Raw genomic sequence first — 56,807 nt, 5'->3', positions numbered from 1 at the left:
TGTTCAGTCTTTAGATCGCTTTCGCGGGCAAGTCGGATCGCCGCACCGCTCGCTCCTATGGGTAATGCGCCATCCCTGTGTAGGAGCGAGGCTTGCCCGCGAAGCTTTTAAAGGCTGATCGCCATCGCCTCGAACCGCACCCGCGGATGGGCGATCCGGTCCTGCGCTCGCACCAGTTCCAGCTCATAGCTGGCGCAAGCCTGGGTTTCCAGCAACACTTCATGCACCGCCGCCGCGGTGAACTCAAAGGCGCTCAGCAGACTGTCACCCAGCAGCACGCGCGCCAGGAACAGCCCGGAAGTCAGATCGCCAACGCCCACCGGCTGACGCGGAAACGCCAGCAGCGGCCGACGCAAGTGCCAGCTGCCTTCAGCGGTCACCAGCAACATCTCGAAGCCATCCGCCAGTTTGCCGGGATAGTCCAGATGCTTGACCAACACCGCCTTCGGGCCGCGCGCCAGCAGCGCCCGCGCCATGGCCAGGCAATCGAACAGTGACTGCGCCTTGCGCCCCGAGAAGCTGTTCAGCTCCAACTGATTCGGGCACATGAAGTCGGCTATTGCCGCTGCCTCTTCCAGCAGGAAATCGCTGACTTCGGCTGGAACGCTGCAGCCTTTCTCCGGATGGCCCATCACCGGGTCGCAAAGGTATAAGGCTTTGGGATTAATCGATTTGATTCGCTCCACCCCCGCCAGAATCGCCCGGCCCTGGGCAGCGCTGCCGAGGTAGCCGGACAACACGGCATCGCAGTTGCCCAGTTCGCCAATCGCCGCGATCCCCTCCACCAATTCCGGAATCTGATGCGGGGCCAGCACTTCCCCGGCCCACTGGCCATATTGCGTGTGGTTGGAGAACTGCACGGTATTGAGTGGCCAGACGTTCACCCCGACCCGCTGCATCGGGAAAACCGCGGCGCTGTTGCCAGCGTGGCCGAACACCACATGGGACTGGATGGCGAGCAGATGGGGCGTACGTTTCATGCGGTGAGTTTTCCATAAACCGATTGAAATTCGAGCCGCGCAGTATGCGACTAAACGCAGCCTGTACGACAGACCAGAGACGCAGTTAAGCTGGCACTATCTTGTTGGAGCACCCTGTTGATGCTGACCCTCGGAAATATCTTCGTGTTCATGCTGCTCGCCACCGGTGGCGCATGGCTGTGGCACAACCACGGATTGCGTGAACGCGCTCTGGAGCGGGTTCAGCAGCATTGCGCCAAGTTGCGGATCGAGTTGCTGGACGGCAACGTAGCTTTGAAAAAGATCGCTTTCATTAAAGACGCCAACGGCCGTCGGCGCCTGGCCCGTGTGTATAACTTCGAATTCACCGTGACCGGTGAAACCCGCCACAACGGCACCATCACTCAGTTCGGCGCCCATAGCGCACAGATCGAGCTCGCGCCCTACCCAATGCCATTCGACGACACACCACCGGTGGTCGAAGTCGCAAAACCCAGCGCCGAGGTGATTGAATTGAGCCAGTGGCGGCAAGAACACACCAAGTGGCGTCCCTGAAGATTAAAAGATCGCACCATAGGAGCTGCGGTCTTTTGATCTTCACCCCGACCGGCAATCGGCCAGATCTCTTTGCAGTGACTCAACATCCTGCACTTCACTGAAAATCAACTCGATGCGCGAATCCCGTTGCCATTCGCTGGGCTGCCAATCCAGTAGCGAGTTATCCAGTGCGTTGGCCGACACCCAGCCCTCGACACTGTGGATAACCAGCTTCGCCCGCAGCCATTCAAGGCTCTCAAGCCACTTTCCAACAAGCACTGCATCGAACGTCTGACTCGGATGCCAGCGCCAGCCGACGCTCCAGCCACCCTCTTGCGCCTGACTCAAGCAAATCGGCTGGGCGGGGTCAGTCCAGATGGCCGGCATCTGCGCCAGCCCCTTGGGCACGATGAAGTTATCCACACCCGCGACAGCCTGAGCCTTGAGGCCCGGTAACTCGCTCAGCGGCAAGACAGCTTGCTGCGTCCAGTACAAAGGACGCGACGGCAACTGTGCGACAACTCGCTGGCGATCACTGTCGTCGAGGCTTTCCGCCTTGTTCAGCAACAGCAACCCGGCACTGTCCAAGGCTTGCTGTTGCGCCGCTGGCAGCGGTTTTCCGGCCGCGAGTGCCCGGGCGTCCAGTACCAGCACGCAAGGCTGCACCGCCAGGACGCCTTGCCACGGCGCCTCACTCAATTGCCTGAGCAACTGAGCCGGATGCCCCAGTCCGGAGGGTTCGATAAACAGTCGATCCGGTCGTGCCTTGCGCAGCAACCGTCCGAGGCCGATCTGAAATGGCGCACCATTGACGCAACACAAACACCCCCCGGCCACTTCCCCCAGTGCGATACCATCGGCGTCCTGGGTCAGCAGCGCAGCATCCAGGCCGATCTGGCCGAATTCGTTGATCAGCACCGCCCAGCGCTCACCGGCCGGCCGCTGCGCCAGCAGGTGCTTGATCAGGCTGGTCTTGCCGGCACCCAGCGGGCCGGCAATGACGTGGGTGGGAATGTTCTGCAACATGGTCGAAGTTTTCTGAGGAGGTAAAGGATGCGGTTGATGGGATGGTCGTTGCTTCTGGCACTCACGTCGGGTGAAGCGCTGGCCCAGGCCTGCGTGGTACATAGTACGGCAGCGCGGCTGGACGTGAAGGTCTGCCAGCAGAACCGCAACATCCCGGAAAAACTGTTCGCCGACGGCTTCTGCCAGCCGAATCTGGCCGGGCAGAAAGTCGAGGTGCAGTACGTCGACCAATGCCCCGCCGGCGCGTTCGGGGTATGCAGCAACGCTCAAGTCGCCAATATGCCTTACCGGCAGGATATTCACTATTACGGCGTGGCCACCGATGCGGCGTATCTGAAGCCGTTTTGCGAAGCCCAGAGCCAGGGAACCTGGCTCAAACCTTGAGCCGTCAGCCCAGCCAGTCGAGGGTCAGGATCAAACGACGCTCGCCCGGTGCCGGCTGCGGCGAACGGTGAACCAGACCGAAACCTTCGTTGCCGTGCCACTTCTCTCCTTTAAGCAGCGCCACTTCGCCGCTGGCGATACGCTGGATCAGCGAATCATCCTGGGGTTCGGCGTCAGGCTCGCCTAATCGGCGGCGATCCATCGCCCCTTCTTTCAGCCATTGGCTGCCGGTCCCTGCGTAGGTAGTGATCAACCGCACCGGCACATGATCGACGTGGAAACGCGGGCACATGGCTTTGTCCAGAACCCGCAGGCGCAGGCCGACGCGTTGGGCGCCCAACAGGCAGGCGAACGCGCTGACCAGCCAGGAAACGTCGGCGATAAAGCCTTCGTAGCCTTCAAGATCGCTGAAGCCTGTGGCTAAACCGTGGAGATTGGGTTCGGCGTCATCACTGGCCATTTCAAGGGAAAGCGACTCGGCCAGCGGCTGGTTCAGGGACAACAGCAAGCGACCGAAATCGGCAATGTGCGCCGGCAGTTGGCGCTGCCAAAGGGCGAGGTTCACACCGTCGTCCAGAATCCCGGTCAGCACCTTTGGCGTTTCACCTTGAACCTGAGCAATGACCGGTCGCAGCTTCAGACTGGGCGCCAGCATCAGGCAGCCGCCTCTTCGTGCCAGGGACCGAACGGATCGGGCAACAACCGCCAACCCTCGACGCCCAGGGCCATTTCATCATCAGTCAGCAGGCAGTTATCAAGTTCGGTGGTGAGTTGTGCAAAGTCGATGTTCTGGCCGATAAACACCAGTTCCTGCCGGCAATCGCCGGTGGCGGCCGTCCAGTTCTCCATGATCCCGGCGGTGCTTTCTTCGTCTTGCGGCCACTGGTTTTTCGGCACGAAACGCCACCAGCGCCCGGCAAACCCGTGACGCATCAAGCCGCCGGCCTGGGACCAGCTGCCGGCATCCATGTGTTTGCTGGCCAGCCAGAAAAAACCCTTGGAACGCAGCAGTTTGCCGTTCACCCACGGGCGATCGATGAAGCTGAAAAAGCGCTGCGGATGAAACGGTCGCCGCGCCCGATAAGCCGTGGAGGCAATGCCGTACTCCTCGGTTTCCGGCACGTGTTCACCGCGCAATTCCTGTAACCATCCTGGTGCCTGAGCGGCCTTCTCGAAGTCGAAACGCCCAGTGTTGAGGATCTTCTTGAGTGGCACCTCGCCCATGACCATCGGAATGATTTCGGCCTCGGCATTGAGCCGTTCGAGGATCGCGATCAGCTCCTGGCGTTCGCGGCTGCTGATCAAATCGATCTTGCTGATCAGGATCACGTCGGCGAATTCGATCTGCTCGATCAACAGGTCAGTGATCGAGCGCTCGTCCTCCTCGCCCAGGGTTTCACCACGGGAAGCGAGGCTTTCGGCGGCTTGGTAGTCGAGCAAGAAGTTCATGCCGTCGACCACGGTGACCATGGTGTCGAGCCGCGCAATGTCGGCCAGGCTCTGCCCTTCTTCATCGCGAAAGGTGAAGGTTTCCGCCACGGGCAGCGGCTCGGAAATGCCGGTGGACTCGATCAGCAGATAATCGAAACGACCGTCCCTGGCGAGTTTGCTGACTTCTTCGAGCAGGTCTTCGCGCAAGGTGCAGCAAATGCAGCCGTTGCTCATTTCCACGAGTTTTTCTTCGGCACGGTTCAGGCTGACATCGCGTTGAACTTCGCTGCCATCGATATTGATCTCGCTCATGTCGTTGACGATCACCGCGACCCGCAAATTATCGCGATTACGTAGTACGTAATTAAGCAGTGTACTTTTTCCGGCGCCGAGAAAGCCCGACAGGACAGTCACGGGAAGACGATTGGGCATCAGGTATTCCTCACAGGGATGCCCGGTCGCAATGTCGGGCTTAATTTATGTTATAGTATAACAACACAAACAAACCACTCCCCCTCTTGCCCACAACGACAAAGGGCACGATGCTTTAGCCCGTCCGCCCCTTGAGAAATGCCATGGGAAACGCCCTGAGATTCTCGTTACTGAGCCTTTCGTTGCTGATCGCGGTCAATGCCTGGGGACAAGTCCCCAGCCTGGCCAAATGCACCCGTAGCGCCAACCTGCTGGCTTGCGTGGATGCCGACGGCAATGCCTACAGCGTTAATACCGTGGGTAGCACGATCTACTTGCGCGGCTTCGAAGTGGCCGGCAAACGCCATTGGGCGCAAACCAACAGCCGCTACGGGCAACTGACGTTCTTTACCGGCCTCGCATCCGATGGCGAAGCCTGGGTCGGCTACAACCGTCGGGTTGGCTGGACAACCATCAATCGGTTCTCCAGTTCCGGAGGCAGCAGCGCGAAGTTCACCTGTAGCCGGATGACAGGTTGCTAGGCCTGTGCCTTTTTCTGCTCCTGCTGCCAGGCAATATAGCTGTTCATTGGGGGATTCTTCTGGAAGTAACGCTGCAAGCCTTCGAATAAACCATCCGCCACGGCCTGCTGATGCCGCGCCGTCACCAGTCGCTGGCTGTCGCGGGCGTTCGAGATGAAGCCGGTTTCCACCAGAATCGATGGCACATCCGGCGACTTCAACACGGCGAAACCCGCCTGTTCCACACGCTTCTGATGCAGCGTGGTAATGCCCGCCAGACTGCCGAGCACCGTGTTGCCCAACTGCAAACTGGCGGCGATGGTGGCGTTCATCGACATGTCGAGAATCACCCCGGCGAGCATCGGATCCTTGTCCTTGAGATTGAGCAAGCTGGTGGCGCCCAACAGGTCCGCGCCGTTCTCCCGTTGCGCCATGAAACGTGCGGTGGCCGAGGTCGCACCACCTTCGGACAGGCAGTACACCGACGCACCTGAAGCCGTGAGACGCGGTGCTGCGTCCGCATGGACCGAAATGAACATGTCGGCCTTGTGCTTGCGGGCGATCTCCACGCGCTTGCGCAGCGGGACGAAGAAGTCGTCGTTACGCACCAGTTTCACGTCGAAGCCCTTTTCACGCTTCAGCCTCTTGGCCAACAGCTGGGCGATCGATAGCACCACGTCTTTCTCCCGCTCACCTTTGGCGCCGACCGCGCCCGGGTCTTTGCCGCCGTGACCAGGGTCGACCACCACAATGATGTCGCGCTTGGGATGAGCCTTGTCGATGATGGGCTCACGTTTGTCCGACGGCGCCGCCGCGATCTGTAGCGGAGCAATGGCCTTCATATCGAGCACCAATCGGTGCCCCTGCCCATCCTGTGGCGGCAACAGGAAGCTGTTGAGCTGCACCGGACCGCTGAGGTCGAGGACGATCCGCGTGTCGCCCTGACCGAAATGCCCGGAACGGATCGCGCGAATCACCGAGTTGTCGAGCGCCAGCTGACTGAAGTCGCCACTGAAGTTGGCGCCACTCAGATCGATGATCAGCCGCTCCGGAGCACTCAGGGAAAAGGTTTTGTACTGCACCGGCCCGCTCAGATCGAACACCAGTCGCAGCTCGTCGTCCGAACGCCACAGTCGTGCATTGCGAATTTGCGTGGCCGACACACCAAAAGGTAACGCAAAGGCTGCGCTGGCCAGAATCAGGTTGAGCAAGTGACGTCTGTGCATGATGAAAACTCGTTCACGAAAAAGGCATCGTCGATTTGATTGTTATAATATAACATACCAAATCAACTCCCACGATGGACCTGCTCATGAATGCGCTGACTCTGCCGGATATCGCCGCGCAGGCCTCACGCCAAGCCCTGCCACTCGATTGGGTGGGCATGTGCGGCATTGCTCTTCCTGTTTTATTCGATGGCCAGCGACTGAGTGCAAAAGCCGACGCTGGCGTTAGCCTCGACGATGGAGAGGCGCGTGGCATCCATATGTCGCGGCTGTACCTGGCGCTGGAAATGCTTGAGCAGGAAAACCTTTCACCCGCGTTGTTGCGGCGAGTCTTGCTGAGTTTTCTCGAGACTCATGAAGGACTTTCCCACAACGCTTACCTAAAAATTCACACCGAACTTCTGCTCAAAAGACCCGCGCTCGTCAGTCCGTTGGCCGGCTGGAAAACCTATCCGGTGAGCATCGAAGCGAGTCTGAAAAACGCGATGTTCCACGTGGAACTAAAAATCGACGTTCCATATTCCTCAACCTGTCCATGCTCAGCAGCCCTCTCGAGGCAGTTGATTCAGCAGCAATTCGTTGATGACTTCGCCAATCAACCATTGCAACACGCAGACGTTCTGGCTTGGCTCGGTTCCACGAAAGGCATCGTCGCGACGCCGCATAGCCAACGCAGTAATGCGCAATTGCAGCTGCGTCTGGATGACTATCTGGATGACCTGCCACTGATCGCCGCGATCAACGACGCGGAAGCCGCTCTCGGCACCGCTGTGCAAACCGCCGTGAAACGCGCCGACGAACAAGCTTTCGCCCTCGCCAACGGTCAGAACCTGATGTTCTGCGAAGACGCCGCGCGACGCCTGAACCTGGCATTGAGACGCTCCCCGGGCATCAACGCCTTCAAAGTGCGAGTCGTCCACGCCGAAAGTCTTCATGCCCACGATGCCGTCGCCGAAAGCCGCTGGAACTGGGAGGCCGCATGATCCGATGCCAAGCCTTGCGCTGGGGCGCACCCGGTCAGCCGCTCACTCCAGCAGTTGATTTCGAACTGCCCAAGGGGAGTCTGACCGCCGTCATCGGCGCCAACGGGTCGGGCAAAAGCAGCCTGCTGAAAGTCATCGCCGGCCTGCAAAAGCCACTGGCCGGCAACGTCGTCATTGATGTTCCACGCAAGGGTGGCCTTTCGTTCCTGCCTCAGCAACAACACCTGGACCGACAATTCCCCATCAGCCTGCAAGAGTTGGTGGCCGCCGGTTTTTGGGGCAACAAGCAAACTCCGGAAATTCGCAGCCAGCGACTCAAGGCTGCATTGGAAGACTGGTGCCTGACCAGTCTGAAGCATCGCCCGTTGATGGCCCTCTCCGGAGGCGAATTGCAGCGTGCCCTACTCGCCCGATTGAGCCTCGCCGAAGCGCCCTTACTGCTGCTCGACGAACCCCACGCCGCACTCGACGAACTCGGCCAGGCGCTGCTCTGGAAACACCTCCACGCCTGGCATGCAGACGGCCGAACCCTGGTCGTGGTGTGTCATGACTTGGCCGCCGTGCGCCAACAGATTCCACAAGCGCTACTGATCAAAAGCAGCGGCTGCGTCCTCGGTCCCAGTACCGAGCTGATTCGCCAACAACCTCAGACGCAGGTGGCTTGATGATCGCTGCTGCTCACCTTTGGCAACCGTTTCACGAATTCGTATTCATGCGTCGAGCACTGCTGGGTGGCCTTGTTCTGGCCTGTAGTACGGCGCCGCTTGGGGTGTTTCTGATTCTGCGGCGCATGAGTCTGATCGGCGATGCAGTGGCTCACGGCATCTTGCCCGGCGCTGCACTGGGTTTCTGGTTCGCCGGGTTGAGCCTGCCCGCACTGACCCTCGGCGGTCTCGGTGCCGGCCTGAGCATGGCCGGACTGGCCGCCTGGATCACCCGTCGCACCGGCTTGCGGGAGGACGCGAGCCTGGCCGCGATTTACCCGATATCGCTGGCCAGCGGCGTGCTGATCCTCGGTATCGCCGGCAAGCGGCTGGACCTGTTGCACCTGTTATTCGGTTCGGCGCTGGCGGTCGATGGCCCGACCTTGACCGGCATGCTCTGGGTCTCGGGCTTCAGCCTGATCGCCATGGCCCTGATCTACAAACCACTGTTGCTGGACACCCTCGACCCGCTCTTTCTGCAAACCGTCAGCCGCCTCGGGCCGCTGGCTCACGGGGTATTTCTGACGTTGGTGGTGCTGAACCTGGTGATCGGTTTCCAGGCTATCGGCGCGCTGATGGTGGTCGGTTTGATGATGCTGCCGGCCGCCGCTTCTCGCTTCTGGAGTCGTCGTTTGCCGGTGCTGATCATCATCGCCGCGTTGCTCGGCAGCCTCTCGGTCTGGCTCGGATTGTTGCTGTCGTTCTACTACTCGCTGCCCAGCGGCCCGGCAATCGTGCTGGTGGCTGGCGGTTGGTATCTGCTGTCCGTGGTGTTCGGTCCGGTACACGGTTTGCTGCGCCGCCCGCCTTTGCTCACATCCCCATGAGGTGTAACCCGATGCGCGCTTTACTCGTGCTATTCAGTCTGATGCTGTCGATGTCGCTGTCTGCCGCGGAAAAACTCCAGGTGATCACCAGCTTCAGCATCCTCGCCGACATGACCCATCAGGTCGGCGGCGACCATATTCAGATCACCAACATGGTCGGTCCGGACGCCGATGCCCACACCTACGAACCGACGCCGGACGATGCAAAGGCATTGCTCAACACCAGACTGATCATCAAGAACGGGCTGGGTTTCGAGCCATGGCTGGACCGCCTGGTGACCAGCACCGAAACCAAAGCCCCGGTCATCAACGCCAGCCACGGCGTCATTCCGCGCTCGCTGGATGAAGACGGCGAAATCATTCCCGACCCGCACGCCTGGCACAACCTGGCGAACACCGAGTTGTACATCAGCAACATCACCAAAGCGCTGATCGCCGCCGACCCTGCAAACAAAGCCGACTACGAACACAACAGCCAGGCCTATCTGAAAAAGATCTACGCCTTGCTCGCCGAGGCTAAAACCAAGCTCGGTTCGCTGCCGCCGGGTAATCGCAAAATCGTCACCTCCCATGATGCCTTCGGCTATCTCGGTCAGGCTTACGGCATCAACTTCATGGCGCCGCAAGGTCTGTCCACCGAACGCGAACCTTCGGCCGCCGAAGTCGCTGCGCTGATCACACAGATCCGTCAGGCCAAGGTCAAAGCGGTGTTCATGGAAAACATCAAGGACACGCGCCTGCTCAAGCAAATCGCTGATGAAAGCGGCGCGCATATCGGTGGCACGTTGTACTCCGATGCCCTCGCTGCAACTGGCCCGGCCAACACCTTCACCGGGCTGTTCGAATACAACCTCAACACTTTGTACGAGGCATTGAGCAAGCCATGATCCGCAAGAATCCTTCAGGTGATCTGCCATTGATTGCGGAGTCGGCGTACGTGGATAAAACCGCAATCATCTGCGGCAAAGTGGTGATCGGCGAGAACGTCTTCGTCGGCCCCTACGCAGTGATTCGCGCCGATGAAGTGGACGACTCGGGCGAGATGGAAGCAATCACCATCGGCGCCAATTCGAACATCCAGGACGGCGTGGTGATCCACTCCAAGTCCGGCGCGGCGGTGACCATCGGCGAGTTCAGCTCCATCGCCCACCGCTCCATCGTCCATGGCCCCTGCAGTGTCGGCAATCGCGTGTTCATCGGTTTCAACAGCGTGCTGTTCAACTGCGCGGTGGGCGACGGTTGCGTGGTGCGGCACAACTCGGTAGTTGATGGTCGTGACTTGCCTGACGCCTTCTACGTGCCCTCCACCACACGCATCGGCCCCAACACCGACCTGTCGCAGTTCCCACCCGTCAGCGTCAGCGCCTCGGAGTTTTCCGAAGACGTAGCGCGCACCAACGTCGATTTGGTGCGCGGCTACAAAGCCCTGCAGAACGAGTTCTGACCATGAGCAGCGTGCTGATCCGCAACGCCCGGCTGGTGAACGAAGGCCGGGAATTCGACGGTGATCTGCTGGTAAGCCACGGTCGCATCGTCAAGATCGCCAGCAGCATCGAAGGCGAAAAAGCCGCCGTGGAAATCGACGCAAACGGCCAATGGCTGCTGCCAGGCATGATCGATGACCAGGTGCATTTCCGTGATCCAGGAGCACCGGACAAGGGCAGCTTCCATACTGAATCTCGAGCTGCGGTGGCCGGCGGCATCACCAGCTTCATGGACATGCCCAACACCTCGCCGGCCACCCTGACCCTCGCCGCGCTGGCAGACAAGAAACGTCGAGCGGCAACTCACTCAGTGGCCAATTACGGTTTTCATTTCGGCGTGAGCAACGACAATCTCGATACCGTCGCCGCACTCAATCCTTGCGAAGTGGCCGGGGTCAAAGTGTTCATGGGCGCCTCCACGGGCAATATGCTGGTGGACGATCCGAGAATTCTTGAGCGGTTATTCGCCGAGGTGCCGACCCTTTTATTGGCCCACTGCGAACACACGCCCAGCATTGAAGCCAACGCGGCGAACCTGCGAGAGCTGTTCGGCGAGCACCTTCCGCCCGCCGCTCACCCGCTTATCCGCAATGCCGAAGCGTGCTTTCGATCTTCCTCAATGGCCGTCGATCTAGCCAGACGTCACGGCACCCGTCTGCACGTTTTGCACCTGACCACCGCCCGTGAGCTGGCACTGTTCGAAGACAAGCCGCTGGCACAGAAACGCATCACTGCCGAGGTTTGCCTGCATCACTTGCTATTCGACGACCGCGACTACCCGAGCCTCGGCAACCTGATCAAGTGCAACCCGGCGATCAAGACCCAGGCCGACCGCGATGCCTTGCGCAAAGCGCTGTTGAGTAATCGGCTGGACGTGATCGGCAGCGATCACGCGCCTCACACCTGGGCCGAAAAACAGCGCCCCTACAGCCAGGCGCCGTCCGGTTTGCCGTTGGTGCAACACGCCCTGCCCGCACTGTTGGAACTGGTGGCTGATGAGATCCTGCCGATCACCACCCTTGTGGCCAAAACCAGTCACCGGGTCGCCGATCTGTTTGCCATCCCCGACCGCGGCTATCTGCGCGAAGGGTATTGGGCTGACCTGGTGTTGATCAAACACGAGCCCGATGGCGTGGCCGTTTCCCGGCAACCGATCCTTTCGCAATGTGGCTGGACGCCATTCGCCCGGCATCGCTTTCACCACAGCGTCAGCACCACGATCGTGTCGGGACAAATTGCGTGGCACGACAAACGTCTTAATGACAACTGTCAGGGCTTACCGCTACGGTTTATGCGCTGACGCACGTTATCGAAAACATTCGAGAACACCGATCATGATCCACATCACCCTGCCTGATGGTTCATTGCGTGAGTATGACCAACCGCTGTCCGTGTTTGAGGTTGCCGCGAGTATCAGCCTCGGCCTGGCTAATGCAGCGCTCGCGGGTCGGGTGGACGGCGTGCTGGTGGACTGCGGATTTCTGATCGAGTGCGATGCGCGGGTCAGCATCGTCACGTCCCAGGAGCCCGACGGTCTGGAGATCCTTCGGCGTTCCTGTGCGCTGATGCTGGCCATGGCCGTAAAACAGCTGCATCCGAATACGCAGTTGCGGGCCGGATCGGCGTTGGGTGACGGCTTCTTTTATGAGTTTGCTTTCCAGCGATCGTTAACCCTGGCCGCTCTGCCAGTGATCGAAGCGCGTATGCGCGAATTGGCGGCGACCAACCATTCGATCCGCCGGCAGGAGCAAACGCCAACCGAAAGGCTATCGCTGTATCGTCTGGGGGACTTCGAGGGTTTCGCGGCAGGCCCGCATGTTCCCACCACCAAGGTGTTGCAGGCCTTTGCACTGGACCACATCAGCGGCACGTTGCAGCAACGAATCTATGGCACCTGTTGGCCCAGCCAACAGGAACTGGACACCTGGCGAGCGCCACCCCAGGTCGTGGTTGTGAATATCGATGAGCGTCAGAGCGATTATGCGCACTCGGTGACCGAAGCGCTGCGCCGGCACGGGCTGCGCGCCAACTCGGATCTGCGTCACGAGAAAATCAGCCGCAAGATTCGCCAGCACAGCCAGAAAGTGCCATACCTGTTGGTAGTCGGAGAGAAGGAAAAGGACGGTGGGTTTGTCAGCATGCGCAGTGGCAGCGGGGAGGATTTCGGGGAGAAAGGGATTGAGGCGGTGTGTGATTTGTTGAACCCGCCCAAGACTGGTGGTGCCTGAGCGGACGCCTTCGCGGGCAAGCCCGCTCCCACAGGGATCACAAATGACCTGGTGGGAACGAGCCTACCCGCAAAGCTTTTAGGCCCTTGGCTTCACTGTGCCGCAATCCTGACCCAACCACACAGCGCGGGTATCGAGGCTACCCTTCTGCTGAATGCCGGTGGCGTTGAAGGTGCCGTTGACCTTGGTGGTGAACTCACGATCACTCATAAAAGTGGCCACTCCGCTGCCCTGGGCTTTCGGACAGCTGAAACGAAATTTCCACTGGTTACCGCTACGCTCGGTAATTTCCTGCTTGCAGCCCGATTGCGGGTCCGTCAGCGGAATGTTGTCGCTCTTCACCTGCTCAGGTGTCAGGCACGCCCGAATCCCTTTACCGCCCATGGTGATGCCTTGTTTCTCCAGCATCGCCCGCTGTTGGGGGGTCATCTGGTTTTGTAGCTGGCCGAGGATCAATTGCAGATCGGGCATGTTCTGGTCATCGACCTTCATGTTGCTTGAGGTCAATTCCCACAAGCCCGGTTGCAGCATCTGTGCCTGAGCGGCCACAGGAAGTGCCAAACCAAATGCCATGGCCAAACCCAGCAGACGAACGTTCATCGAGTAACTCCTGATCATTAGTGGCCGTTAGACGTCGGCCACGGGCTTCGGTTCATGGGCCAATTAAATAGCGACATTCTGCCCGGAACATGGTCTGTTAAGCATTGAATCTTCAAGGAGCAAGACTGCCCCATGGATTATTTCGGACCGCATGTATTCGGTTATCTGATCGCACTGTTGCACACACTGGGCTCGATCGCCGCCATCCATGCCGTGTTGACCGTTCGGACCGCTCAGGGCTCGATCGCCTGGGCCCTGTCACTGCTGTTCATTCCCTACCTCACGCTGATCCCGTATCTGGTCTTCGGCCGCAGCACCTTCGATGGTTACATCAAGGCCCGACGGCAAGCCAACGAGGAAATGCGCAAGGCCATCTCCGAACTGAACTGGCGCCCCTGGGTAGAAGAGGCACTGGCTGCGCGTGCCTCCAGCGCTTACGCGTCTTTGCGGGCCATGCCGAAGCTGGGGCGCATGCCATGCCTGGCAAACAACGATGTGCGCTTGTTGATCGACGGCCAAGCCACGTTCGATGCAATTTTCGACGCCATCAGCAACGCCCGTAAAGCGGTGCTTATCCAGTTTTTCATTATCCACGATGACCGCCTCGGCCAACGCCTGCACACCCTGCTGACGAAGAAAGCCGCCGAGGGCGTGGCGATTTACTTGCTCTACGACCGCATCGGCAGCCACTCCCTGCCCCACGAGTATGTGCAACCGTTGCGAGATGCCGGTATCGAGGTCAAAGCCTTCGCCACCCGCAGCGGCTGGCTCAACCGCTTTCAGGTGAATTTCCGCAACCACCGCAAGATCGTAGTCGTCGACGGGCTTGTCGGCTTTGTCGGCGGGCTCAATGTCGGCGACGAGTACATGGGCGAAAAACCACCCCTGGCGCCCTGGCGCGATACCCACGTGCAAGTTCGCGGGCCGGTGGTGGCCTGCATGCAGGAGTCCTTCGCCGAAGACTGGTTCTGGGCAGCCCGCTCGCTGCCCCCGCTGATCCTGCCAGACGTTTATCCAGGTGACGGCGTGCTCTGCCAATTACTGGCCAGCGGCCCGGCGGATTCCTACGAAACCTGTTCGCTATTCTTCGTCGAAGCCATCCATGCGGCGACGGAACGCGTGTGGATCACCAGCCCTTACTTCATCCCCGACGAAGCAGTGTTCGCCGCGTTGCGACTGGCGGTGCTGCGCGGTGTGGATGTACGGATCCTGTTGCCGTCGCGGCCGGATCACCGGATCGTCTACGCCGCTTCCAGCCTTTATGCCTTCGAAGCCGTACGCGCCGGGGTGCGCGTGTTCCGTTATCAGCCCGGCTTCCTGCATCAGAAAGTGGTGCTGATCGACGACGAGATCAGCGCCATCGGCAGTGCCAACATGGACAACCGTTCGTTCCGGCTGAATTTCGAAGTGATGCTGCTGACGGTCGACAGCGGGTTTGCCGCCGAAGTGGAGCAGATGCTCAACAACGACTTCGCCCAGGCTCACGAAATCGCCAAAGAAGAAAGCCGGGAGACCCACCGCCTGCAACAGGTCGGCATGCGGATCGCCCGGCTGATTTCACCGATTCTCTAGCTGTAGATGTCGTCGCGGGTCCATGGCAGTTCATGGCTGCCATCGGGATGGGTTTTCACCGCGAGGATTTGATGCAGGTTGATCCAGCCTCTGGCGAAGGCATAGGCGCACCCCGCCAGGTACAACCGCCAGATGCGTAGCGCCTGCTCCGGCACCAGTTTGGCGGCGGCTTCCAGATTGTCTTCCAGGCGTTCGCTCCAGTGGTCCAGGGTCCGCGCGTAATGCAGGCGCAGGCTCTCGACGTCGACAATCTCCAGCCCCGCTTCGCTGATCTCGGCGGAGATCATCGACAGGTGCGGCAGCTCGCCGTTGGGAAACACATACTTCTCGATGAACTCACCAGCGCCGCGCCCGACCGGACGACCGTCGGTGTGTTTGGCGGTAATCCCGTGGTTCATCACCAGACCGCCCTCTTTCACCGCGCCGAACAAGGTTTTGCAGTATTCGGCCAAATTGGCGTGGCCGACGTGTTCGAACATGCCGACGCTGACCACCTTGTCGAAACGCCCGTCCTGAGGCAGATCGCGGTAGTCGAGCAGCTGCAGTTCGATCTGGTCTTCCAGGCCTTCGGCTTTCACCCGCTCACGAGCCAAATCCAATTGCGCTTGACTGAGCGTGATCCCGAACACCTTCGCGCCGAACTCCCGCGCGGCATACCGCGCCAACCCGCCCCAGCCGCAACCGACATCCAGCAGATACTCCCCTGGCTGCAAGCGCAACTTGCGGCACAGGTGGCGAAACTTGGCTTGTTGAGCCTGCTCAAGGGTTTCACTGCCGGTCTCGAAGTAGGCGCAGGAATACGCCATGTCGCTGTCGAGCCACAGCTGATAGAACTCGTTGGAAAGGTCGTAGTGGTAGGAGATGGCTTTGGCGTCGGTTTCCTTGTCGTGAACCAGGCGCACCGGTTGCGCATCGTCGTCTTCGTTGATCAGCGCCTGACTCCATTCATCGCAGACACGAATCACGTCGCTGATGGAGCCTTCCAGCTCCAGTTTGCCTTCGACGAACGCCGCCCCCAGCGCGTCGAGGCTCGGATGGGTGAACTGGGTAACCATGTGCGGGTCCTTGACCACAATGGTGACGCTGGGCGTCGGCCCCAGGTTGAACTCATGGCCGTCCCAGAGTCGCAAGCGAAGCGGTAACTGCAGATTCTGTAAGGCCGGTGGAAGTTGCGCGAGCATGAAAAGTCCCCCTTGTTTCAGACGTCAAATCTGAGGGTAGACCATCCTTGAAAAATAGCAGGCTATCGAATTAATAGCCTTTTTCTATTCCCGGTGTTGCCACCAACGGTAAAGCCCAGCCAACCGGCGAACCTTGTAATGACCCGCCTCTAACCTAAAAGACTACAAACCCGGCACACAGTTCTGAAAAGTTGAGTAGTCGCTCACACCTCATCCTTAAGCTTGAGTAGGGGTTCCTGAAAGCGTAGCAAACGCCCGGCATTACCGAGCACCAATAACGTGCTCAAGTTGTGCAACAGCGCGGCAATCATCGCCCCGGCCGCGCCCAGCCAGCCGAATGCGGCGAAGGCGACAATCGCCAGGGTCCAGCCCAGACCGATGACTACGTTCACCTGTAAAGTCTGCCGGCATTGGCGACTCAGGCGCACACAGGTTCCGAGCCGGCGCAGGTCGCTGCCGATCAGTACGATATCGGCCGAGGCCAGCGCGATGTCCGCGCCGCCCGCGCCCATGGCCACGCCGACCACACCGGCCTTCAGCGCCAGGGAATCGTTGATGCCGTCTCCCACCACCATCGGCCGGAAACCGCTGTCGATTTCTTTCAACACGCGATTGAGTTTGTCCTCGGGCAAGGCCTGGGCTTCGACATCGCTGATGCCCACATCCCGGGCCAGCGTATGAGCCACGCTTTGTCGATCCCCGGTCAGCAACAACTGACGACCCAGGCCCAGTTCACGCAACTCGCTCAGGGCAAACCGCGCCTCAGGTTTGACGCTGTCGGCGAGCAACAGCCAGGCGAGAAATTCACCGTCGAGGGCCAGCCCGGCAATCGGACCATCGTGGCCGGGAACAGCTGAGGTGACGATGCCCAATTGCGCGAACAGCTCCGGACGACCGAGGGCCGCTTCGCCCTGCTCCGTCATCGCCACGACACCCAACCCCTGACGCTCGCGAATGTCAGAGAGCAGCAGAAAATGTTCCTGAGTGACCAACCCGGCCAACGCGCGGCTGACCGGGTGGCTGCTGGCAGAGCCAAGGCTGGCGGCGAGTTTCAGTACGTGACTGCGATCTTTCAGCGGACTGTCGATCGATTGCAGGCGCAAGGTGCCGAACGTCAGGGTTCCGGTCTTGTCGACCACCAACGACGTCAGGTCAGCCAATTCTTCGAGGAACGCCGAGCTGCGAATCAGAATCCCGTGCCGAGCAGCGACCGCCACCCCGGCAATCGCCGTGGCCGGTGCCGACAACACCAGCGCGCAAGGACAGGCCGCCACCAACACCGCAAGCATCGCCTGGGCATCGTTGGTGACGAACCAGGTCACGGCGGCCAGCAGCAACACCAGCACCATGTAGCTGCCGGCGTAGCGTTCGAGCAAACGGGTGATCGGCGGCTTGGAGCGTTCGGCGTTTTGCATCAGCGCGATGACTTTACCCAGTGTGGACTCGTGACCGGTGCGGGTCACTTCAATGCGCAACAAGCCATCAAGGTTGATCGCTCCGCCGAACACCGGCATGCCCACAACGGCCTCTATGGGCACCGACTCACCGGTGATCGATGCAGTGTCGAGGCTCGCCTGACCGGACAACACCCGACCATCGGCCGGCACGCGATCACCCGCACGCACCTCCACCAGGTCGCCGGCCTTGAGTGTGCCGTTATCGACTTCGACGATAGAGCCGTCAGCCTGAATCTTGCGCGCATGGCTGCGCGTCAGTTTGCCGAGAGCATGAATCGCTTCCTGGGAGCCAATCACGCTGCGCTCTTCCAGCACATGGCCGAAGATCATGATGATCGGCAGCAGTGCCGCAGTAAGCAGATCGCCAGTGGCCCAAGCGCCGAGCATGGCCAGGGCAATCAACTGATCGGTGATCCCGTGCAGGCTCGGATAACGCAGGCTGTACCACGCCGAACGCATGACCGGCACGGCCACCAGCAACGAAGCAAAACCCAGCAGCAATTGGCTGACCCCGGTCTGCTCCGGCAACGACCAGCGCCAGATCAGGCCGAGCGCAAGCAAGCCCAGCGCAAGCATGGCCAGGGTCAACTGGCGCGCGGCGCTACGTTGTTCAGCCGAGGACAACATGCTCGGCGCGGCGGCGGTTTGGGCAGTCATTGTGCAGCTCCCTGAATGATCAGGCGGGAATCGTCTTTCGGATTGACCGTCGTCACCGAACCAGCCTGACCGAGAATCTTCGGCATCCGCTCACGGTAAATACGCAGCAGCATTTGCGGGTCGGTGCCCTGCTGTTGCGCCTTGGCCAGGCTTAATACTGTGGCGGTGTCGGTGGAGGCTTTGGCCAGGCGTTCACTGGCTTGGGCGTGAGCCACTTGCAGCGTGCGGTCGGCTTGTTCGTTGGCGGACTGAGTCAGCTTCTCGGCTTCCGTGCGCGCATTGGCCACGGCCTTGTCAGCTTGCTGACTGGCAGTTAACACGGCGTTGAACGCGCTCACCGCCGGGCCGGGCAGACTCGATTGCACATCGACCCGCGCCACTTCAATACCCAAGCCCTGCCCGGTCGCCGTCAATTCGGCCAAGCGTTGATTGATGCCCCGCACCAGATCTCCGCGTAGACGTTCGCGACGTTCGGCAGCCTGATTGTCGGCACCGATCAGTTCCGGTCGAGCCACCAGAATGGTGTCCAGGTCTCGCGCCGCGGTGAGTGCCACGGCACTGCGCGTCACCAGTCGATCCAGGGCCGGCAACACATGCTCACCCTGAAGAACGAAGGCATAGGGCTCAGTGACTTTGTAGAACACCCGCACATCCAGCTGCACCACGCCCGCGTCACCGGTCAGCAGATAACCGGAGCCGGCGAGCGCATCGCTGATGGGTGTGGCGAAGCTCGCCACCCGGTCGGCCTGCAACGCAGCATCGGTGCGCAGCAGATTTTCCACCCGTCGCTCGATCACCCGGTCCGCTGCCGGCAACAAAACCACCTGCTCAAACGGTCGCGGCCACGCCAACAGCAAACCGGAATTTTGAATGCGATCCAGTGCACCGAAATGCAGCACCACGGCACGATTCTGCGGGTCGATCTGCCGCACATTGGAAAATGCCCACGCCAAAGCAGCCAGCACGGTCACGGCGTAAAGCGCGAGAAAAGCCAAGCGCCCGGCCTGAATCCAGGGGCTGCTCAATTCATTTGTTCCACGTGGAACCAAACTCATGGCTGCGACCCGGACTTGTTATCGAGCGTCGGTGGGCCGTCAACCAACACCCGGAACGGCGCCGCATCAGTGCGCAAAATCAGTTTGGTGCCCGGTGCGACGATGGTGCCCAAGGTGTCGAGCGAACGCAGCAAATTGTAGAGCTGCGGTGAGCCTGCGTAGGCCCGGCCGTAAATCTGCGCGGCTTCGACGCGGGATTGGGCTTCGATGTCTGCGGCCTTTACCGTCGCATCGGCTTGTACGATTCGCGCATCACGCTCGGCTGCGGAGCGGATTTGTGCGGCTTCGCGTTTACCAATGGCTGTGCGTTCAGTGGCGATTGTTTCACGCTCGGCGCGCATACGATCGACCGTCGCGGTGAGCGTCACCGATGGCAGAGTCAAGCGCTCGATACCGACTTGCAGCACTCGCACGCCATAGGTGGTGAGCAACTGCTGATCGATCTGCTGGCGCAGCTGCGCTTCGAAGTCGGCGATGTGCACCTGGTTGGCGTCGGTGTTCACCAGGTTGGCCAGGTCGAAACTGCTGGCCGTGGTTTCCAGCGCCGAGCCGACAAAGGTACGAATCTGCCGCGCGGCTTCATCGGGTTGATTCTGTACAGCGCGCATAAAACGTTGCACGTTGTCAGGGTCGCCCTGTACCTGCCAGGCCACGTAGGCTTGCACGATGATGCGCAGACCGTCGCGCGTGCCCACATCCTGCAAACCGCTGGAGGTGGTGCGCAGCCGCAGATCCACCGGGATCGCCGCCTCAAACGGCGCCGGCCAACGCCAGCCAAGACCCGGCTCCAGCAACACCCGCGATGGATTGCCAAAGCGCGTAATCACCGTGGCCTCCCCCGAGCGCACTTGCACCAGGCTCGCCGCCGCAATGGCAAAGGCCACCAGCAGCGCCGCCCAGCCCATTCGCCGCCACGGAAAAGGGCCAGCTTCGTGCGGATCACCATGGTGGTGATGGTGATGATGACCGTGGTGATGCCCGCCATGGCCGTGATCGTGGCCGGCGTGGTCATCGTGGTCGTGATGATCGTGAGTAGGCGTCGACTGGCTCAATGGGCGGCTCCTGGCTGAGCGGTATTACGCGACGGCGCAGGGTCAGCCGGCAGCGTGAATGTACGTAGGTCGATGGTCGGCGCATTGCTGCTGCCACCCAGACGGTGATCGAGAACCAGCAGCTTGGCGTTAGCCAAACCCTGGGTCAGTTGGCTGAGGTATTGCTCCAGCACGAAGGCTTGGCCGGCACTGGAATATGCCTTTCGCTCAGCGGCAAATTTCAGGTCGGCGGCCTGAGCGCTTGAGTTGATTTCATGGGCACTGGCCGTGGCTTGATCGCGAGCGATGCTGGCCTGCAATTGCGCCTGGTTGGTCGCCTCCGCTGCGGCACCGCGCTCGCGGGAGATCAATGCCTGGGCGCCAATCTGCGCTGCTTGAACGCCGTGATAAGCATTGGCAGCCCCCGCTGGCGGATGAATGGCCTCGACCACCGTGGCGAGAATTTCCACGCCGCTGTCGAGTTTTCGCAGATCCGCTTGCACGGCGCGGCCGATTTCTTCAGAGAGCCCTACCCTGTCTTCGCCGAGCAAACCGTCGAGGGTTCTTGAGGCGAAGTCATGAACCAGAATCCGGCTGGCGGTGCTGCGAATCAGCGTCGGCACGTCGGCGCTGTTGTACGTCGCGGCCAGAGCCGCTTGATCGCTCAGACCGATGCGATAGACGAAGCGCACGTCCATATTGACGATCTGAAAGCTCTGCTTGTCGGCACGGCTGCTGGCAATCACCTGGGATTTGTCATTCACATGGCTGGCGTCCCACAAGCGATTGGCAATGGCCGGTGCCGGGCCTTCGGCAGGTTCGGCCGCGACCGGGGCCGATGCTTCGCCCACGCTGGTGGCCAATTCATGGACTACGCCGTTCTCGACGCTCAGCACGCGACCCAGCGGCCACGGCAAACCGGCGTGCAAACCGGGCCCAAACACTTCCACCGGTTTGCCGAAACGTTCGTAGATGCCCCGCCCCTGTAGCGGTATTTCATGAATGCCGGTGAGTGACCAACCGACGATTGCCACCACCGCCAGCACCGGCAAAAACGCCCGGCGCATGTAGGTGAAGGCCCAGATTTGTCGCAGGTCGATACCGAAGCGATTGTGCAACTCGTGCTGCAATGCGAGCAGGGGCTGTGGCGGCCAGCGCAACATATCGGCGACGAAGCTTCGCGCCAGCAAGGTCGGTTCAAGCTGTTCACGACGGGGGCTGAACAGTGACAACACAGCGCGCAGCAACAACTCGATGGCGACCAGCCCCGGCAACAAGCCGATCAGCACCGCCAGACGCACCGGCCAGACGGCTGTTTCGCTGCCGAACAACAGACACAAGGCGCTGAGCACCAGGCCAATAATCGCGACCCGCGCCAGCTGCGCCAACGACCCGGCCTCAGGCCATTGGGCGACATTTTCCTGCGCCAGTTGCCGCTCCAGTACCAGCAAACCGAACGCCAGCAGCAACGACAACGCCGCGCCAACACTGGCCGATAATCCCAACGCAGCGGGTGGCAAAGCGAGGTTCCAGACCTGCTCGATGCTGTACAAACTCAACAACGCCCAGCCACCAAGCCAGAGCGTCGGTGCACCGATCTGCCCCAGCAAGCGCAGCCAACGCTGACTGATGCCGTCCAGCAACCGCTCGTACCAACCTTCGGCGACAACGACTTCTTCAGTGATAGCCACCGGCACCAACGCGGCCGGATTCATCGCGCGTGCACGCCACTGCGTTACCCACCAGGCCGACTGCAGACCGGCGACCAACACCAGCAAACCGGCGCTCTGATTGACCAGCAACGCGGGCCAGAGCGATTGCGGTGCAAACAGCCCGACAAAAAACGCCAGCACCAGCCCTGCGGCCGCCAAGGCACCCAAACCGATTGCCCATTGGCGCAATCGACGTCCTTGAACGACCGCCTGCTGAAAGCGCGGCAGCCCTGCTATCTGTGCTCCATCGCCATCGAGATCGACTTGCATACCACCCCAGCCATTGCTCACATCACAATTCGTTACGATATAACGAAAATGGTGAAATTTTCGTCCTGAATCGTTCTATCTAAAAGCGCTGAACCTGTCGCCAAGCTGAAGCCTTGACCGAAATGGAGAGAAACGCACATATTACGTTCGTAATTTTTTATTGAAGACTACTTTTTATCGATCCCGTCCCTCTCAATCCAGGAGTTGCACCATGAGCACCTATGACGTCGTGATTCTGGGCGCCGGCCCCGGCGGTTACAACGCAGCGATCCGCGCCGGGCAGTTGGGCTTGAAAGCGGCATGCGTGGAAGGCCGCGCCACCCTCGGCGGGACCTGCCTGAACGTCGGTTGCATGCCGTCCAAGGCATTGCTGCATGCCTCCGAGCTCTACGACGCGGCCATGGGGGCGGAATTCGCCAACCTCGGGATCGAGGTTAAACCTGTGCTCAACCTGGCTCAGATGATGAAACAGAAGGATGAAAGCGTCACAGGGTTGACCAAGGGTATCGAGTTTCTGTTTCGCAAAAACAAGGTCGACTGGATCAAGGGGTGGGGCCACATCGACGGGCCGGGCAGCGTCACAGTGACCGACAACCAGGGTGGCAAGATCCAGCTGAGCGCCAAGGACATCATCATCGCCACCGGTTCCGAACCCACTCCCCTGCCGGGCGTGGACATCGACAACCAACGCATCCTCGACTCCACGGGCGCACTGTCGCTGGCTGAAGTACCGAAGCACCTGGTGGTGATCGGCGCTGGAGTGATCGGCCTGGAACTGGGTTCGGTATGGCGGCGCCTGGGTGCTCAGGTGACGGTCGTCGAATTTCTCGACCGAATCTGCCCGGGAGTGGATGCTGAAGCCGGTAAAACACTTCAGCGCTCATTGAGCAAGCAAGGCATCCGCTTCAAATTGAACTCGAAAGTCACCAGCGCCACCTCCTCGGCGAGCGGTGTTCAACTCAGTGTCGAACCGGCCGCAGGTGGCACCGCCGAACTGCTGGAAGCCGACTACGTGCTGGTGGCTATCGGTCGTCGTCCTTACACCCAGGGCCTGGGGCTGGAGAACGTCGGCCTCGCCACCGACAAACGCGGCATGCTCGCCAACAAGGGCCACCGCACTGAAGCCGCGGGGGTCTGGGTGATCGGTGACGTCACCTCAGGGCCGATGCTCGCCCACAAGGCCGAAGACGAAGCCATGGCCTGCATCGAGCAAATCGTCGGCAAGGCTGGCGAGGTCAATTACGACCTGATCCCCAGCGTGATCTACACCAAACCGGAGCTGGCCAGCGTCGGCAAGACCGAAGAACAGCTGAAGGCCGAAGGTCGCGCCTACAAGGTCGGCAAATTCCCCTTCACCGCCAACAGCCGGGCGAAGATCAACCACGAAACCGAAGGCTTCGCCAAGGTACTGGCCGATGAGCGCACCGACGAAGTTCTCGGTGTACACCTTGTGGGCCCAAGCGTCAGCGAAATGATTGGCGAATATTGCGTGGCCATGGAGTTCAGCGCCTCGGCCGAAGACATCGCCCTGACCTGCCATCCGCACCCGACCCGCTCCGAGGCCTTGCGCCAGGCGGCGATGAATGTGGAAGGGATGGCGACGCAGATTTAGAACGATCAAAAGATCGCGGCCAAAGACTGCGATCTTTCGCTTTTTCAGTCAGGCAAATGCCCCAACGGCAACGCTCCCGGCGTCTTCACCGTGTGAATTGCAAAATTGCTGCGGATATCGCTCACGCCAGGCAATTTCAGCAATCGCCCGGTGAGGAAACGGTCATAGGCGCGCAAGTCCGGTACCACCACTTGCAGCAGAAAATCCGATTCCCCGGACACCAGAAACGCCGAAATCACCTCAGGCAATGCCGTCACGGCCAGGCGAAACGCTTCGGCTTGTTCATCGTTATGCCGTTCGACCTTGACCCCGACAAACACCGTCAGCCCAAGGCCCACTTCATCTCGATCGAGGTTGGCCTGATAGCCACGAATCACACCGGCCTCTTCCAGCATCCGGACCCGGCGCAAACAGGGCGAGGCCGACAAGCCGATCTCATCGGCCAGTTGTACGTTACTCAGGCGTCCGTCCCGTTGCAGCGCCGTGAGAATTTTGCGGTCGTAGGCGTCCAGTTTCATGTTTTGGCAGATCCTGATGGTTTGATCGTCACAAACTGGCAGGTTATGCCAAATATCGAAGCTTTAGAAGCTGACTACGCAACCACCTGCCCTGCCCCTCGGCCGTAGACTGAACCCACCAAATCGACAACGAATGGGGGCAACATGACAGAACTCTGGCTGTTTTTCATGGCATTGACAGTGGTCTACCTGTTGCCGGGCCCGGACATGATTCTGCTGTTGCAGACCGGCGCTCGTCAGGGCAAAGGCGCGGCGCTGGCCACGGCATTGGGGCTGGGCGTGGCGCGCGGTTGTCATGTGGCATTGGCGGCATTGGGTTTGGCGACGCTGTTCAGGACTGCGCCCTGGACCTTCGACGTGGTGCGCCTGGCCGGCGCCGCGTACCTGCTCTGGATCGGCATTCAGTGCCTGCGCACCACGATGCTGCCGAGCTTGAACGGTGCAGACGCAACGACCGATAAACCACGGTGGCCGGAGGCGATCCAGCGCGGTTTACTGACTAACCTGCTCAACCCCAAGGCGCTGCTGTTTTGCTCGGTGCTGCTGCCGCAGTTCATCAACCCTCAAGCCGGACCGGTGCTCGCACAATTTGCGACGCTCGGCATGATGCTGGTCGGCGTCGGCTTGCTGTTCGACAGCGCCTACGCGCTGGTCGGCGCCGCGTTGGGCCGTTGGCTGCAACGCAGTCCATCGGCCCAGCGGGTACAGCAGTGGTTGTTTGGCAGCCTGTTGATTGGTTTTGCGGTGCGGCTGACCTTTGTTCAACAAGCTTGAGCGTTATCGCGCTTTCCGACGGCGGCGACTGATCAACAACAGCGCCGCTGCCGTAACGGCCAACACGGCGCCGATCTGCAATGTTTTTTTGTAGGGTCGCAGCGTGGACCGCATAGCGTCGGTGACCTGGGTCACATAGCGCTTGTCGGCATTCCGGAAGTCCGGCTCCTGGCATTGATGACCGAAATCACCGGCCCAGACCACAAAGGGCCCCTCCTCGACATACCGACGATAGAACGCGCTTTGCTCTTGCAGGTTGGTGCCCCACCCTGAGGCCTTGCATAGCACCGAAGCAAACGCCTGACTGCTGTGGGGCAGATGATCGGCGGCCTTACTCGCCAGAGCCGTGGCGACATAACGGTAATGGAAACGCTCATCAGGTTGCGCCACCGTAGCTTGCTGACGCTGCACTTCGCCCTCGGTCATCAGCGGTCCGACCTTGAGCTCCGGAGCTTCCAGGCTGTAATTGCCACCGAAGGTCACGTAATCCGGGGACATCTCGTAGCCCAACAGTTCCATCCCATCGTAGCGAGCCAGCGTCGCGGCGTAGTAATAAGCGGATGCCTTGGAGGTCGGCCACCATTTGGATTCGGCCTCCTTGCGCAATTGCCCATACCATTTGGCCTTGGCCTGCAAATCCGGGTTGTCGAAGTAAGCCGGAGCCTCATCGTATCGCTCTTCACGCAATAAACGCCGCCCGAGCAGATTGCGCAGGCTCGCGGCCACCGGCAACGGCACATAATTGTCGCGATCCTGCTGGCTGAGCGGTGGCGGTGCCGGCACCTGGGTGTCGACGTACTGCTTGAGTTCATCGAGGGTCAGCACCCGCTCGGCCACGGTGGCCGCGTCGAACCAGTAGATGCCCTGGCTGCGATAGAGCTGATCGAAGGCCTGCAGGTAATCCCCGCGTTGCAGGGCCAGAATCGCGCTTTCACCCTCGACCCGGCACTTGGGCTGGAGTGTTTCGTAATCCCAGTCGGGCGTGCGCCGCTCGCCCCAGGATTCGTTCTGCGGGAAGGCCTGGGCGGCTTTGGCATAGGCCGCTGCGGCGGCGTTTTTGTCGCCATCACGCACCGCCAGCTTCGCCCGCAACCACCACGCAAGGCCACCGTCACCAGCCTGTTCGAGGAAGGCTTTGGCGCTGGCGTAATCGCCCTGTTGATAATTCATCGCCGCCAGGCGATCGGCATTATCCAGACTGCCACGGGTGCTGCTTTGCAGCAGTTTGATCAGTTTCTGTTCGTTCGGCGGTTGATCACCGAATGACCAGCCCAGCCGACTGATCAACGACGCCGTCACCAGTTGCTGCACTGCTTTGCCCTTGAGCAACCCGGCCAGTTGCTCGTCAGGCATAGCGGCCAGATCGGCCATCAACAGCTTCAGCGAGGTGTAGCCCACCGCCGAACCGTGAAGATTCTGCGTGGCGTAGAGTTGGATGGCGTTGTCCCAGTCACCCGCGGTGCGGGCCACTCGCGCTTCTTCGCCAAGGCTGGCGACACCCAGTTCCAACGGGTCGCTGAAGCCGTCGATGCTTAGTTGACGGGTCTGCTCGAAGGCCTTGCGGGACTGAGCCAACAGGTCAGGGGTCGCGCCTGCTTCTGAATTCATGGCAAACAGCGCCCGGCCCAACGAGTACGCCGCCCAGGTGCTGCGCAACGGGCGTTGATCCGCCGGCAGCGCCAGCACTTTCTGGAAGTAGTCGGCGGCCAGACCATGGTCACCGGCGTTGAACGCCACGGCGCCAGCCAGATAGAGCCTGTGCTCGGCCGGCAGATTCGCGCCTTGCTCTTCAACCTGACGGGCATCGGTCAGGCTGCGCAGTTGTTTCACCAGCGCTTGCTGCTCAGGCGTCAGACCGGCCTGTTCAGCGGTATCGCGCTGATGGGTGTAATCAGGCGCATCGCCGTAACCGTCCCCCGGAATGTTGGTGGCGGCGGTGACATTTTTCAGTCCCGCGATGGCATGCCCGAGGCGGCTGATCTCGAGGTTGAAGTTGCCTTCCGGCAGTTCCGCCAGCGACTGGCCACGGTTGTCCAGCAGGCGCATGGGGAAGTCCGGCCCGCAGGCCAGCGCCGAACCCAATGGCAGGCTGAGGCTCAGGCAAAGCACATGGCGGGGCCAGTTACGGGTAAACATTCGAACCTCCTTGATCAATGTGTGCGCAGCGAGCCCAACCGATGGCGCGCTGCCCGCCGGCCGGGATTCGACCGTCACGCAGGCGGGTGAAGGTAAGCAGATCCGGGCGCTGTTGCAACGCATAACCGGCCAGCGCATCGGCGCCCTCGCAGCCCTGCACCGCCAGCGTCAGGCGTTCGGGCCAGGCACTGTCGAGGTTGCCTTGGTTGCTGAGGCTGATGTCATAGAGGCCGTCCTGCGCCGAGAGCTTCAGGCCCACACGACTGTCGAGCGTATCGCCACGCGCCACAGCGATTAGCGTGGTCAGGCTCCAGGCCCTGCGATCATTGGCCAGGGGCAGGCGAAACCAGATCAGCCCGGCCAGACGGGCCGGTGGATCGGCGCGCAACTCGGCGCCGAGCTTACTCAGTTGCTGCGGGTCTGCCAGCAACTCCCGACGTTCGCCGCCTCGCTCGATGGGCACTTCGCTTTCCACGACCGGCGCGCCCCCGGCCCCCGGCAACAGCGCCACGCCATAAGCCGGCAGCGCCAGATAAAACGGTTTCGATGTGTTGCGACTCCAGGCCCTGACCCACTGCCATGCCTGAGCCGGGTCGAATAGCCCACGCCGTGGATCGCTCACCGCGTGCACCTGCAACACGCTGCTGTCGACTGTTGCCAGCAACGCCGGCAATTCAGAACTGTCGAGCCAGGCCGGCAACGCCGTGATGCTCAGTGGCAAGGACGCCGGCAGAACGCCACGCAAATGGGTGAGGAATTCGCGGTAGGCCGGTAACCGGGCGTTGCCCGCATCGTGGTCGATTTCCACGCCGGAAAGGATCAGCCCCTGCCCTTGCCAATCGCTGAGCACCTGCTGGATCTGCGCCGTGACTTCGTCCCGGTCCAGCCCATTGAGCTGGCCATCCAGACGAACCACCGCAATCAGCGGTCGGCCATCACGCTTGAGCAGCGCCGGATCGATCCGCGCCCGGCTCCAGCCAGACTGTGGAAATGCCTGCAAGGCCAGCACGCGCAAAGTCGAGAAATCGGTGTGGCTGTCGCGCAGCGCGGCGTCATGGGCCGGCGTCCATTGCCGTTGCCAGACATAGAGTTGCTGATCGAGCGGCGGCGCGTCCGATTGCTCGCAACCGTTGAGCAACAACGCTGCCAGCAAAACGATCAAGCGTGTGAAAAAGACCATGAACACCAATCCCTGAAATGCAAAAAGGGCCTCCCAAGGCCCTTTGTCGCTCTGCTCGTTACCCTACTCAGCTATCGGCTTGCGGGCAATGATCACCTGATTTTTCGCCATTACCGCTCCCACATCAAATCAGCTGTGTGGCGCAGGTTTTGGTATGGCGACGTTATCCAGCATCCGGTTCACCGCCAGTTCCGCCAGCATGACGATCTGTTGAATCGCCATCGCCGTATGCCGGTGCGGCCCTTGCAGATACCCCGCAAAATCACTCGCCATCACACTGGCCTGGGCCAACGATTCACAGGTGTGGGCCAACAGGTCTTCGTCTTTGATATCCGGTGCAACCATAAACATCGTGCTCGGCTTGCGGGCGACCGGTGCTTTGAGGGCTGAGGGGTTGAGGTAGTGATCGAGCGCGCGCTCGGCGGCTTCGTTGAGCTTTTTTGAATTTGGGGATTCGTAGGGGGAAGTGCTGTCCGCTTCGGGCGGATTTGGTGTCGGCTTAAACATGGCAAAGATCCTTAAAGAGATGGAGCTGCCATTTTTCGTTTTCCAGACGAAAGGGGTGGCAGCTGTACGCGGACTGGAAAAACCGGTAGAGGATCAAACCCGGCAGACCCGCAGGTCTCCCACGCACAGCCGCCATAACTGCAGAGCTGAAAAAGCGCCGCATTATGTCACCTGCTGTGATCCTATACTTCGGGTTTTCCAGACCCGATCGCTGAATTGCCAGCGACCCCCAAAGCCTATCCACTCCACTTCCCACCCGACAACCGTCAAAACCTGTCGGAAACATCCCCCAAAATCATCGTCTGTAGGACTGCCTGAAGATCAAAAGATCGCCGCCTTCGGCAGCACCTACGCAGGATTCGTTTACACCCTGTAGGAACTGCCGAAGGCGGCGATCTCTTTCTAAAGGTCGAGCACCAACGGCTGCGAACCCTGCGCCGGCACCGCACAACAAATCAGCACCTCACCCGCATCGGGAACCTCCGCCGGAGGCTGTGGATAATTCACCTCTCCGCTGATCAACCGGGTTTTGCAGGTCCCGCAGGAGCCGCCGCGGCAACTGAATTCCGGGCGTAAGCCACGGCTCTCCGCCAACTCCAGCAAACTGCCGCCGTCCGGCTGCCAACGCGCTTCTTTGGCAGAGCGCTGGAACACGACGGGCACCGAAACGGTAGCGGCCGGCAATTGCTCGATGACCACCGCGTCCGGGTCCGGCTTGCGACGCAGCGTCGACGGGCCAAAGGTTTCGGCATGAATCCTTGAATCAGGGACATCCAGATCCCGCAGGCTGCCGTACAGCCCCTGGGTAAAACTTCCCGGACCGCACAGGACAAAATCCACCTGGTCGTAGTCCTCCACCTCAAGAGTGGTCTTGAGCAAGTCGGCGTCGATGCGCCCTGTCAGGTCGTAATCTTCACCCTCACGGGCATCGGACTCCGGCTGACTGAGCAAACGCAGCACCCGCACCTCATCACCGAGACCGTCGAGCAGGCGATCCAGCTCAGGGCGAAACGGTTGATCGGCCAAGGTCCGCGAGCTCTGGAAGAACCACACAGGACGGATGCGCCGCGTGCGCAGGCCTTGATAAACCACCTCCCGCAGCATCGACAGCAGCGGCGTGATCCCCACGCCGGCAGCCAATAGCACCAGCGGCCGACGCTCATTCGGCGCCACGGTGAAATGCCCTTGAGGCGAGCGGGCTTCAAGCACATCGCCGACACGAATCTGCTCATGCAGGTGCGAGGACACCAGGCCTTCACGCTTCACGCTGATGCGGAAAAAGTCATCGGATGGCGCGCTCGACAAGCTGTACGTGCGGATGTGCACATCGCCTGCGATGTTGAACCGCAAGGGCAAATGTTGCCCGGCTTGAAACACCGGCAATCCGGCGCCATCGGCAGGTTCCAGATAGATCGAACGGATGTTGTGGCTCTCCTGCTCGATGCGCGTTACTCGCAGCGGCCGCCAGCGATTCCCCAGCGCCTGGGCTTGCAGGCGTGCATTCGCCTGCGCCCAGGTGCCGGTCAGCAGACTGGTGGGCGACACGCCGTCAAAGCGCCAGCGCAGGGCCAGTGCCGCGGGCCGACGCACCGCGTGCTCCACCTCGAATGTCCACAGCCGCTCGGCGCCTTGAAAGGCTTCGATCTGCGGGCCTTCGAGGATGACTTGCGTGCGACCGCTGAGGTGCAGCAAATCGCCCGAATCGAAATCGATGAACAGCAAACCGGCCCGAGGGTTGATCAGCAGGTTGCCCAAGGTATTGAAGAACAGGTTGCCGGCGAAGTCCGGGATGGTCAGGCGATTGCCTTCTATCTGGACGAAACCGGCCTGGCCGCCCCGATGAGAAACGTCCACCGAGCGTTGGCCATCGACGTCCACATAGCTGGCGACAAAGAAGGTATCGGCGCTGGCAATCATGGCTTTGGCCGCGTCATCCAGCCCATTGAGATGCTGCGCGATACGGGTCTCCGGATCCGCCAATGGCACCGAGCGAAACTGGCGCAATTGAATGTATTGCGGGCAATTGCCGAAGGATTGCTCCACCGTCACCTCGAAGCCGCTCGCCGTTACAGCGCCGACTCGACCATTGAGACGGTTGCGACGTCGGGTGTGCAGCTCGATACCGAGCAGACCGATCGCCGCCCCGTCTTGCAGTTGTGCAGGGTCGTCGCGACCGGGCAGGCTGCCGATCTGCAACAGCCCGGGCTCGGGGGACTTCGCAAAGCCCGGCGCCCCTTCAAGAATACTGGCCCAAGGGTTGCCGTCGGCATCCACCGCGCCGTACAGCATGAACGGCAGTTGCTGATAGAACGTGCGGTGCTGGTCCGGCATCTCGCCGCGAATCACCCTACGACCCAATGCCTCCATTCGATCGACGACACCCACATGGGCCTGCAATTTTTTCTCGCCTGCGTGCCAAGGTGAACGTTCCATAACGGCTTCTCCCCTGCGCTCATCGCGCAATAAGAACGGCCCGACTGAATAGGGCCGTGAACATCAGGCAGTTTTTTGCAAACCGGCGATGGTGCGCGGCATGCCGACAAACCCTGGCAAGGCTTCAACGCGCGCCAGCCAGGCGCGGATGTTGGCGTAGTCGTCCAGCGACACATTGCCTTCCGGAGCATGGGCGATGTAGCTGTAGGCGGCGATGTCGGCGATGGTCGGCTCGCTACCGGCCAGATAGGCCGTTGCGCCCAGTTCCTGATCGATCACTTTGAGCCAGGTGTGAGAATAGGCGATCACCTCTTCAGCGTTGTAAGGCGCACCAAATACAGTGATCAGCCTTGCCCTGCCGGGGCCAAAGGCAATCGGCCCGGCGGCGACCGACAACCAACGCTGAACCTTGGCTGCACCGACCGGATCGGTTGGCAGCCAGCGACCGTTGCCATATTTTTGCGCAAGGTAGACCAGGATCGCGTTGGAGTCGGCCAGCACCATGCCTTGATCCTCAATTACCGGGACCTGGCCAAACGGGTTGAGCGCAAGAAAATCCGCTTGTTTGTGTGCGCCCTTGGCCAGATCGACGAAGATCAGCTCGGTCGGCAGTTGCAACAACGACAGCATCAGCTCTACACGGTGAGCATGGCCGGAACGGGGGAAGTTGTAGAGTTTGATGGCTTGCATGGTCGACTCCGCTGGGTGGTGGCGCCGCTCAGGAAAGATCAGCGCCGATGGAGCGCTATCTTCCATCCACAACCAAAGCAACAGAATAACCAGCAAACGCAATCCATTATTTCATCCAGTGCAATAAACCTTCAGCCGTGCAGGGCCGGGTGTTCGCGCAGCCCCTTCACCGCAAAGTCCACAAAACTGCGAACCCGCGTCGGGGCCTTGCGCCCACCCTGGTAGACCACATGAATGGGCAATGGCGGCAGTTCGAAGTCAGCCAGGACGATTTCCAGCTCACCGGTGGCGATCTTGCTCGCCACTTGATACGACAGGACTCGGGTCAACCCCAGGCCCATGGCGGCGGCAGTGATCGCCGCTTGATTGGCAGAGACCACCAGACGTGGCTCCGGACGAACACTGACCGGCTCTCCCGCCTCAAGGAACGGCCAGCTTCTGGGCTGCCCGATGGACGAGGTGGCGATGATCGGGGCGCGGCTCAAGTCTGCCGGATGCCGAGGCCGACCATGGTCAGTCAGGAAACCGGGGGAAGCGCATATCACCCGCCGTACTTCGCCCACTCGAATGGCATGCTGATTGCTGTCAGGCAACTCACCGATGCGCACAGCCACATCGATGCCCTCCTCGACCATGCTCACCACCCGGTCGACCAGTACAGCGTTGATGCTGACTTCAGGAAATTGAGTCAAGTAACCGACCATGAGCGGCGTGACGAACAAATCGCCGAACAATACCGGTGCCGTGATCGTCAGTTGCCCACGGGGCTGGGCATGGCTCCCGGCGGCCGAATCCTCGGCTTCCTGCACCTCGGCGAGAATTCTCCGACAGTCCTCCAGATAACGCTGACCTGCCTCGCTCAAATGCACGCTACGGGTGGTGCGCGTCAGCAACTGGGTGCCAATGCGCTGCTCAAGCGCCGCCACTGCCCGGGTAACGCTGGCCGCCGACATCCCCAAACGCCGCGCCGCCGCCGAGAAACCTTGATCCTGGGCGACAGCGGCGAAGACCTGCATTTCCTGGAATCGGTCCATCGGATATGTCCTTCGTTCAGGTAAAAAAAATCGCAACCGTAGGCTGCGATTTTTATTGTTTTCGATCACCTGTGGATAACTTATTCCACCGTCACCGACTTCGCCAGATTTCGTGGCTGGTCAACGTCAGTGCCTTTCAACACTGCCACGTAGTACGAAAGAAGCTGCAACGGAATCGTGTAGAGGATCGGCGACAGGATGTCGTGGATGTGCGGCATGTGCACAACATGAGTGCCTTCACCGTTGGTCATGCCAGCCTGCTCGTCGGCGAAGACGATCAGTTCACCGCCGCGGGCGCGGACTTCCTGGAGGTTGGACTTCAACTTCTCCAGCAACTCGTTGTTCGGTGCCACGGTGACCACTGGCATGTCGTTATCCACAAGCGCCAGCGGGCCATGTTTCAGCTCGCCCGCCGGGTAGGCTTCGGCGTGGATGTAGGAGATTTCCTTGAGCTTGAGCGCCCCTTCCATCGCCACCGGGAATTGCGCACCGCGACCGAGGAACAGCGTGTGGTTCTTCTCGGCGAACAGCTCGGCGATTTTTTCCACAGTGCTGTCCATGGCCAGGGCTTCGCCCAGACGGGTCGGCAGGCGACGCAGTTCTTCCACCAGAGTGGCTTCGACGCCTGCGGCCAACGTGCCGCGAACCTGACCCAGGGCCAGGGTCAGCAACAGCAGGCCCACCAATTGAGTGGTGAAGGCTTTGGTCGAGGCCACGCCAATTTCGCGACCGGCCTGGGTCAGCAGCGTCAGGTCCGATTCACGCACCAGGGAGCTGATGCCGACGTTGCAGATTGCCAGGCTGGAAAGGAAGCCCAGTTCCTTGGCGTTGCGCAGCGCGGCCAAGGTGTCGGCGGTTTCGCCTGACTGGGAGATGCTCACGAACAGGGTATCGGGCTGCACCACTACTTTGCGGTAGCGGAATTCGCTGGCGACTTCGACCTGGCACGGAATGCCGGCCAGTTCTTCGAGCCAGTAACGGGCAACCATACCGGCGTGATAACTGGTGCCGCAGGCAACGATCTGTACATTACGCACCTTGGCAAACAGCTCGGCCGCTTGTGGACCAAACGCCTGCACCAGCACCTGATTCTGACTCAGGCGACCTTCAAGCGTGCGTTGCACCACGGCCGGTTGCTCGTGAATTTCCTTGAGCATGTAATGCCGGAACTCGCCTTTGTCAGCGGCTTCGGCACCGTCACGGTACTGAACGCTTTCACGCTCGACGAGCGTGCCGTTGATGTCCCAGATCTGCACGCTGTCGCGGCGAATTTCGGCGATATCGCCTTCTTCCAGGTACATGAAGCGGTCAGTGACCTGGCGCAGGGCCAACTGGTCGGAGGCAAGAAAGTTTTCACCCAGGCCCAGACCGATTACCAATGGGCTGCCGCTGCGGGCTGCTACCAGGCGATCCGGTTGCCGAGCGCTGATCACTGCCAGACCGTATGCGCCGTGCAGTTCTTTGACGGTCGCTTTCAGGGCCGCGGTCAGGTCAGGCTGCTCTTTGAGTTTTTCGTTGAGCAGATGGGCGATGACTTCAGTGTCCGTGTCCGAGGTGAACACGTGGCCCAGGGCCTTGAGTTGCTCGCGCAGGGCTTCGTGGTTCTCGATGATGCCGTTATGCACCACCGCAAGATCGCCCGAAAAATGCGGGTGAGCGTTGCGTTCGCACGGCGCACCGTGAGTCGCCCAGCGGGTGTGGGCAATGCCCAGACGACCGACCAGAGGCTCTTCGATCAGCGCCTGTTCCAGTTCGCTGACCTTGCCCGGCCGACGCAGGCGCAAGAGTTTTTCATCGTTGGTGTACACCGCCACGCCGGCGCTGTCATAACCACGGTATTCCAGACGCTTGAGGCCTTCGAGCAGGATGGCGGTAATGTTCCGTTCTGCGACTGCACCGACAATTCCACACATGCTATTTCTCCTGACTGACAGCGGCACAAATCACATTGATGCCGCGGGCCTGAATCTGATCGCGGGCCTCAAGCGGCAGGCGATCATCGGTAATAAGGGTATGGACGCTGCTCCAAGGCAGCTCCAGATTGGGGATCTTGCGGCCGATCTTGTCGGCCTCGACCATCACGATCACTTCGCGGGCGACCTCGGCCATGACACGGCTCAGTCCCAGCAACTCATTGAAGGTGGTGGTCCCGCGCACCAGATCGATGCCATCGGCGCCAATAAATAACTGATCGAAGTCATATGAGCGTAGTACCTGCTCTGCCACCTGACCCTGGAAGGATTCGGAATGCGGATCCCAGGTACCACCGGTCATCAACAGCACCGGTTCGTGCTCGAGTTCAGTCAACGCGTTGGCGACATGCAGGGAGTTGGTCATCACCACCAGGCCCGGTTGCTGGCCGAGTTCCGGGATCATCGCGGCGGTGGTACTGCCGCTGTCGATGATGATGCGCGCATGCTCGCGAATCCGCGTGACGGCGGCGCGGGCAATGGCCTGCTTGTATTTCGAAACCGGTTGGCCGATGTCGGCGACCAGCTCCTGCGGCATGGTGACCGCGCCGCCATAACGACGCAGCAGCAGACCGTTGCTTTCAAGCGCCGCCAGGTCCTTGCGAATCGTAACTTCCGAGGTTTCGAAGCGTTTGGCCAGCTCGTCCACACTTACTTCGCCCTGCTCATTGAGCAAGGCGAGGATATTGTGGCGGCGTTGGGGCGTGTTGCGCTTTGACATGATTTGGTAAGTTTCGATTCGAAAGATAACGTAAGCAATCAAAACCTATCAGCGAAACTTCGTCAAGCCAGCATCAGAAAAAAGATGTGTGGATAACTCAAAAAAAGATCGCAGCCTCCGGCAGCGCCTACAGAGTGAACACAAATTCCCTGTAGGCGCTGCCGGAGGCTGCGATCTTTTGATCTGTGGATAACTTAACTCTTCTTGATCTTCTCAGGCCGCTTCCAGCCGTCGATGTTCTTCTGTCGAGCCCGGCCTACGGCCAACTGAGCGTTATCCACATTCTGGGTAATAGTCGAACCGGCCGCCGTGGTCGCACCGGAGGAGATATCCACAGGCGCCACCAACGAGTTATTGGAACCGATGAATACATCTTCACCCAGCACGGTTTTCCACTTGTTGGCACCGTCGTAGTTGCAGGTGATGGTGCCGGCGCCAATGTTGGTGCGCGCACCGATCTCGGCATCGCCCAGATACGTCAAGTGACCGGCCTTGGCACCTTCGCCCATGTGAGCGTTCTTCAGTTCAACAAAGTTACCCACATGCGCGCGGGCTTCCAGCACTGTGCCGGGACGCAAACGAGCAAACGGACCGGCATCGCTGCCTTCGCCGAGAATCGCGCCTTCGATATGACTGTTGGCCTTGATCACCACGCCTTTGCGCAGGGTGCTGTCCTTGATCACGCAGTTCGGGCCGATCACCACGTCGTCCTCGATGACCACTTTGCCCTCGAGAATCACGTTGATGTCGATCAGGATATCGCGACCAACGGTAACCTCACCGCGCACATCGAAACGTGTCGGGTCGCGCAGGGTTACGCCTTGAGCCATCAAACGACGAGCGGCGCGCAGTTGATAATGACGCTCCAGCTCGGCCAGTTGTTTGCGATCGTTGGCGCCCTGCACTTCCATGGCGTCATGGGGTTGTTCGGTGGCCACCACCAGACCATCACTGACCGCCATGGCGATCACGTCAGTCAGGTAGTACTCGCCCTGGGCGTTATTGTTGGATAGGCGGCTCAGCCAATCGCCCAAACGCTGGGAAGGCACCGCCAAAATGCCGGTATTGCCTTCGGTGATCGCACGCTCAGCCGCGTTGGCATCTTTCTGCTCGACGATGGCAGTCACTTTGCCGGCGGCATCACGGACAATGCGGCCGTAGCCAGTCGGGTCATCCAGCTCGACAGTCAGCAGACCCAATTGTTGCGGTGCAGCCTGCTTGAGCAGACGTTGCAGGGTTTCGACTTCGATCAACGGCACGTCACCGTAGAGAATCAGCACGGTATCGGACTCGATGAACGGCACAGCCTGGGCCACCGCATGACCGGTACCCAGCTGTTGGTCCTGCAGGACGAAATTCAGGTCATCGGCGGCCAGACGCTCGCGCACCGCTTCGGCACCATGGCCGATCACCACGTGGATGCGCTGTGGATCAAGTTGCCGGGCGCTGTGGATAACATGCCCGAGCATTGAATTACCGGCAATCGGATGCAGGACTTTCGGCAAGGCCGAACGCATGCGAGTGCCTTGCCCGGCAGCGAGGATAACGATTTCAAGGGACATGACTGGCTACCAATCCTGGGTGGTCAGCAACTGCGACCAGGTGATGAATATCGAAAAAGAAAAAAGGGTAGCCGAGGCTACCCTTTTTAATCAATCGCGCAACAAGTCGATGGCCGATTAGTGGCCGAACTTCTTGCGGATCTGCTGGACGGTGCGCAGCTGAGCTGCAGCCTCGGCCAGACGTGCGGCAGCAGAACCGTAATCGAATTCCGCGCCTCGCTCATGCAAGGCTTTCTCGGCAGCCTTAACGGCTTCCAGAGCTGCGGCTTCGTCCAGGTCGGCAGCGCGTTGCACGGTGTCGGCAAGAACCTTGACCATGTTCGGCTGAACCTCGAGGAAACCACCGGAGATGTAATACACCTCCTCTTCCCCGCCCTGCTTGACCAGGCGGATCGGACCTGGCTTCAGATTAGTGATCAGCGGCGCGTGACCCAGGGCGATACCAAGATCACCCAGTGCACCGTGCGCAATCACCATCTCGACCAGACCGGAAAAGATTTCTCCTTCCGCGCTGACGATATCGCAATGGACTGTCATAGCCATCTGATTGCCTCAACCTAAATTAGCGCCCGTTGCCGGGCGCCGGGATTACAGTTTCTTGGCTTTCTCGATCGCTTCTTCGATGCCGCCAACCATGTAGAACGCTTGTTCTGGCAGGTGGTCGTAGTCACCGTTGAGGATGCCTTTGAAGCCAGCAATGGTGTCTTTCAGGGAAACGTATTTACCCGATGCACCGGTGAAGACTTCAGCCACGAAGAACGGCTGCGACAAGAAACGCTGGATCTTACGAGCACGGTTTACCAACTGCTTGTCGGCTTCCGACAGCTCGTCCATACCCAGGATCGCAATGATGTCCTTCAGTTCTTTGTAACGCTGCAGCACGTACTGGACGCCGCGAGCGGTGTCGTAGTGGTCCTGGCCGATTACGTTCGGGTCCAGCTGGCGCGAAGTCGAGTCCAGTGGATCAACCGCTGGGTAGATACCCAGGGAAGCGATGTCACGGGACAGAACGACGGTAGCGTCCAAGTGGGCGAAGGTGGTCGCTGGCGACGGGTCAGTCAAGTCATCCGCAGGTACGTATACCGCTTGGATCGAAGTGATCGAACCTTCCTTGGTCGAAGTGATACGTTCTTGCAGAACGCCCATCTCTTCAGCCAGGGTCGGCTGGTAACCTACTGCCGAAGGCATACGGCCCAGCAGTGCGGATACTTCAGTACCGGCCAAGGTGTAACGATAGATGTTGTCGACGAACAGCAGAACGTCGTTACCTTCGTCACGGAACTTCTCGGCCATGGTCAGGCCGGTCAGTGCTACGCGCAGACGGTTACCCGGCGGCTCGTTCATCTGACCGTAAACCAGTGCCACTTTGTCCAGAACGTTGGAATCCTTCATCTCGTGGTAGAAGTCGTTACCCTCACGAGTACGCTCACCCACACCGGCGAACACGGAATAACCGCTGTGCTCGATGGCGATGTTACGGATCAGTTCCATCATGTTTACGGTCTTGCCTACACCGGCACCACCGAACAGACCGACTTTACCGCCTTTGGCAAACGGGCAAACCAGGTCGATAACCTTGATGCCGGTTTCCAGCAGGTCGTTGCCGCCTGCCTGTTCAGCGAACGAAGGTGCTGGGCGGTGAATGCCCCAACGCTCTTCGGTGTCGATCGGACCAGCTTCGTCGATCGGGTTACCGAGGACGTCCATGATCCGGCCCAGGGTTGCTTTACCGACCGGTACGGAGATGGCTGCGCCAGAATCGGTAACTTCCAGACCGCGTTTCAGGCCCTCTGTGGAACCCATCGCAATGGTGCGAACCACGCCGTCGCCCAGCTGTTGCTGAACTTCCAGAGTGGTTTCAGCCGCGCTCACTACTTTCAGCGCGTTGTAGATGCTCGGTACGCTGTCGCGTGGAAATTCCACGTCGATAACGGCGCCGATGATTTGAACGATACGTCCGCTACTCATAGCTGGATCCTCTGAATATTTGAACCGTTAAACCGCGGCAGCGCCGCCGACGATTTCCGAGATCTCTTGGGTGATCGCAGCCTGACGCGCCTTGTTGTAGACCAGCTGCAAATCGCTGATCAAATCACCGGCGTTGTCGGTAGCGTTCTTCATCGCGATCATCCGCGCAGCTTGTTCAGCCGCGTTGTTCTCGACCACCGCCTGGTAGACCTGCGACTCCACGTAACGGACCATCAAGCCGTCAAGCAGCTCTTTGGCGTCCGGTTCGTAGAGATAGTCCCAGTGGTGCTTGAGTTCTTGATCCGGGGTTGCCACCAGTGGAATCAACTGCTCCACGGTAGGCTGTTGCGTCATGGTGTTGATGAACTTGTTGGACACCACGGACAGGCGGTCAATACGGCCGTCCAGATAGGCATCCAGCATCACCTTGACGCTGCCAATCAGATCATTGATCGACGGCTCTTCACCCAGGTGGCTGATAGCTGCAACGACGTTACCGCCGAAGTTGCGGAAAAAGGCCGCACCCTTGCTACCAACGACACACAGATCAATCTCGACGCCGTTTTCGCGGTTTACCGCCATGTCCTTGACCAGGGCCTTGAACAGGTTGGTGTTCAAGCCACCACACAGACCACGGTCACTGCTCACTACGACATAACCAACGCGCTTTACTTCACGGTCGATCATGAACGGGTGGCGATATTCCGGGTTAGCGTTGGCCAGATGGCCAATAACCTGGCGGATGCGCTCCGCATAAGGACGGCTAGCAGCCATGCGCATTTGTGCCTTGCGCATTTTGCTGACCGCCACTTTTTCCATGGCGCTGGTAATCTTTTGCGTGCTTTTGATGCTCGCAATCTTACTGCGAATCTCTTTTGCGCCTGCCATGTAACACCTATCAGGTTAGCAAGCGGGAGCCTTGCGGCTCCCGCTGCGGCTTACCAGGTTTGGGTGGCCTTGAACTTCTCGATACCGGCTTTCATGCCAGCGTCGATTTCGTCATTGAAGTCACCTTTCACGTTGATCTTCGCCATCAAGTCGGCGTGATCGCGGTTGAAGAAAGCAATCAGCGCTTGTTCGAAGCTGCCGATCTTGGCGATTTCAACGTCAGTCAGGAACCCACGCTCAGCGGCATACAGCGACAGCGCCATGTCAGCGATCGACATTGGTGCGTATTGCTTCTGCTTCATCAGCTCGGTAACGCGCTGACCATGCTCAAGTTGCTTACGGGTCGCTTCGTCCAGGTCAGAAGCGAACTGGGCGAATGCCGCCAGTTCACGGTACTGAGCCAGAGCGGTACGGATACCACCGGACAGCTTCTTGATGATCTTGGTCTGAGCGGCACCACCCACACGGGATACCGAAACACCGGCGTTCACTGCAGGACGGATGCCCGAGTTGAACATGGCCGATTCCAGGAAGATCTGACCGTCGGTGATGGAAATCACGTTGGTCGGAACGAACGCGGAAACGTCGCCAGCCTGGGTTTCGATGATCGGCAGTGCGGTCAGGGAACCGGTTTTGCCGGTCACTGCGCCGTTGGTGAACTTCTCTACGTACTCTTCCGAAACGCGGGATGCGCGCTCCAGCAGACGGGAGTGGAGATAGAACACGTCGCCTGGGTAAGCTTCACGGCCTGGTGGACGGCGCAGCAGCAGGGAAATCTGGCGGTAAGCCACTGCTTGCTTGGACAGATCGTCATAAACGATCAGCGCGTCTTCACCGCGGTCGCGGAAGAATTCACCCATGGTGCAACCGGAGTACGGTGCCAGGAATTGCAGCGCAGGAGATTCCGAAGCACTGGCAGCCACGATGATCGTGTTGGCCAGGGCGCCGTTTTCTTCCAGCTTGCGAACAACGTTGGCGATGGTCGATTGCTTCTGACCGATTGCTACGTAGACGCAGAAAATGCCGCTGTCTTTCTGGTTGATGATCGCGTCGATCGCCAGAGCGGTTTTACCGATCTGACGGTCACCGATGATCAGCTCACGCTGGCCACGGCCGACAGGGATCATGGCATCGACAGCCTTGTAGCCAGTCTGTACAGGCTGGTCTACCGACTTACGCCAGATCACGCCTGGAGCAACTTTCTCGACCGCGTCGGTCTCGGTGTTGCCCAGTGGACCTTTGCCGTCAACAGGGTTACCCAGTGCGTCGACTACGCGACCCAGCAGTTCCTTACCAACCGGAACTTCGAGGATGCGGCCAGTGCACTTGGCGCTCATGCCTTCAGCCAAAGACTGGTATGCGCCCAATACAACGGCACCTACGGAGTCTTGCTCCAGGTTGAGGGCCATACCGAAGACGCCGCCCGGAAACTCGATCATCTCGCCGTACATTACGTCGGCCAGACCGTGAATCCGCACGATACCGTCAGATACGCTGACGACAGTGCCTTCGTTACGGGCTTGGGAGGTCACATCGAGCTTGTCGATGCGGCCCTTGATAATTTCACTTATTTCGGAAGGATTGAGTTGCTGCATTGCTCTGCTGCCCCTTCAAACTCAAGATTTCAATGCTTCGGCAAGTTTCGCGATTTTGCCGCGAATCGAGCCATCGATAACCAGGTCGCCGGCGCGGATGACGACACCACCAATAAGGGCAGCGTCCTCCGCAACTTGCAGGCGCACTTCCCGGTTGAGTCGTGCACTGAGAACCTTGGCGAGTTTGTCTTGCTGTTCTTGGTTCAATGCAAAAGCACTGGTTACTTCCACGTCTACCGATTTCTCTTGTTCGGCCTTGTACAGGTCAAACAGAGCGGCGATCTCCGGCAGAAGCGGGAGACGGTCGTTTTCGGCAACGACGTGAATGAAGTTCTGTGCCTTGGCATCAAACTTGTCGCCGCACACGTCAATAAACGTGGCGGCCTTTTCTGCGCTCGTCAGTCGCGGGGCCTTGAGCACGCGCTGCATGGTGTCGTCTTCCGACACCAGTGCTGCCAGGCCGAGCATGGCTGACCAATTGGCCAGTTGCTGGTGGGCCTGAGCGTGCTCGAAGGCCGCCTTAGCGTAAGGTCGGGCCAACGTGGTCAGTTCTGCCATGATCGCCCTCGCTTAGATTTCAGCAGCCAGTTGGTTAACCAGCTCTGCGTGCGCGTTTTGATCGATTGTGGCACCCAGGATCTTCTCGGCGCCGCCGACTGCCAGCAAGCCCACTTGGGCACGCAGCGCGTCTTTGACACTGTTCAGTTCCTGTTCGATCTCGGCCTGAGCCTGAACCTTCACACGGTCAGCGTCGATACGGGCTTTTTCAACAGCCTCTTCGACAATCTGATTACCGCGTTTCTTGGCTTGCTCGATGATTTCAGCTGCCTGAGCTTTCGCTTCGCGCAGTTGCTGACCCGCTTTCTCTTGGGCCAACTCCAGGTCGCGAGCTGCTCGGCTGGCAGCGTCCAGACCATCAGCGATCTTCTTTTGACGTTCGTGCAGAGCCGCAATGACCGGAGGCCATACGAACTTCATGCAGAACAGTACAAAAATCAGGAACGCAACGGACTGGCCAATCAGGGTCGCATTAATGTTCACGCCAACACCTCGCAGTTACGTTGTCCATCACACCAAATTACCCGGAAGATCCGAGTAATTAGCCAGCGATCTGACCAACGAACGGGTTCGCAAAGGTGAAGAACAGAGCGATACCAACACCGATCATGGTTACGGCGTCGAGCAGACCGGCAACGATGAACATTTTAACTTGCAGCATTGGAACCATTTCTGGCTGACGCGCTGCGCCTTCCAGGAACTTGCCGCCCAGCAGGCCGAAACCAATTGCGGTACCCAGTGCGCCCAGGCCGATCAACAGTGCAACAGCGATAGCGGTTAGACCAACTACAGTTTCCATCTTTCCTCCCGACTTTTACGTCGTATGGTTTAGGTTTTTTAGATTTTAAAGCGGTAAAACAAATCGTTTCATAGCCCTGTTAGGGCACCCACCCGTTTGACCGGGTGGGACATCAGACCAGTCGAGACTGGTCTTAATGGTTCTCTTCGTGCGCCATCGACAGGTAAACGATGGTCAGCATCATGAAGATAAATGCCTGCAGGGTGATGATCAGGATGTGGAACACAGCCCACGCCCACTGCAGAACTACGCCCAGGCCGCTCAGCCAGAGCAGACCGCTGCCGAACATCACAGCGATCAGAATGAACACCAGCTCACCGGCATACATGTTGCCGAACAAACGCAGAGCCAGGGAGATCGGCTTGGCGATCAGGGTCACGAATTCCAGCAGGAAGTTCACCGGAATCAGCAGCGCCTGAACAAAGATGTTCTTGCTGCCGAACGGGTGCAGGGTCAGCTCGCCGATGAAGCCGCCGAGGCCCTTGATCTTGATGCTGTAGAAAATGATCAGCGCAAACACCGTGAAGGCCATGGCCAAAGTAGCGTTCGGGTCGGTGGTCGACACGGCGCGGAACGGGATGTGGTGGTCGCCGGAGATCAGGATGGCCAGCTGAGGAATCCAGTCGACCGGTACCAGGTCGATGGCGTTCATCAGGAACACCCAGACGAAGATGGTCAGTGCCAGTGGTGCAACCACCGGGCTACGGCCATGGAAGCTGTCTTTCACGCTGCCATCGACGAATTCGACCAATACTTCAACGAAGTTCTGCAAAGCACCAGGTACACCGGTAGTCGCCTTCTTTGCCGCCATGCGGAAAAGAAGAACGAAGATCAGACCCAATGCGACCGACCAGCCGAGGGTATCGACGTGGAAAGCCCAGAAGCCCATTTCCTTGGCCTCTGCTGCGGAGTGGGCAAAGCCCCAGCCGCCGTTGGGTAGCTGACCGAAGGTCAGGTTCTGCAAGTGGTGCTGGATATAGCCCGAAGCGGTTGTTTCTGCCATGGTTGCCTCAAACGCCCTAAGGTCTCGAAAGTCTTGTTCTCATAAGCAGGGGAGCGAACCAGCTGACCAGTTGGGTCAGCACGAAGACGCCGAATACTGCTAACGGCGCCAATGGCTTCACACCTGCAAACGTCAATGCAAACAGCACTGCCGTCAAAATCAGTTTGCCCGCCTCGCCAGCATAAAAAGACCGGACGATGGCTTGAGCTGCTCGGGCGCCGGAAAACCGAAATGCCCTGTGAGCGAAATAAATATTGGGAAGCAAGGCTATCAGGCCTCCGCAAAGTCCTGAGTACCCGGCAACGACTCCATACCATCGCCAGAGCGCCAAAGCGGCAATCAGCAAAACGACAAGTTGAGCCATTAACACCGGAAAAACAGCCAATCGATGGAAAGGCAAGCGGTCTGGCGTGCGGTTTTCCATCACTTTTGCTCCCCAATGGTCGGCTGCCGAAATTCAATAACTTGGCATAATTTGTGCCGACAAAATGCGCGCAGAGTATAGGGGCGGTTCTGCCCCTATTCAACTGTCAGGTAGTGATTTCCGACTTCACGCTACAAGAGGAATTGTTTCAGCGGATGTGTGCGAGCACACCTTGAAGTTCATCAAGAGAGTTGTAGCCGATCACCAACTGCCCCTTACCCTTCTTTCCGTGGCGGATCTGCACCGCAGAGCCTAGGCGCTCGGCCAGGCGCTGCTCGAGCCGGGCGATATCCGGGTCCGGTTTTGCCGGTTCCACAGGCTCCGGTTTACCACTCAACCACTGGCGAACCAGTGCTTCAGTCTGGCGCACAGTCAGCCCCCGTGCGACAACATGTCGCGCCCCTTCAACCTGTTGGTTTTCCGGTAAACCCAGCAAGGCACGGGCATGACCCATTTCCAGGTCGCCGTGAGACAGCATGGTCTTGATGACTTCCGGCAACGAAATCAGGCGCAACAGGTTGGCCACGGTGACGCGGGACTTACCCACAGCCTCGGCCACTTGTTGCTGAGTCAGCTGGAATTCCTGCTGCAAACGCTGCAAGGCTACCGCTTCTTCGATCGGATTGAGGTCTTCGCGCTGGATGTTCTCGATCAGCGCCATGGCGATGGCGGTTTCATCCGGCACATCGCGAACCATCGCCGGGATGGTTTCCTGGCCAGCCTGCTGACTGGCGCGCCAGCGGCGTTCGCCGGCGATGATTTCGAAGCGGCCGCTGCCAATCGGACGAACCACGATCGGCTGCATCACGCCCTGGGCCTTGATCGACTGCGCCAGCTCTTCCAGCGCCTGAGGGTCCATGTCCCGACGTGGCTGGTACTTGCCACGCTGGATCAGGTCCAGGGGCAGGTGCTGCAGCTCACGCTGGTCGGCTTGCACCGCTTGTTCTTCCAGCGAGCTGACAGTCGGACCACTCAGCAGTGCATCCAGTCCACGTCCGAGACCTCGTTTCTTGACGGCCATGGGGATTCCTTAAGTTGCCTGGGCAGCGGCGGTGCGTGAATTTTTGCGTTGACGGCGAACCATCTCGCCGGCCAATGCCAGATAGGCAATCGCGCCGCGCGATGATTTGTCGTACGCCAGCGCCGGCATGCCATAGCTTGGCGCTTCGGCCAGACGGATGTTGCGCGGAATCACCGTGTCGTAGAGCTGATCGCCAAAGTGTTCCTTGAGCTGCGCCGAGACGTCGTTCATCAGGCTCAGGCGCGGGTCGTACATGGTCCGCAACAGGCCTTCGACTTTCAGGTTCGGGTTCAGCAGTTCGGCAATGCGCTTGATGTTATCCACAAGGTCGCTCAACCCTTCGAGCGCGAAGTACTCGCACTGCATGGGGATAATGACCCCGTCGGCGGCAACCAGCGCATTGAGCGTGAGCATCGACAGCGATGGCGGGCAGTCGATCAAAATGTAATCGTAGTTTTCACGGATCGGCGCCAACGCGCTGCGCAGGCGGCTTTCCTTCATCTGCATTTCCAGCAGAACGACTTCGGCCGCGGTCAGATCGCGGTTGGCCGGCAACAACTGGTAACCACCGTGTTCGGAATAGTGCATGGCCTGGGCCAGATCACATTCACCGATCAACAGATCGTAGACCGAGTTTTCCAGGCCGTGTTTATCCACACCGCTACCCATGGTGGCGTTGCCCTGTGGATCAAGATCGATCAACAGCACCCGACGCTTGGTAGCGACCAGGGAAGCTGCGAGGTTGATGCAGGTGGTGGTCTTGCCCACACCACCCTTTTGGTTCGCTATCGCGAATACCTTAGCCATTCTTGCTTGTGTTCCCAATCATGCCGTGCGGCGCAGTATCAGCAGATGGCGTTGGCCTTGGCAACCGGGTACGGCCAGGGCGTGTTCGCTATCGAGGTGGAAGTCTGCCGGCAATGCTACCAGCTCATCGGCGGGATGAACGCCCTTCATTGCCAGCCAGCGTGTATCGGCGTCGCCCAAATGGCGAGTCCAGTTGCTGAAGTTCTCCATGCTGCTGAACGCCCGGGAAATGATCCCGTTGAATGGCAGTTCAGGCTGGAAGGCTTCGACGCGACTGTGGATAACTTGCAGGTTATCCAGTTTGAGTTCGAGTTTGACCTGGGTCAGGAAGCGGGTTTTCTTGCCGTTGCTGTCCAGACAGGTCACCTGGGACTCTGGAAACAGGATCGCCAACGGAATACCCGGCATGCCACCGCCGCTACCAACGTCGAGCCAGCGACCGTTTTCGACGAACGACATCACGCTCAAGCTATCGAGCAGGTGACGGGAGACCATTTCGTCCGGATCGCGCACGGCGGTCAGGTTGTAAGCCTTGTTCCATTTGATCAACAAGGCCAGATAACCCAGCAGCTGAGCGTGCTGGGCTTCCGTCAGTGTGACACCGAGCTGGCGAGCACCTGTGGATAACTCTTCTGCATGTTGCGAGGTAACCAACGAACTCAAGCGCTTTGCTCCAACTGACGGCCCGCGCCGCGTTTTTTCAAATGAATCATCAACAGCGAAATCGCCGCCGGGGTCACGCCCGGAATACGCGATGCCTGGCCCAAAGTCTCTGGACGGGTCGCACCGAGCTTGCTCTGGATCTCTTTGGAGAGACCGGAGATGTTCGTGTAATCGATATCCACAGGCAGTTTGGTGTCTTCGCTGGCCCGCAGGCGTGCGATTTCATCCTGTTGACGGTCGATGTAACCGGCGTATTTGGTCTTGATTTCGACCTGTTCGGCGACCTGTGGATCTTCTGCGCCCCCGCCAGTCACGGCGATCAGACCAGCGTAGTCGATTTCCGGACGGCTCAGCAGGTTGAGCAAATTGTATTCGTGGGTCAGCGGCGTACCGAACTTCTCGGCAATCGCATCGCCCTGCTCGGTGCCCGGGCGAACCCAGGTACTTTTCAGGCGTTGCTCTTCCAAATCGATGCTTTCGCGTTTTTTGCAGAAAGCCGCCCAACGCACGTCATCCACCAGACCCAGTTCGCGACCTTTTTCGGTCAGGCGCAGGTCGGCATTGTCTTCGCGAAGAATCAAGCGGTATTCAGCGCGGGATGTGAACATTCGATACGGTTCCTGGGTACCGAGGGTAATCAGGTCGTCAACCAAAACGCCGATGTACGCTTCATCGCGACGCGGGCACCAGGCATCTTTGCCCTGGGCTCGCAGTGCGGCGTTGGCTCCGGCCAGCAAACCCTGGGCGCCGGCTTCTTCGTAACCGGTGGTGCCGTTGATTTGCCCGGCGAAGAACAAACCGGCGATGACTTTGGTTTCCAGGCTGTACTTCAGGTCACGCGGGTCGAAATAGTCGTACTCGATGGCGTAGCCCGGACGCACGATGTGCGCGTTTTCCATGCCGCGGATCGATTGCACGATCTGCAATTGCACGTCGAACGGCAAGGATGTGGATATCCCGTTCGGGTACAGCTCGTGAGTGGTCAACCCTTCCGGTTCGATGAAGACCTGGTGGCTTTCCTTGTCGGCAAAGCGGTGGATCTTGTCTTCGATCGATGGGCAATAACGTGGGCCGATGCCTTCGATCAACCCGGCATCGGAATACATCGGCGAACGGTCGAGGTTGGCGGCAATGATTTCGTGGGTCCGGGCGTTGGTGTGGGTAATCCAGCAACTGACCTGTTTCGGGTGCTGCTCTTTGGAGCCCATGAACGACATGACCGGGATCGGCGTATCACCGGCTTGCTCGGTCATGACCGAGAAATCCACAGACCTACCGTCAATACGCGGCGGAGTACCGGTTTTCAGGCGACCGACACGCAATGGCAGTTCACGCAGACGACGTGCCAAAGCAATCGAAGGCGGATCACCGGCGCGACCGCCGGAATAATTCTGCATGCCGATGTGGATAAGTCCACCGAGGAAGGTGCCCGTCGTCAGCACCACGGAGTCGGCGAAGAAACGCAGGCCCATTTGCGTGACAACGCCGCGCACTTGTTCCTGTTCGACGATCAGGTCGTCCGCGGCCTGTTGAAATATCCACAGGTTCGGCTGGTTTTCCAAAGCTTCGCGGACAGCAGCCTTGTACAGCACCCGATCTGCCTGGGCGCGAGTTGCACGCACGGCCGGGCCTTTGCGGCTGTTCAGTACGCGAAATTGAATACCACCTTTATCGGTAGCCATGGCCATCGCGCCGCCCAGGGCATCGATTTCCTTGACCAGATGGCTTTTACCGATCCCACCAATGGCGGGATTGCAGCTCATGGCACCGAGGGTTTCCACGTTATGCGTCAGCAACAGGGTTTTTGCCCCCATACGTGCTGATGCAAGTGCTGCCTCGGTACCGGCATGACCGCCGCCGATGACGATCACTTCAAAACGGGAAGGGAAATCCACCACGCACCTCGTGCCTGCTTTAGTCAGGTAATCCGGAATAGTTTGAGCTCAGGTTCTTGGACCTGGTCGGCAAGTATAGGGACTTCGCCCTTCCTAAAGAACCCTTTGCACAAAATTTAACCAGCTGTGGAGAAGTCGGGGTTATAGAAATTAAAAAGAGAGAAATTTATTAAATCTTTGTTTTTATGTTTATTTCTACTGCCCCACCTTTCTGTGGATAGATTCATACAGGCCTTTATTTTCAATGTGTACAGAGATTCAAAACCCTGTGGTCATGTGCCGAGGAGGCCCTTGGATAACCGGTGTAAGCCTGTGGATGAAAGGGGTTGTTATCCACAGAGGTGGTTATCTTCAGTTTTGAGGCCTTGTTATCAACTGCCCTTAGCGGCAGTTATTCACAGGGCTTAATCCACAGAAAAGGGCTGACCGAGCAAATCCCGGGCACAGAAAATCCGCGCGAACAGAAAAATCTGCTCGGGAGCGGAGGGCTATCTCAGAAGAAGGGGAGCAGACAGGCCAGAACGGCCTGTCTGTGGGTAACGCAGAAGGACTATTTACCGATGCAGAAGCTGGAGAAGATCCTGCCCAGCAGATCATCGGAGCTGAATGCCCCGGTGATTTCGCCCAAAGACTGCTGGGCTTGCCGCAAATCTTCGGCCAGCAGTTCACCGGCACCCGCTAACGTCAGCTGCGCGCGGCCGTGTTCGAGGGACGCACTCGCGTGGCGCAGTGCCTCCAGGTGACGCCTGCGAGCACTGAAGCTGCTTTCAGAGGTCTGCTCGTAACCCATGCAGGCCTTGAGATGCTCGCGCAACAACTCCAGGCCTTCGCCGGCGGACCTGGCACTGAGGCTGATCGTGACGTGGCCATCGCCACTGACTTCCAGGGCAATCGCTTCACCCGTCAGGTCTGCCTTGTTACGAATCAGCGTCACTTTTGCCGGATCCGGGCGGGTTTCGAGGAATTCAGGCCACAAGGCAAATGGATCAAGGGCCTCGGGAGCCGTGGCATCGACCACCAGCAATACCCGATCCGCCTCGCCGATGGCTTTCAATGCCCGTTCGACGCCGATTTTCTCGACCTGATCGTCGGTATCCCGCAGCCCGGCAGTGTCGACCACATGCAACGGCATGCCATCGATGTGGATATGTTCGCGAAGAATATCCCGGGTCGTGCCGGCAATCTCGGTCACGATCGCGGCTTCACGTCCGGCCAGGGCGTTCAGAAGGCTGGACTTGCCGGCATTCGGCCGGCCGGCAATGACTACCGTCATGCCGTCACGCAGCAAGGCCCCCTGCCCGGCTTCCCGAAGCACTGTGGATAATTCGTCGCGCACTTTGTCCAGCATGCTCAGCACGTGGCCATCGGCGAGGAAGTCGATTTCTTCTTCAGGGAAGTCGATAGCCGCTTCGACGTAAATGCGCAGGCCTATCAATTGCTCGGTAAGGTTATGCACACGCTGGGAAAACGCCCCTTGCAACGAACGCAGGGCATTTCGTGCAGCCTGTGCAGAACTCGCCTCGATCAAATCGGCGATGGCTTCGGCCTGAGCCAGGTCGAGTTTGTCATTGAGGAAGGCGCGTTCGCTGAATTCACCCGGTCGCGCCAGACGGCAGCCCAGTTCCAGGCAGCGTTTGAGCAACATATCCAGGACGATTGGTCCGCCGTGGCCCTGCAGCTCCAGCACATCTTCGCCGGTGAACGAATTCGGTCCCGGGAAATACAGCGCGATGCCTTCGTCCAGCACCTCTTCGTTTTCACTGAGGAACGGGCCGTAATGGGCGAACCGCGGTTTCAGCTCGCGGCCGCTGATGGCTTTGGCCGCCACACTCGCCAGCGGCCCGGAAATACGGACGATGCCCACACCGCCGCGACCTTGAGCGGTGGCGACGGCTGCGATGGTTTCACGAGGAACGCTCATAAACCGGTATCCAGACAAAAGTGACAGATAGCAAAACGCCCCACTAGGGGGCGTTTTGAGTGGTTATCCACAGTGTAAATCAGGCAGTTGCTTTGGTAGCTGCTTCGATCTTACGCGTGATGTACCACTGTTGGGCGATCGACAGGCAGTTGTTCACTACCCAGTACAGTACCAGACCGGCCGGGAACCACAGGAAGAAGAAGGTGAAGATGATTGGCATCAGCTTCATCACCTTGGCCTGCATCGGATCCGGAGGCGTCGGGTTCAACTGCTGCTGGATGAACATGGTTGCGCCCATGATGATCGGCAGAATGAAGAACGGATCCTTGATCGACAGGTCAGTAATCCACAGCATGAATGGCGCCTGGCGCATTTCCACGCTTTCCAGCAGAACCCAGTACAGCGAAAGGAAAACCGGCATCTGCACCAGGATTGGCAAGCAGCCACCCAGTGGATTGATCTTCTCTTTCTTGTACAGCTCCATCATGGCTTGCGACATTTTCTGCCGGTCTTCGCCATGTTGCTCTTTCAGCGCGGCCAGTTTCGGTGCCACTGCACGCATGCGTGCCATGGATTTGTAGCTGGCGGCCGACAGCGGGAAGAAAATCCCCTTGATCAGCATGGTCAGGAAGATGATCGAGAAGCCCCAATTACCAACCAGTGCGTGGATATGTTGCAGCAACCAGAAGATTGGCTGGGCAATGAACCACAAAATGCCGTAGTCGACGGTCAGTTCCAGGCCTGGGGACAACTGTTTCAGGACAGCCTGGCTTTTTGGACCTGCGTACAGAACGGCGCTGGTTTCAACCTTGGCACCTGGCGCAGCGGTCAGAGAAGGACCGGTGTAGCCAATGATGTAGTTGCCTTTGCTGTCTTTACGGGTCTGGACGACATTGTTTTCGCCCTTGGCCGGAATCCACGCGGTCACGAAGTAATGCTGCAACCAGGCAACCCAGCCACCGCTGACGGTTTCTTTCAGCTGAGCCTTGTCCATGTCCTTCATCGACACTTTCTTGTACGGCTCGTTACTTGTCCACAGGGCGGCGCCCAGGTAAGTCGCGGTGCCGGTGGCAGTGCTGGAAGAAGGATCGGAACTGGCGTCACGCTTCAGTTGCGCGAACATTGCACCGGACCAGGGCTGAGCGCTCTGGTTGTCGATCAGGTAGGAAACGGTTACGTCATACAGGCCACGTTTCAGGGTGAAACGCTTGATGTAGTTGACGCCGTCCTTGCTGAACTTCAGGTCCACGACCAATTGGTCCTGACCGTCAGCCAGTTGATAAATCTTCTTCTCGGAGGAGTAAACCGGACGACCGGCAGGACTTGCGTCCGGACCGTTGGTGCCGATCAGGCCGCTCTGAGCCAGATAAGTCCGCTCGTTGCCGTTATCGAACAACTGGAATGGAATTTCCGGATGGTCCTGGCGACGTGGATACAGCGGCAGCGTCAACTGGGCAACATCGCCACCTTGTGGATCGATAGCCAGGTTGAGCACATCCGTTTTGATCTGGATGAGGTCTTTGCTTGCAGCCACTGGCGTTTCAGCAGGTGCAGTTGCACTGGTATCGCTTGCGGCGCGCGGGATGTCGTCACTGGCGGAAGCATTATTGCCAGTCGCCGTATCCGGTAGACCCGGTGCGGTAGTACTGGAAGCAACATTCTGAGTCGGCAGGGCAGCCTGGCCATAGTCCTGGTTCCATTTAAGAACCATAACGTAGGACACGATTGCCAGGGCGACGATCAGGATCGTGCGTTTGATATCCATGATTACTCGGCCATCGAAGAAGAACGGGAGGTAGGGATAGGTGGAACCGGGTCATAACCACCGGGATTCCACGGATGACAGCGACCTAAACGACGAAAGGTCAGCCAGCCACCGCGCAGAAGGCCATGATTTTCTATGGCTTCTAACGCGTAGCAGGAACAACTGGGGTAGAAACGACAGTGATTGGCCATCAGGGGACTAATGGCATAGCGATAAAACTGGATCGGAACGAGTGCCAGTTTACGCATCGGGACTGTCTACCCCTACAGTTTCGGCTTTGACTGCTGGTACCGGCTTGCTGCGTGCCAGACGTTTCCAGAGTTTGCCGAAATGCTGAATCAATTCGGGGTTTTCTACGTCACCCAAACCTTTGCGCGCGACGATAACAATGTCCCAACCGACCAGTGAATCCTGGTTCAGGCGAAACGATTCGCGCATCAGACGTTTGAGGCGATTGCGCTCGACGGAGAGCTTTACGCTCTTTTTCCCGATAACCAGCCCGAGACGGGGGTGATCAAGATCGTTATTGCGCGCAAGGAGCAGGAGATTTTTCCCCGGAACCTTGCCGGTAGGGGAGTCAAAGACTGCCTTGAAATGCCGGGGAGTAAGCAGACGCTTATCCCGACTGAAGTCCTGACTCACCTCCAGTGCCGGATTATCAAACTGCCAGACGCGCACGACCTTTGGCGCGACGACGCGACAGGACGGCACGACCGTTCTTGGTAGCCATGCGAGCACGGAAACCGTGGGTACGAGCGCGTTTGATAGTGCTTGGTTGGAAAGTACGTTTCATTGTCGTGTTACCTGGTTCGTCCACAACGGGCCGGAATGGCCCCCGTTTTAAGAGACCGGGGATTCTAGAGAAAGCAAGCCTCTAGGTCAATTTCCAACCAACGTTTCCTTATAAATAGATCTCCAGAGGATTTGCTCGTCCGCAGGTCGTTCGCTAGATATAGAAATAAAGAAGGGAATTATTTAAAGCTTTTCTGTAAAGCTTGTAAAAGCTAGGCACGCGATGATCTGTGGATAACTGCCTTAAGCCCTTAAAAACCGTGATGTACAGAGAATGACAACTACAGTGGAAAACGGTGATCAGCCTGTGCTGCGCTATCGGATAAGCTGTGCGTGGAAAGGTCAGTTATCCACAGGCAGGTTATCCACCGAGTTTCGCCCCCACTTGTCCAGTGCCCTCATGGGCGGTTATCCACAGAGCTTATGCACATACCGTTGGTCTTCTTTTTGAGGGTTAACGCATTGATAATTCATGCCCTGTGCGCAACCTGCATGTGGATAAGTGGGCGTCTGGCCGCTACAATGACCGCTTGTTTTTGCCTCACCGGCTTTCAACTTAGGGGATATCCGTGTCAGTGGAACTTTGGCAGCAGTGCGTGGAGCTTTTGCGCGATGAGCTGCCTGCCCAACAATTCAACACTTGGATCCGCCCGCTACAGGTCGAAGCCGAAGGCGACGAGTTGCGTGTCTACGCACCGAATCGTTTTGTTCTCGACTGGGTCAACGAAAAGTACCTGGGCCGCGTCCTTGAACTGCTGGATGAGCACGGTAATGGCATGGCGCCGGCGCTTTCCTTATTAATAGGCAGCAAACGCAGTTCGGCACCGCGTGCGGCACCCAATGCCCCGTTGGCCGCTGCGGCGTCCCAGGCTCAGGCGGCGGCCGCACCGGTCAGCGCTCCAGCCCCTGCTCCGGCAGCGGCACCGACCAAGCGTTCGACGCAAAAAGTTGCCGAGGTCAGTGAAGAACCGTCCCGCGACAGCTTCGACCCTATGGCCGGCGCCAGTTCGCAACAGGCCCCGGTTCGTTCCGAGCAGCGCACGGTGCAGGTCGAAGGTGCGCTCAAGCACACCAGCTACCTGAACCGCACATTCACCTTCGAGAACTTCGTCGAAGGTAAGTCCAACCAACTGGCCCGGGCTGCGGCCTGGCAGGTGGCGGACAACCCCAAACACGGTTACAACCCGCTCTTCCTTTATGGCGGCGTCGGTTTGGGTAAAACCCACTTGATGCACGCTGTGGGTAACCACCTATTAAAGAAGAACCCGAATGCCAAGGTCGTGTATCTGCATTCGGAGCGTTTCGTGGCCGACATGGTCAAGGCGCTGCAGTTGAACGCGATCAACGAGTTCAAGCGCTTCTACCGTTCGGTGGATGCGTTGCTGATCGATGACATTCAGTTCTTCGCTCGCAAGGAACGTTCGCAGGAAGAGTTTTTCCACACCTTCAACGCCCTGCTCGAAGGTGGCCAGCAGGTCATTCTCACCAGTGACCGCTATCCGAAAGAAATTGAAGGCCTTGAAGAACGCCTCAAATCCCGCTTTGGCTGGGGTCTGACGGTTGCCGTCGAGCCGCCGGAGCTGGAAACCCGTGTAGCGATCCTGATGAAAAAGGCCGACCAGGCCAAAGTCGATCTGCCACACGACGCGGCATTCTTCATCGCCCAGCGTATTCGCTCCAACGTCCGTGAGCTGGAAGGCGCGCTCAAACGCGTGATCGCCCACTCGCACTTTATGGGCCGCGACATCACCATCGAGTTGATTCGCGAATCCCTGAAAGACTTGTTGGCGTTGCAAGATAAACTGGTCTCTGTGGATAACATTCAGCGCACCGTCGCTGAGTATTACAAGATCAAGATCTCCGACCTGCTGTCCAAGCGTCGTTCACGCTCGGTAGCACGTCCGCGTCAGGTCGCTATGGCGTTGTCCAAGGAATTGACCAACCACAGCCTGCCGGAAATCGGCGATGTGTTTGGCGGCCGCGACCACACGACTGTTTTGCACGCCTGCCGCAAGATCAACGAGCTTAAGGAATCCGACGCGGACATCCGCGAGGACTACAAGAACCTGCTGCGTACACTGACCACTTGATGAACACCAGCGCAGCTTATTAAGGCAAGGGACTAGACCATGCATTTCACCATTCAACGCGAAGCCCTGTTGAAACCCCTGCAACTGGTCGCAGGCGTCGTCGAGCGCCGACAGACCTTGCCGGTGCTTTCCAACGTGCTGCTGGTTGTCGAAGGCCAGCAACTGTCGCTGACCGGTACCGACCTGGAAGTCGAGCTGGTCGGTCGTGTGCAACTCGAAGAGCCTGCAGACCCGGGTTCCATCACTGTGCCTGCGCGCAAGCTGATGGACATCTGCAAGAGCCTGCCAAACGATGCGCTGATCGACATCAAGGTCGATGAGCAGAAGCTCGTGGTGAAGGCCGGCCGTAGCCGCTTCACCCTGTCGACCCTGCCGGCCAACGACTTCCCGACGGTGGAAGAAGGCCCGGGTTCGCTGACCTGCAGCCTTGAGCAAAGCAAACTGCGTCGTCTGATCGAACGCACCAGCTTCGCCATGGCGCAGCAGGACGTGCGTTATTACCTCAACGGCATGCTGCTGGAAGTCTCGGCCGGGATCATCCGCGCCGTGGCGACCGACGGTCACCGTCTGGCCATGTGCTCGATGCAGGCCGATATCGGTCAGCCGGATCGTCATCAGGTGATCGTGCCACGCAAAGGTATCCTGGAACTGGCACGTCTGCTGACCGAACCGGACGGCAACGTCAGCATCGTGCTGGGCCAGCACCACATCCGTGCCACCACCGGCGAGTTCACCTTCACCTCGAAACTGGTCGACGGTAAATTCCCTGACTACGAGCGCGTTCTGCCTAAAGGCGGCGACAAGCTGGTACTCGGCGATCGCCAGGCCCTGCGTGAAGCGTTCAGCCGTACCGCGATTCTGTCCAACGAGAAGTACCGCGGCATCCGTCTGCAACTGGCCAACGGTCAGCTGAAGATCCAGGCGAACAACCCGGAGCAGGAGGAAGCGGAAGAAGAAGTGGGCGTTGAGTACAACGGCGGCTCTCTGGAAATCGGCTTCAACGTGAGCTACCTGCTCGACGTATTGGGCGTGATGACCACCGAGCAGGTTCGCCTGATCCTGTCCGACTCCAACAGCAGTGCGCTGGTGCAAGAGTCCGACAACGACGACTCGGCTTACGTTGTCATGCCGATGCGTCTGTAATCATGCTCAGCAGAAGCTAGATGTCCTTAAGTCGCGTCTCGGTCACCGCGGTGCGCAATCTGCACCCGGTGACCTTCTCCCC

At 59.2% G+C, this 56,807-nt stretch carries 55 protein-coding genes (1 of these 55 only partly in view); 16 read left to right on the top strand and 39 right to left on the bottom strand.

The window, feature by feature from the left end; genetic code table 11:
• Positions 1-107: 107 nt before the first annotated feature.
• Positions 108-980, bottom strand: coding sequence for a pyridoxal kinase PdxY (gene pdxY / locus AF70_RS24795; protein ID WP_028940100.1), 873 nt, complete (start codon positions 978-980; stop codon positions 108-110).
• A 120-nt stretch (positions 981-1,100) separates the two neighbouring features.
• On the opposite strand from pdxY, the gene AF70_RS24790 reads away from it, so the two are divergent.
• Positions 1,101-1,514 carry a DUF3301 domain-containing protein gene (locus AF70_RS24790; protein ID WP_019580374.1) on the top strand — a complete coding sequence of 138 codons (414 nt, stop codon included), beginning with the start codon at positions 1,101-1,103 and terminating at the stop codon, positions 1,512-1,514.
• 42 nt (positions 1,515-1,556) lie between these two features.
• Here the strand turns inward: AF70_RS24790 and AF70_RS24785 are convergent, their stop codons facing one another.
• Positions 1,557-2,522, bottom strand: a complete 966-nt coding sequence (locus AF70_RS24785) for a GTP-binding protein (protein ID WP_028940099.1) — start codon at positions 2,520-2,522, stop codon at positions 1,557-1,559.
• Between the two features lie 27 nt (positions 2,523-2,549).
• Between AF70_RS24785 and AF70_RS24780 the strand changes: the two genes are divergently transcribed.
• The gene (locus tag AF70_RS24780) at positions 2,550-2,906 is read left to right on the top strand and encodes a hypothetical protein (protein ID WP_028940098.1); all 357 of its coding nucleotides are present in this window, start codon (positions 2,550-2,552) and stop codon (positions 2,904-2,906) included.
• Between the two features lie 4 nt (positions 2,907-2,910).
• Here AF70_RS24780 and AF70_RS24775 read toward each other — a convergent pair whose 3' ends face one another.
• Complete coding sequence (locus AF70_RS24775) at positions 2,911-3,561, bottom strand: DUF1826 domain-containing protein (RefSeq protein WP_028940097.1); 651 nt, start codon at positions 3,559-3,561, stop codon at positions 2,911-2,913.
• Complete coding sequence (gene zigA, locus AF70_RS24770) at positions 3,561-4,769, bottom strand: zinc metallochaperone GTPase ZigA (protein WP_028940096.1); 1,209 nt, start codon at positions 4,767-4,769, stop codon at positions 3,561-3,563. Before zigA ends, AF70_RS24775 begins: the two co-directional genes overlap by 1 nt.
• A 143-nt stretch (positions 4,770-4,912) precedes the next feature.
• Here zigA and AF70_RS24765 point away from each other — a divergent pair, with 143 nt between their 5' ends.
• Positions 4,913-5,290 (top strand): hypothetical protein, encoded by a 378-nt coding sequence (locus AF70_RS24765; RefSeq protein ID WP_028940095.1) that lies wholly within the window; start codon positions 4,913-4,915, stop codon positions 5,288-5,290.
• On the opposite strand, the gene AF70_RS24760 is transcribed toward AF70_RS24765, so the two are convergent.
• The gene (locus tag AF70_RS24760; protein ID WP_028940094.1) at positions 5,287-6,495 is read right to left on the bottom strand and encodes an N-acetylmuramoyl-L-alanine amidase; all 1,209 of its coding nucleotides are present in this window, start codon (positions 6,493-6,495) and stop codon (positions 5,287-5,289) included. The two genes, AF70_RS24765 and AF70_RS24760, sit on opposite strands and share 4 nt — an antisense overlap.
• 86 nt (positions 6,496-6,581) lie before the next feature.
• On the opposite strand from AF70_RS24760, the gene folE2 reads away from it, so the two are divergent.
• Genes folE2 through AF70_RS24725 form a run of 7 tightly spaced genes read left to right on the top strand, consistent with a single transcriptional unit; the run spans position 6,582 to position 12,721 of the window.
• On the top strand, positions 6,582-7,478 hold the full coding sequence (gene folE2 / locus AF70_RS24755; RefSeq protein ID WP_019580367.1) for a GTP cyclohydrolase FolE2: 897 nt from the start codon (positions 6,582-6,584) through the stop codon (positions 7,476-7,478).
• Positions 7,475-8,143 (top strand): metal ABC transporter ATP-binding protein, encoded by a 669-nt coding sequence (locus AF70_RS24750; protein ID WP_028940093.1) that lies wholly within the window; start codon positions 7,475-7,477, stop codon positions 8,141-8,143. Before folE2 ends, AF70_RS24750 begins: the two co-directional genes overlap by 4 nt.
• Positions 8,143-9,009 carry a metal ABC transporter permease gene (locus tag AF70_RS24745; protein WP_028940092.1) on the top strand — a complete coding sequence of 289 codons (867 nt, stop codon included), beginning with the start codon at positions 8,143-8,145 and terminating at the stop codon, positions 9,007-9,009. Before AF70_RS24750 ends, AF70_RS24745 begins: the two co-directional genes overlap by 1 nt.
• 11 nt (positions 9,010-9,020) lie before the next feature.
• Positions 9,021-9,896 carry a metal ABC transporter substrate-binding protein gene (locus AF70_RS24740; RefSeq protein WP_028940091.1) on the top strand — a complete coding sequence of 292 codons (876 nt, stop codon included), beginning with the start codon at positions 9,021-9,023 and terminating at the stop codon, positions 9,894-9,896.
• Positions 9,893-10,453, top strand: a complete 561-nt coding sequence (locus AF70_RS24735) for a DapH/DapD/GlmU-related protein (protein ID WP_019580363.1) — start codon at positions 9,893-9,895, stop codon at positions 10,451-10,453. Before AF70_RS24740 ends, AF70_RS24735 begins: the two co-directional genes overlap by 4 nt.
• Positions 10,454-10,455: 2 nt before the next feature.
• Complete coding sequence (locus AF70_RS24730; protein ID WP_028940090.1) at positions 10,456-11,793, top strand: dihydroorotase; 1,338 nt, start codon at positions 10,456-10,458, stop codon at positions 11,791-11,793.
• Between the two features lie 34 nt (positions 11,794-11,827).
• Positions 11,828-12,721 (top strand): His/Gly/Thr/Pro-type tRNA ligase C-terminal domain-containing protein, encoded by an 894-nt coding sequence (locus tag AF70_RS24725; RefSeq protein ID WP_028940089.1) that lies wholly within the window; start codon positions 11,828-11,830, stop codon positions 12,719-12,721.
• A 78-nt stretch (positions 12,722-12,799) separates the two neighbouring features.
• Here the strand turns inward: AF70_RS24725 and AF70_RS24720 are convergent, their stop codons facing one another.
• Positions 12,800-13,321, bottom strand: coding sequence for a DUF3617 domain-containing protein (locus AF70_RS24720; RefSeq protein ID WP_018927350.1), 522 nt, complete (start codon positions 13,319-13,321; stop codon positions 12,800-12,802).
• Between the two features lie 132 nt (positions 13,322-13,453).
• Between AF70_RS24720 and cls the strand changes: the two genes are divergently transcribed.
• Complete coding sequence (gene cls, locus AF70_RS24715) at positions 13,454-14,893, top strand: cardiolipin synthase (protein ID WP_028940088.1); 1,440 nt, start codon at positions 13,454-13,456, stop codon at positions 14,891-14,893.
• On the opposite strand, the gene cfaB is transcribed toward cls, so the two are convergent.
• The 5 genes from cfaB to hflK (AF70_RS24690) all read right to left on the bottom strand — a co-directional run bounded on the left by cfaB (position 14,890) and on the right by hflK (AF70_RS24690) (position 22,256).
• Complete coding sequence (gene cfaB, locus AF70_RS24710; protein WP_028940087.1) at positions 14,890-16,074, bottom strand: C17 cyclopropane fatty acid synthase CfaB; 1,185 nt, start codon at positions 16,072-16,074, stop codon at positions 14,890-14,892. The two genes, cls and cfaB, sit on opposite strands and share 4 nt — an antisense overlap.
• A gap of 203 nt (positions 16,075-16,277) precedes the next feature.
• Positions 16,278-18,188, bottom strand: coding sequence for a cation-translocating P-type ATPase (locus AF70_RS24705; protein WP_019580357.1), 1,911 nt, complete (start codon positions 18,186-18,188; stop codon positions 16,278-16,280).
• On the bottom strand, positions 18,185-19,243 hold the full coding sequence (gene hflK / locus AF70_RS24700; protein WP_019580356.1) for a protease modulator HflK: 1,059 nt from the start codon (positions 19,241-19,243) through the stop codon (positions 18,185-18,187). The genes AF70_RS24705 and hflK (AF70_RS24700) overlap by 4 nt, the downstream gene beginning before the upstream one ends.
• Positions 19,240-20,295: a protease modulator HflC gene (hflC, locus tag AF70_RS24695; RefSeq protein ID WP_026331807.1), complete on the bottom strand. Its 1,056-nt coding sequence runs from the start codon at positions 20,293-20,295 to the stop codon at positions 19,240-19,242. The genes hflK (AF70_RS24700) and hflC overlap by 4 nt, the downstream gene beginning before the upstream one ends.
• The gene (hflK, locus tag AF70_RS24690) at positions 20,292-22,256 is read right to left on the bottom strand and encodes a protease modulator HflK (protein WP_028940086.1); all 1,965 of its coding nucleotides are present in this window, start codon (positions 22,254-22,256) and stop codon (positions 20,292-20,294) included. Before hflK (AF70_RS24690) ends, hflC begins: the two co-directional genes overlap by 4 nt.
• 211 nt (positions 22,257-22,467) lie before the next feature.
• On the opposite strand from hflK (AF70_RS24690), the gene lpdA reads away from it, so the two are divergent.
• Positions 22,468-23,868, top strand: coding sequence for a dihydrolipoyl dehydrogenase (gene lpdA / locus AF70_RS24685; RefSeq protein ID WP_028940085.1), 1,401 nt, complete (start codon positions 22,468-22,470; stop codon positions 23,866-23,868).
• Positions 23,869-23,912: 44 nt separating this feature from the next.
• On the opposite strand, the gene AF70_RS24680 is transcribed toward lpdA, so the two are convergent.
• A complete protein-coding gene (locus AF70_RS24680; RefSeq protein WP_019580354.1) occupies positions 23,913-24,386 on the bottom strand; it encodes an Lrp/AsnC family transcriptional regulator in 474 nt (157 codons plus the stop codon).
• A gap of 144 nt (positions 24,387-24,530) precedes the next feature.
• Here AF70_RS24680 and AF70_RS24675 point away from each other — a divergent pair, with 144 nt between their 5' ends.
• On the top strand, positions 24,531-25,160 hold the full coding sequence (locus AF70_RS24675) for a LysE family translocator (RefSeq protein ID WP_019580353.1): 630 nt from the start codon (positions 24,531-24,533) through the stop codon (positions 25,158-25,160).
• A gap of 3 nt (positions 25,161-25,163) precedes the next feature.
• Here the strand turns inward: AF70_RS24675 and AF70_RS24670 are convergent, their stop codons facing one another.
• The 27 genes from AF70_RS24670 to rpmH form a co-directional block, all read right to left on the bottom strand.
• Positions 25,164-27,296: a hypothetical protein gene (locus AF70_RS24670; protein WP_028940084.1), complete on the bottom strand. Its 2,133-nt coding sequence runs from the start codon at positions 27,294-27,296 to the stop codon at positions 25,164-25,166.
• The gene (locus AF70_RS24665) at positions 27,283-28,476 is read right to left on the bottom strand and encodes a DUF3142 domain-containing protein (RefSeq protein WP_028940083.1); all 1,194 of its coding nucleotides are present in this window, start codon (positions 28,474-28,476) and stop codon (positions 27,283-27,285) included. Before AF70_RS24665 ends, AF70_RS24670 begins: the two co-directional genes overlap by 14 nt.
• A gap of 129 nt (positions 28,477-28,605) precedes the next feature.
• Entirely contained in the window at positions 28,606-28,983 is a 378-nt protein-coding gene (locus tag AF70_RS24660; RefSeq protein WP_007934367.1) for a DUF6124 family protein, read from the bottom strand.
• A 402-nt stretch (positions 28,984-29,385) separates the two neighbouring features.
• Positions 29,386-31,416, bottom strand: coding sequence for a pyridoxamine 5'-phosphate oxidase family protein (locus tag AF70_RS24655; protein ID WP_028940082.1), 2,031 nt, complete (start codon positions 31,414-31,416; stop codon positions 29,386-29,388).
• A 63-nt stretch (positions 31,417-31,479) separates the two neighbouring features.
• The gene (locus AF70_RS24650; protein WP_018927332.1) at positions 31,480-32,106 is read right to left on the bottom strand and encodes a glutathione S-transferase family protein; all 627 of its coding nucleotides are present in this window, start codon (positions 32,104-32,106) and stop codon (positions 31,480-31,482) included.
• 131 nt (positions 32,107-32,237) lie between these two features.
• On the bottom strand, positions 32,238-33,140 hold the full coding sequence (locus AF70_RS24645) for a LysR family transcriptional regulator (protein ID WP_028940081.1): 903 nt from the start codon (positions 33,138-33,140) through the stop codon (positions 32,238-32,240).
• A gap of 80 nt (positions 33,141-33,220) precedes the next feature.
• Positions 33,221-35,053: a glutamine--fructose-6-phosphate transaminase (isomerizing) gene (gene glmS / locus AF70_RS24640; RefSeq protein ID WP_019580348.1), complete on the bottom strand. Its 1,833-nt coding sequence runs from the start codon at positions 35,051-35,053 to the stop codon at positions 33,221-33,223.
• Between the two features lies 1 nt (position 35,054).
• Positions 35,055-35,834 (bottom strand): DeoR/GlpR family DNA-binding transcription regulator, encoded by a 780-nt coding sequence (locus tag AF70_RS24635; protein WP_172901217.1) that lies wholly within the window; start codon positions 35,832-35,834, stop codon positions 35,055-35,057.
• A 191-nt stretch (positions 35,835-36,025) separates the two neighbouring features.
• Positions 36,026-37,393 (bottom strand): bifunctional UDP-N-acetylglucosamine diphosphorylase/glucosamine-1-phosphate N-acetyltransferase GlmU, encoded by a 1,368-nt coding sequence (gene glmU, locus AF70_RS24630; RefSeq protein WP_028940080.1) that lies wholly within the window; start codon positions 37,391-37,393, stop codon positions 36,026-36,028.
• A 117-nt stretch (positions 37,394-37,510) separates the two neighbouring features.
• Complete coding sequence (locus tag AF70_RS24625; protein ID WP_007985046.1) at positions 37,511-37,936, bottom strand: F0F1 ATP synthase subunit epsilon; 426 nt, start codon at positions 37,934-37,936, stop codon at positions 37,511-37,513.
• A gap of 45 nt (positions 37,937-37,981) precedes the next feature.
• Entirely contained in the window at positions 37,982-39,361 is a 1,380-nt protein-coding gene (gene atpD, locus AF70_RS24620; protein ID WP_007911961.1) for a F0F1 ATP synthase subunit beta, read from the bottom strand.
• Positions 39,362-39,388: 27 nt separating this feature from the next.
• A complete protein-coding gene (gene atpG, locus AF70_RS24615; protein ID WP_007934344.1) occupies positions 39,389-40,249 on the bottom strand; it encodes a F0F1 ATP synthase subunit gamma in 861 nt (286 codons plus the stop codon).
• 50 nt (positions 40,250-40,299) lie between these two features.
• Entirely contained in the window at positions 40,300-41,844 is a 1,545-nt protein-coding gene (atpA, locus tag AF70_RS24610) for a F0F1 ATP synthase subunit alpha (RefSeq protein WP_007934342.1), read from the bottom strand.
• Between the two features lie 21 nt (positions 41,845-41,865).
• Positions 41,866-42,402, bottom strand: coding sequence for a F0F1 ATP synthase subunit delta (locus tag AF70_RS24605; RefSeq protein WP_019580345.1), 537 nt, complete (start codon positions 42,400-42,402; stop codon positions 41,866-41,868).
• 12 nt (positions 42,403-42,414) lie between these two features.
• The gene (locus AF70_RS24600) at positions 42,415-42,885 is read right to left on the bottom strand and encodes a F0F1 ATP synthase subunit B (protein ID WP_008064601.1); all 471 of its coding nucleotides are present in this window, start codon (positions 42,883-42,885) and stop codon (positions 42,415-42,417) included.
• Positions 42,886-42,943: 58 nt separating this feature from the next.
• A complete protein-coding gene (gene atpE, locus AF70_RS24595; RefSeq protein ID WP_003097235.1) occupies positions 42,944-43,201 on the bottom strand; it encodes a F0F1 ATP synthase subunit C in 258 nt (85 codons plus the stop codon).
• Positions 43,202-43,334: 133 nt separating this feature from the next.
• Complete coding sequence (gene atpB, locus AF70_RS24590; protein WP_007934337.1) at positions 43,335-44,204, bottom strand: F0F1 ATP synthase subunit A; 870 nt, start codon at positions 44,202-44,204, stop codon at positions 43,335-43,337.
• Positions 44,205-44,220: 16 nt separating this feature from the next.
• Positions 44,221-44,628, bottom strand: a complete 408-nt coding sequence (locus AF70_RS24585; RefSeq protein WP_007934335.1) for a F0F1 ATP synthase subunit I — start codon at positions 44,626-44,628, stop codon at positions 44,221-44,223.
• 148 nt (positions 44,629-44,776) lie between these two features.
• A complete protein-coding gene (locus AF70_RS24580; protein WP_007934333.1) occupies positions 44,777-45,649 on the bottom strand; it encodes a ParB/RepB/Spo0J family partition protein in 873 nt (290 codons plus the stop codon).
• A gap of 9 nt (positions 45,650-45,658) precedes the next feature.
• Positions 45,659-46,456, bottom strand: coding sequence for a ParA family protein (locus AF70_RS24575; protein WP_007934331.1), 798 nt, complete (start codon positions 46,454-46,456; stop codon positions 45,659-45,661).
• Between the two features lie 18 nt (positions 46,457-46,474).
• Positions 46,475-47,119, bottom strand: coding sequence for a 16S rRNA (guanine(527)-N(7))-methyltransferase RsmG (gene rsmG / locus AF70_RS24570; protein WP_007934329.1), 645 nt, complete (start codon positions 47,117-47,119; stop codon positions 46,475-46,477).
• Complete coding sequence (gene mnmG, locus AF70_RS24565) at positions 47,116-49,014, bottom strand: tRNA uridine-5-carboxymethylaminomethyl(34) synthesis enzyme MnmG (RefSeq protein WP_028940079.1); 1,899 nt, start codon at positions 49,012-49,014, stop codon at positions 47,116-47,118. Before mnmG ends, rsmG begins: the two co-directional genes overlap by 4 nt.
• A gap of 550 nt (positions 49,015-49,564) precedes the next feature.
• The gene (gene mnmE / locus AF70_RS24560) at positions 49,565-50,935 is read right to left on the bottom strand and encodes a tRNA uridine-5-carboxymethylaminomethyl(34) synthesis GTPase MnmE (protein ID WP_019580343.1); all 1,371 of its coding nucleotides are present in this window, start codon (positions 50,933-50,935) and stop codon (positions 49,565-49,567) included.
• 79 nt (positions 50,936-51,014) lie between these two features.
• Positions 51,015-52,700 (bottom strand): membrane protein insertase YidC, encoded by a 1,686-nt coding sequence (gene yidC / locus AF70_RS24555; RefSeq protein WP_019580342.1) that lies wholly within the window; start codon positions 52,698-52,700, stop codon positions 51,015-51,017.
• A 2-nt stretch (positions 52,701-52,702) separates the two neighbouring features.
• Positions 52,703-52,948 carry a membrane protein insertion efficiency factor YidD gene (gene yidD / locus AF70_RS24550; RefSeq protein WP_003213574.1) on the bottom strand — a complete coding sequence of 82 codons (246 nt, stop codon included), beginning with the start codon at positions 52,946-52,948 and terminating at the stop codon, positions 52,703-52,705.
• On the bottom strand, positions 52,941-53,342 hold the full coding sequence (rnpA, locus tag AF70_RS24545) for a ribonuclease P protein component (protein ID WP_026286513.1): 402 nt from the start codon (positions 53,340-53,342) through the stop codon (positions 52,941-52,943). The genes yidD and rnpA overlap by 8 nt, the downstream gene beginning before the upstream one ends.
• Positions 53,343-53,358: 16 nt before the next feature.
• Positions 53,359-53,493: a 50S ribosomal protein L34 gene (rpmH, locus tag AF70_RS24540; RefSeq protein ID WP_003213577.1), complete on the bottom strand. Its 135-nt coding sequence runs from the start codon at positions 53,491-53,493 to the stop codon at positions 53,359-53,361.
• A gap of 568 nt (positions 53,494-54,061) precedes the next feature.
• Between rpmH and dnaA the strand changes: the two genes are divergently transcribed.
• The 3 genes in view from dnaA to recF are tightly spaced (at most 39 nt apart) and all read left to right on the top strand, a layout consistent with a single transcriptional unit that may run on beyond the window.
• The gene (dnaA, locus tag AF70_RS24535; protein ID WP_007934322.1) at positions 54,062-55,582 is read left to right on the top strand and encodes a chromosomal replication initiator protein DnaA; all 1,521 of its coding nucleotides are present in this window, start codon (positions 54,062-54,064) and stop codon (positions 55,580-55,582) included.
• Between the two features lie 39 nt (positions 55,583-55,621).
• Positions 55,622-56,725 (top strand): DNA polymerase III subunit beta, encoded by a 1,104-nt coding sequence (gene dnaN / locus AF70_RS24530; protein ID WP_007903001.1) that lies wholly within the window; start codon positions 55,622-55,624, stop codon positions 56,723-56,725.
• Between the two features lie 20 nt (positions 56,726-56,745).
• Positions 56,746-56,807, top strand: partial view of a DNA replication/repair protein RecF gene (recF, locus tag AF70_RS24525; RefSeq protein ID WP_018927321.1) — the beginning only. The gene runs 1,042 nt beyond the window's last position; only the first 62 of its 1,104 coding nucleotides appear in the window; it begins with the start codon at positions 56,746-56,748; its stop codon lies beyond the right edge, outside the window.

The organism is Pseudomonas sp. KD5 (assembly GCF_012932895.1).
Lineage (GTDB): Bacteria > Pseudomonadota > Gammaproteobacteria > Pseudomonadales > Pseudomonadaceae > Aquipseudomonas.
Note: the sequence above shows the minus strand (reverse complement) of the source record. Positions and strands in the feature narration are given on the sequence as shown.

Excerpts from the sequence above, each read along its gene's own strand:
- AF70_RS24645 (WP_028940081.1), bottom strand. The coding sequence starts at position 33,140 with ATGGACCGATTCCAGGAAATGCAGGTCTTCGCCGCTGTCGCCCAGGAT.
- glmU (WP_028940080.1), bottom strand. The coding sequence starts at position 37,393 with ATGTCCCTTGAAATCGTTATCCTCGCTGCCGGGCAAGGCACTCGCATG.
- AF70_RS24760 (WP_028940094.1), bottom strand. The coding sequence starts at position 6,495 with ATGCACAGACGTCACTTGCTCAACCTGATTCTGGCCAGCGCAGCCTTT.
- AF70_RS24785 (WP_028940099.1), bottom strand. The coding sequence starts at position 2,522 with ATGTTGCAGAACATTCCCACCCACGTCATTGCCGGCCCGCTGGGTGCC.
- AF70_RS24720 (WP_018927350.1), bottom strand. The coding sequence starts at position 13,321 with ATGAACGTTCGTCTGCTGGGTTTGGCCATGGCATTTGGTTTGGCACTT.
- AF70_RS24740 (WP_028940091.1), top strand. The coding sequence starts at position 9,021 with ATGCGCGCTTTACTCGTGCTATTCAGTCTGATGCTGTCGATGTCGCTG.
- rpmH (WP_003213577.1), bottom strand. The coding sequence starts at position 53,493 with ATGAAACGTACTTTCCAACCAAGCACTATCAAACGCGCTCGTACCCAC.
- AF70_RS24660 (WP_007934367.1), bottom strand. The coding sequence starts at position 28,983 with ATGTTTAAGCCGACACCAAATCCGCCCGAAGCGGACAGCACTTCCCCC.
- AF70_RS24655 (WP_028940082.1), bottom strand. The coding sequence starts at position 31,416 with ATGGAACGTTCACCTTGGCACGCAGGCGAGAAAAAATTGCAGGCCCAT.
- AF70_RS24730 (WP_028940090.1), top strand. The coding sequence starts at position 10,456 with ATGAGCAGCGTGCTGATCCGCAACGCCCGGCTGGTGAACGAAGGCCGG.
- atpB (WP_007934337.1), bottom strand. The coding sequence starts at position 44,204 with ATGGCAGAAACAACCGCTTCGGGCTATATCCAGCACCACTTGCAGAAC.
- AF70_RS24680 (WP_019580354.1), bottom strand. The coding sequence starts at position 24,386 with ATGAAACTGGACGCCTACGACCGCAAAATTCTCACGGCGCTGCAACGG.
- cfaB (WP_028940087.1), bottom strand. The coding sequence starts at position 16,074 with ATGCTCGCGCAACTTCCACCGGCCTTACAGAATCTGCAGTTACCGCTT.
- AF70_RS24790 (WP_019580374.1), top strand. The coding sequence starts at position 1,101 with ATGCTGACCCTCGGAAATATCTTCGTGTTCATGCTGCTCGCCACCGGT.
- cls (WP_028940088.1), top strand. The coding sequence starts at position 13,454 with ATGGATTATTTCGGACCGCATGTATTCGGTTATCTGATCGCACTGTTG.
- AF70_RS24765 (WP_028940095.1), top strand. The coding sequence starts at position 4,913 with ATGGGAAACGCCCTGAGATTCTCGTTACTGAGCCTTTCGTTGCTGATC.
- dnaN (WP_007903001.1), top strand. The coding sequence starts at position 55,622 with ATGCATTTCACCATTCAACGCGAAGCCCTGTTGAAACCCCTGCAACTG.
- AF70_RS24675 (WP_019580353.1), top strand. The coding sequence starts at position 24,531 with ATGACAGAACTCTGGCTGTTTTTCATGGCATTGACAGTGGTCTACCTG.
- AF70_RS24625 (WP_007985046.1), bottom strand. The coding sequence starts at position 37,936 with ATGGCTATGACAGTCCATTGCGATATCGTCAGCGCGGAAGGAGAAATC.
- AF70_RS24585 (WP_007934335.1), bottom strand. The coding sequence starts at position 44,628 with ATGGAAAACCGCACGCCAGACCGCTTGCCTTTCCATCGATTGGCTGTT.
- mnmE (WP_019580343.1), bottom strand. The coding sequence starts at position 50,935 with ATGAGCGTTCCTCGTGAAACCATCGCAGCCGTCGCCACCGCTCAAGGT.
- AF70_RS24605 (WP_019580345.1), bottom strand. The coding sequence starts at position 42,402 with ATGGCAGAACTGACCACGTTGGCCCGACCTTACGCTAAGGCGGCCTTC.
- atpE (WP_003097235.1), bottom strand. The coding sequence starts at position 43,201 with ATGGAAACTGTAGTTGGTCTAACCGCTATCGCTGTTGCACTGTTGATC.
- AF70_RS24775 (WP_028940097.1), bottom strand. The coding sequence starts at position 3,561 with ATGCTGGCGCCCAGTCTGAAGCTGCGACCGGTCATTGCTCAGGTTCAA.
- atpD (WP_007911961.1), bottom strand. The coding sequence starts at position 39,361 with ATGAGTAGCGGACGTATCGTTCAAATCATCGGCGCCGTTATCGACGTG.
- AF70_RS24725 (WP_028940089.1), top strand. The coding sequence starts at position 11,828 with ATGATCCACATCACCCTGCCTGATGGTTCATTGCGTGAGTATGACCAA.
- AF70_RS24580 (WP_007934333.1), bottom strand. The coding sequence starts at position 45,649 with ATGGCCGTCAAGAAACGAGGTCTCGGACGTGGACTGGATGCACTGCTG.
- lpdA (WP_028940085.1), top strand. The coding sequence starts at position 22,468 with ATGAGCACCTATGACGTCGTGATTCTGGGCGCCGGCCCCGGCGGTTAC.
- AF70_RS24575 (WP_007934331.1), bottom strand. The coding sequence starts at position 46,456 with ATGGCTAAGGTATTCGCGATAGCGAACCAAAAGGGTGGTGTGGGCAAG.
- hflK (WP_028940086.1), bottom strand. The coding sequence starts at position 22,256 with ATGCAAGTCGATCTCGATGGCGATGGAGCACAGATAGCAGGGCTGCCG.
- AF70_RS24735 (WP_019580363.1), top strand. The coding sequence starts at position 9,893 with ATGATCCGCAAGAATCCTTCAGGTGATCTGCCATTGATTGCGGAGTCG.
- AF70_RS24670 (WP_028940084.1), bottom strand. The coding sequence starts at position 27,296 with ATGTTTACCCGTAACTGGCCCCGCCATGTGCTTTGCCTGAGCCTCAGC.
- atpG (WP_007934344.1), bottom strand. The coding sequence starts at position 40,249 with ATGGCAGGCGCAAAAGAGATTCGCAGTAAGATTGCGAGCATCAAAAGC.
- hflK (WP_019580356.1), bottom strand. The coding sequence starts at position 19,243 with ATGAGTTTGGTTCCACGTGGAACAAATGAATTGAGCAGCCCCTGGATT.
- AF70_RS24780 (WP_028940098.1), top strand. The coding sequence starts at position 2,550 with ATGCGGTTGATGGGATGGTCGTTGCTTCTGGCACTCACGTCGGGTGAA.
- AF70_RS24705 (WP_019580357.1), bottom strand. The coding sequence starts at position 18,188 with ATGACTGCCCAAACCGCCGCCGCGCCGAGCATGTTGTCCTCGGCTGAA.
- yidD (WP_003213574.1), bottom strand. The coding sequence starts at position 52,948 with ATGCGTAAACTGGCACTCGTTCCGATCCAGTTTTATCGCTATGCCATT.
- AF70_RS24665 (WP_028940083.1), bottom strand. The coding sequence starts at position 28,476 with ATGGTCTTTTTCACACGCTTGATCGTTTTGCTGGCAGCGTTGTTGCTC.
- pdxY (WP_028940100.1), bottom strand. The coding sequence starts at position 980 with ATGAAACGTACGCCCCATCTGCTCGCCATCCAGTCCCATGTGGTGTTC.
- AF70_RS24745 (WP_028940092.1), top strand. The coding sequence starts at position 8,143 with ATGATCGCTGCTGCTCACCTTTGGCAACCGTTTCACGAATTCGTATTC.
- atpA (WP_007934342.1), bottom strand. The coding sequence starts at position 41,844 with ATGCAGCAACTCAATCCTTCCGAAATAAGTGAAATTATCAAGGGCCGC.
- AF70_RS24650 (WP_018927332.1), bottom strand. The coding sequence starts at position 32,106 with ATGCAAGCCATCAAACTCTACAACTTCCCCCGTTCCGGCCATGCTCAC.
- folE2 (WP_019580367.1), top strand. The coding sequence starts at position 6,582 with ATGAATGCGCTGACTCTGCCGGATATCGCCGCGCAGGCCTCACGCCAA.
- glmS (WP_019580348.1), bottom strand. The coding sequence starts at position 35,053 with ATGTGTGGAATTGTCGGTGCAGTCGCAGAACGGAACATTACCGCCATC.
- yidC (WP_019580342.1), bottom strand. The coding sequence starts at position 52,700 with ATGGATATCAAACGCACGATCCTGATCGTCGCCCTGGCAATCGTGTCC.
- zigA (WP_028940096.1), bottom strand. The coding sequence starts at position 4,769 with ATGCCCAATCGTCTTCCCGTGACTGTCCTGTCGGGCTTTCTCGGCGCC.
- AF70_RS24750 (WP_028940093.1), top strand. The coding sequence starts at position 7,475 with ATGATCCGATGCCAAGCCTTGCGCTGGGGCGCACCCGGTCAGCCGCTC.